Source organism: Pararhizobium sp. DWP3-4 (assembly GCF_049898205.1).
In the GTDB taxonomy this organism is placed as follows: Bacteria; Pseudomonadota; Alphaproteobacteria; order Rhizobiales; family Rhizobiaceae; genus Pararhizobium.
The window spans coordinates 1-56,032 of sequence record NZ_JAFCXF010000005.1; the positions used below are offsets into that span (position 1 = coordinate 1).

Below are 56,032 nucleotides of genomic sequence, written 5' to 3' on the forward strand. Positions count from 1 at the left end.
GCGGCGCTCAGGACCGGGCAGGACTTCTATCTTCGGATTGTGACTAGTCATAATGGGCACATTACCTCGCACACTTGTTAAGTGGGAGATCGTGTCCGGATATTTATGGGGCCATTACATGCTTCCTGACGATACGAATGCGCAGGTTGTCAGCAAATGGAGTGACCTGATCCACAATGCAGCTCTCGGGCCTGTTGCGGGATGGATCGTGTTGACATTGGTGGGGGTTTTATACGCGGCCGTCTTTTTTGCATCGCTATACAATGAGCCGGATGATGGCGAGTTCGCCTTCGGTAAGGCACATGTCTAGGTTCGCTCAACTGTTATCCGGCAGAAGTGCGGAAGGCAAAACGCTACCACACCCTCCGAGCGAAATTTCCGCTTCCACCGCCCTCACCCGTTCGAACCGCTCACCGGCGATTTTTAGCCAGTAACGCTACTGTCGAGAAATCGATTGATGTCAGCGCCGAAGGCGATAAATCGTATCTTCATCAATCCCGCAGACTAACGCACGATCGGCGTTTAACTTCACTATCAGCCCTTTGACAGGGCCACCGTATAGTCTCGTATAAAGGGCAGATATGGAGGTCAGGCTCGCTTCGTTCGCGAAGAACGAAATCAAATTTGAGACCGTCTAATCGGATATCTTTTTCTCGCCCGTGCTTCTGCCTTGTTCACATAACGTCATTTCGAATGCCGGGCACCCTGCGGGGGCAACTCCAAAAGGCACGACACACGTTTTACTCACTTTGACATATCAAGGCACGTCTGCTTCCTGACGTGACGAACAGATTAGACGACAAAAAAGTCGCCAGCAGCCAATCCCGTTCCAAAGGTTACCATCGCAAACTTCACTGCCGCCAGTCCGCCCACACCATCGACATCGAACGACAAAACACCCGTATCCCTGTTGAAAATAATGCGGTCATCCGCGTCTAGGGCAACCTTGCCGGTAATAAAGGCTTTAGCGTCCAGAGTTCCTTCAACAAGTCCGGTGAATGCTAAGTTGTCCAAGCGAATCTCGTCGTCCGAGGAGCGGAAATCAGTCATCCAGTCAAGATCGGCCACACGCGGTGTGACATCGAAAACGAAGGCATCGTGGCCCTTTCCACCCGTCAGAAAGTCGAGGCCGAAACCACCGTTCAAGACATCATCACCAACACCACCCGATATGCGATCATTGCCCAATCCTCCGGTTAGGACATCATCGCCAGCCCCCCCACGCAGATTGTCGTGTCCCTTATTGCCATCCATTATGTCGTCAAATTTGCTACCGGTAATGCTGTCGCTACCTTCCTTGGCATCGACCACAACCGCATGATCGAAGGCCTTGTAACTGACCGTGTCCCTGCCATTCGTCAGCACAATAAACTCTGCCGGTGGCGCGATCATGATGGTAATGGTTGCAACATTGCTGTTGCCTTGGCCGTCCGTGGCATAGATTGTAAACGTGTCAGTGCCAGAAAAACCCACATCCGGCAGGTAATCGAAGAAGTTGCCGTTCAGGAAATCCTGATGGTAATGAACACTTCCGCCGTATTCGCCCTGCGGAAACGGATAGGAGCCGGGCTCGAAGCGGGTTTCTTGCACCACTCTCCCATGGTCGGGTCCATCGAGAATGACGAACGACAGCAGGTCGAAGTCTTTGTCCGAAGAGCTGAACTTAATATCGTCGAGGATCTCCCCGGTAGAAAGCGTGAAGGTCAAGTCAGTAACGGTCGGGGAATGATTGATAAATGTATCAGGTTGAAGCAGGCCATCCGTTAGAATGATCTGATGCTCACCGTATTGTGTGTTTTCGCCGCCAAAATACTCGTTTGCACCACCATAGGTGACCGTAATGTCGTCGGGGCTTTCGGCCGTGACGGAAACGATGTCTGTGGAGAGATAGGCAGCCTGGGCGGACAAGGTACGAATATAGTTGCCCTCATTGTCGAAGACATGCGTTTCTACCCTTGAGAAGATCTCGTTCCTGCCGTCATTGGTAAAGCTCGTTACGGTGAAGAAACCATCGAAGACATCGACTGAGGCGACATCGACTGACCCGAAAAAATAGTCGGGCTGTGCGCCTATCGGGCCAACCACTTCACCCGCAGCGTCGGTTATCGTGAAGAGAATTGCGTCCGGGCTTTCATTATTCACGTCTTCCCAGACGGAAAGCTCATTTCCATTGCTCAGTACCGGCATCAGCATCTTCCTTGGCTGCGAAGGAGGCGACATAACGTCCCTGTTATCATGGACCCCTCGTGACATTATGACGAAAAGCCCAGACCCCGCAGGCGTTGGTTGCGGTCGATAATACGACGTAAATGGTTGAACCAATCTGATACGAAATTGTGACGAAGAGCACACACAATTTAGCGAGAATGTCGACCAGCTCGCACGAAACTGCACGCAAAAAGGTTCTACTTCGACTTGCCGGTGAGCAGCTGTGTCTTATCCAGGGGCACGGCTCCAGCGCTTTGCTGCAGTGAGTGCAAAAGAGCTGCCAGCTCTGAAATTTCTGGCAGCCCTCCCCACCTAGCAGAGTCAGTTCTGCCATTTACCGCCTTGGCCATTCCGGCGCGATCACAATATTTCCACAAGTGAATGCGCAGGGGTATCCGACGATCTTACGCCTCAGCCCCTGATCGACGCGCCCTCATCCACCCACTGCCAATCGCGAATCTCCGGCATGTCTTGCCCATGCGCGCGAATATACGCCCGGTGCTCAAGCAATTTGCTGTCCATCACTTGCTTCAACCCGACGCGGACGCTTTTCAGTTCCGGCACCCAATCCAGCACGCTATGGACAATATGGTAACGGTCGAGCCCGTTCAGCACAGTCATGTCGAAGGGCGTCGTCGTCGTGCCTTCCTCGTTGTAGCCGCGCACATGGATGTTGTTATGATTGGTTCTACGATAGGTGAGACGATGGATAGTCCAGGGATAGCCGTGGTAGGCGAAGATGACTGGCTTGTCGGTGGTAAACAGCGCGTCGAACTGCTTGTCTGAGAGGCCATGCGGATGATGCTCTTTTGGCTGCAGCGTCATCAAATCCACGACGTTCACAACCCTAATGGCCAGATCCGGCGCAACCCCCTTGAGGATCTGCACTGCGGCAAGCGTCTCCAGCGTGGGAACGTCGCCGGCACACGCCAGAACCAAGTCGGGCTCGCTTTCGCTATTGGTCGACGCCCAGTCCCAAATGCCTATCCCCGCCCGGCAATGAACGATCGCCTTGTCCATGGACAGCCACTGCCACGACGGTGGCTTGCCGGCGACGATGATGTTGATACGGTTCCACGTGCGCAGGACATGATCCGTCACGCAGAGCAGTGTGTTTGCATCCGGCGGCAAGTAGACACGCACGATGTCAGCTTTCTTGTTGAGGGCGACATCGATAAAGCCTGGATCTTGATGGCTGAAACCATTGTGTTCCTGATGCCAGACATGGCTCGACAACAGATAATTCAGCGACGGGACGGGTCTCCTCCACGGAATATCCTCGCACGCATCCAGCCACTTCGCGTGCTGGTTGAACATCGAATCGACGATGTGAATGAACGCCTCGTAGCAGGAAAACAGCCCGTGCCGGCCGGTGAGGAGGTAGCCTTCGAGCCAGCCCTGGCAGGTGTGTTCGGATAGGATTTCCATAACTCTGCCTTCGCGCCCAAGGTGAACGTCCTCCGGAAGGATTGTCTCCATCCAGGCGCGTTCTGTCACTTGAAAGACATCCTGTAGCCGGTTAGACGCGGTCTCGTCGGGACCAACGATGCGGAAGTTCTTGGCAGCATCGTTCAGCTCCATCACGGCGCGCAGGAAATCGCCCATCGCTTTTGTGGATTCGGCTTTCGTAATCCCTGGCTGCCCGGTTACCACTGCATGATCGTGCAATCCGGGGAGATTGAGGGATTTGCGCAGAAGACCACCGTTGGCATGTGGGTTGGCGCTCATCCGACGCAAGCCTTGCGGCGCCGTCTCACGGATTGATGCCAAGGGAGCGCCTGTCGCGTCAAAAAGCTCTTCTGGCCGATAGCTTCTCAGCCATTCCTCCAATAGCTTCAGATGATCCGGATTTCCCGCGATCCCCGAAAGCGGTACCTGATGCGACCGCCAGAACCCTTCTGTTTTGAGGCCATCGACCTCTTTCGGTCCCGTCCAGCCCTTTGGGCTCCGCAAGACGATCATCGGCCACTTGGGACGCGAGGACTGTTTAGAGCCGCCCCGCGCTGCGTTTTGAATGTCATGAATTTTGTTCATCGCCTGGTCGAGCACAACGGCCATTCGTTCGTGCATCAGTACTGGTTCGTGCCCCTCTACAAACAGCGGTTCGTAGCCGTAGCCGATGAACAACGCACGAAGTTCGTCCTCTGGTATGCGCGCCAGAATAGTCGGATTGGCGATCTTGTAGCCATTCAAATGCAGGATCGGCAAAACGGCGCCGTCGCGAGCAGGGTTCAAGAACTTGTTCGAATGCCACGCGGCCGCCAGCGGCCCGGTTTCCGCTTCTCCATCGCCCACGACGCAGGCGACGAGGAGATTTGGGTTATCAAAAGCAGCGCCAAAGGCATGTGAAAGTGCATAGCCGAGTTCGCCACCCTCATGTATGGAACCGGGAACATCGGGCGCCGCATGGCTCGGTATCCCGCCCGGAAAGGAAAACTGCCGGAACAGTTTTCGCATTCCCGCCTCGTCGAGCGTGATGTCTGGATAGAGTTCGCTATAGGTTCCTTCGAGATAGGTGTTGGCGACCATGGCAGGGCCGCCATGGCCAGGCCCACAGACGTAGATGACGTCCTCGTCACGGGCTAGGATAACTCGGTTCAGATGCGCGTAGATGAAACTTAGGCCCGGCGATGTACCCCAGTGGCCCAAGAGCCTTGGTTTGACATGCTCCAACCGAAGCGGTTCGCGCAACAGTGGATTGTCCATCAAATATATCTGGCCGATCGTCAGATAATTTGCCGCCCGCCAGTACGCGTTGATGTCATGCAATTCGCGCTGCGAAAGACGTTCAGACTCAATAGCTGCATTCAGGGGATCGCTCATATTGGCTCCTGGTTTCGCAGACCTAGAAATTTGCGTAGTGGAGGCGGATTCGGCTGCGAACTCGAAGCACCGTTCTTGGCGTCTCTATAGACGCTAACGCATCAAGCGGACCTTGGGTCCATTCGTCCCAGACAAACGCGAGCCGACAGACATAACCCGTGCGGCCAGGGGTCGCATATCCGGCGAGCATCTCCAGCGTGCCCTTCGTTTCGGCAAGGGAGCAGAGGCCTACAATAGAGCCTTATTCTCTGTTCGCCACTGCGACTGCGCGAAGATCGGGAACGAGCGATCCTTCACCGCTGACGCGGATATCGGCGGCGTTTGCCTCATCGGTGTCGATATGCATCTCGGTTACGGCGTCCGCGCTGACGCGGATAAGCGTCTTGCCAAACACCAGCCCGCGCTCTTCATCGCCGATGTGAACGTCCACCAGCATACCGTCCGCAAGGCCCAGGCGTTCGGCATCATCCGGATTGGTATGAAGATGCCGCGCGGCCACGATCAGCCCATCGGTATTGAGGTTCCCGACGGGGCCGATGAGGCGAACCATTGGCGTACCATCGAGTTTGCCACTATCGCGAACGGGCGCATCAATGCCGAGCGCAAAACCATCCGTTCTTGAGATTTCGATCTGCGTCCGCAGACGCTCGGGGCCGAGGATGGCGACGCGCTCCAGGCGACCTTTGGGCCCCTCTAACGTGACGCGCTCGCTTGCGACCCATTGTCCGGGCTGGCGCAGAGGAACGGCAGGCGTCAATTGGTATCCGGCACCAAACAGGGCCTCGACCGCTGGTCGGGACAGGTGAACGTGACGGGCCGATACCGCGACAGGGATCGGTTCAGGCACTGTTGCCTTCGGCGCCAAAGCGGCGGCCGTCTCCCGGGCGATCATCAATTGCTCGGCAGTCTCTGTGACGATGACCCGTACCCTGGCGCCATAGGCCTGGATCTGCGGTGCAGCATGCTTAGCAAGTTCGACAAACTGGTTTCGGTCGTGGTCGAGCCGCAAACCCATGAACTCCAGTCCATCGCAGATGCGCCGACGCATTGACGGGGAGTTCTCGCCGATGCCTCCGGTAAAGACGACAGCATCAAGGCCACCCATCGCCGCCGCGTAGGCACCAATGTATTTCCGAGCACGATAGGCGAACAATTCGATGGCAAGCTGGGCTTCGGTATCACCTTTACTGGCCCGATCTTCGACATCGCGCATGTCGGATGAGCCCGTTAGTCCCTTCAGCCCGCTCTGCGAATAGAGAGCGTCCTCTACCTCCGCGATCGAAAGGCCACGTTGCCGTGACAGGAATCCAAACAGGCCTGGGTCAACGTCGCCGGAGCGCGTTCCCATCACCAATCCCTCGAGCGGTGTCATGCCCATCGAGGTATCAATGCTCTCCCCGCGGTTGACCGCGCAGACACTGGCACCATTGCCAAGATGCACGCTGACAATCTGGAGATCACGCAGCGGTACGCCAATCTCCTCTGCGGCGCGCATGGCCACATACTTGTGTGAGGTGCCATGAAATCCAAAACGCCGCAGACCGGCATCGCGCCAAGCCTTCGGCACGGCGTAGATCGTTGCGCGTGGCGGATTGGTGCCATGGAATGCGGTGTCGAAGACCGCGACCTGAGGCAGGCTCGGCCAGACTTCCTTCGCAATGCGCACAGCCAGCAGATTGGCGGGATTGTGCAGCGGCGCCAACGGCGTCAGCGCCTCGATCGCTGCAATCGTCGATTCGTCGAGGACCGCTGTGGTTCGGAACTTTTCGCCCCCGTGCACGATACGATGGCCAACCGCCTCCAGTTTGGTAATCCCGTGATCATCAAGAATTTGCGGAAGAGCAACCAAGGCGGCGGCAATGTCGCCAAGTGACGCTTGCCCGGTTTCTGTCCGCCCGCCCTTGGTGATCTTATAGGAACAGCATCCCGCCTCAAATTTCTCGTAAGTCGCTTTGAAGATTTCAGTCGCCTTTTCGGCAATCTCGAAAACGCCGGCTTTTAGGCTGGAACTGCCGCAGTTCAACACAAGTATTTTCACAGATCGCCTTTCAAACGAGTTCGGCTCATAGTCGAGAGCCAACCGATCGCCACCTGACATAGTCACGACAGCAGATTTGCCGTCATTACCTTAGGGTGTGCCCGGCATTCGTATCGCTTTCATGTCTCCACACACAATCTAGCGCTTAGTGCGCATGAGGGAAGGAGGTAGTTCTGTAGTGATCCTCTTCGTGTCCAACGCGCGACTTCGTCATCGCGCTTGTCTAGCTCGGGTCGGGCCCTGCGATTACCAAGCAGCGGCATCGTTCGATGCCACACCGGGACTAAGGTCTTGTGTCAAAGCGCAAAGGTCCCAGATGCTGGATTTACGGAACATAGACGGTGGCTGGTCGTTCATTTGGCGATGGAGTAATCGCCGAATGGAAAGATTAAAACGATGCAAATATTAGGTTTGAATATCTCGCCCCTGGCGCTCTCGGTGGCAATGCTCGCAACCTCATTCGCTCCTGCAGAAGCGTTTATAGCGCCTCGCCCCAACCAAATTGCTCAACTAGGCCAAGGCGTTGATGTCGTGCAATATCGCCGACTCGATGGCGATGACTTGCGCAGACGTCACGGATATTACCGTCGTGGGAATGAGACTTACTACAACGGCCACCGTGGATACTACGAACGTCGCCGCGGGTATCGTCGATATAACGGCGCATGGTTCCCGTTGGGTGCATTTGCCGCCGGCGCCATTATTGGAGGAGCGGTTGCAGATCGGCCGGTTCGATACGGTGGCAGTCACGTGGAATGGTGCGCAAATCGCTACCGCAGCTACAGAACGTACGACAACACATACCAGCCCTACAACGGGCCAAGACGACAGTGCAATTCACCATATTGATCAGCGTCAATATGCATAAAACCAGGAACGGCCGGGAGCACACTCCGGCCGGAACGGAACCCTTTACTCTCCGAAGAACGTTCCGAACCGGTCGCCTCTCTGCGGACCGAAGTCTGCGACATCCCGATTGTAGACGGGGTGACGCAAGGTTATGGCGAGCGCTTTCTCATGGCCGCGCAGAGGAACTTAAACAATTGAAACGCCGGGGGACAGTTCGCTGCGGCACGTAGCCCATAATTAGGGAAAGACTTTTCACGAAGACAACCGCGAAACATTCCTAGAGGCGGATCGGGCTGCGCGGTATCGGTAATGTTCGTTACTGCAGGATGGGCCCTGCACCGAAGGTATTCTTACTGGGTCTGCGAGGAAGCAGGATTGATCACTTGTGTTACAGAATTCAAGGAGGAGCACATGAATATCGAAGCCCCGAAACTATGCGAAAACCATCCTGATCGTGACCTGCAATGTCAAGAGTGCGTAGAAGTCGTCATGCAGGAGATCATCGCCGAAGCGACCAGGAAAGGGTGGGAGTCAGTCGAGACCATACAGGCCATGCAAGAAATACTAATGAGATTGCGCCTCGCCTTCGCCGGAGGTCTGTATCCAGAAGATCCACTGAATGTGGCGCCCCAGCCATATTATGATGGCCAAATCGATCGGCCGACCTTCTTAACCCGGTCGTCAATTGTCAGGGTATCTTCTCCGCAACCTTGCCTTGAGGCGTATACGACTTCTCCTCAAACGTAAATCGGAGTTCGCGTAGGGACCTGGAGTCAGTCGAGAAAGCCGACAGTCTCAAAACGTCTACCGAGTTGCATTTGTCCATGTACGCAAAATATCCGCGGATACCTAGACCAGCGCCCCATTGCGATGAGGAAACACGTTCGACGAGCCTCGTCAGATGGCGAGCCAACCATGCTTGAAGCACTAGCCAATGGAGTGTTTTATGAACACAACAATTTGGGATGCGAACGTCGAGCTGAAAAAAGAGTGCGAGGATCATTTTGACGTTATTCGAAATCCGCGCGACGCTCTCGCCTACCTGCTGTCTAAATGGCCGGAAGGTAGGGGAGCCAGCCAGGCCACTGCCCGGCGTGCTTGCTTGGGTGCTCTGGCGGGAACAAATACGAACGCCGAGGCCCGCGCTGCATTTGAATTCGCTGCGCGTGAAGCTGGTATCCTCCGGCAGAACTGACGGCGGACCTCCTGTCCCTGTGTATACTACCTGTCTGCTCGCTGCGTTATCTCGGCTAGAGTGCCGCTGGGCCGCTCAGTCGGCAGGCCTGACCGATGGGAACAGTGTCAACGGCCAGTGTGGCTGGGCGCCGTCAAGCCGCACTGAGAAGAACCAAGTTTACAGTAGCGCTTCTTCAAGGTCCGTACACGGGAGGCCGAACACCAGAACCCCTGGGTGACATCCGTCGCGTAGCACCGCTGGTCCCGATGGCATAGACTTAACCATCGCACCTTTCATTCGCGGGTGGCGAGACGGACAAAGCTCATCGCGCATCGGTCTTCTTAGGATGGTCAGTGGGACCTTCTCCTTTGGATGCGTGTCGGACCTTTGGCGGATATCGATCAGACCTAGACACAACAGTAATATCTGCCGGTAGAAGCGATCCTCCGCACCAACTAGTCTTACACTGAAGGTGACCCGTCCTTTCAGAACTCGAGACGTTGAATGGAGCGAAAGTTGATGCCTGCGCTCCTACCCAAATTTAAGACGGCAGCCTTGGCTCCGCAATTTTCCCCTTCGACGTCGCACCAACATTCCTTTTTCTATCAGGCCTGCATTATTGACGAACAGCCGTCGCGCCTTACTTGGGACGATAGATGGCACGCCAAAATTAAAGCGTGCGTTTGGGAGCTGAATCGATCATGCGGTTGTTCGCGGAGCGTTACCGCTGGAATACCCCCAGTTTGGCCCAGCAGTTTCTCCTCATCGGAGGTTTGGTGTCTCTTGGCGCGACGATCATAGTCGGAGCGTTCGTTACCAGTCTGATTGAAGCCGCAGTCACTAGGAATACCGGGGCTGCGACCGCTCTCTACGTGGACAGTGTCATTGCGCCCCTTCTACCCGACATGCAAACCAACAATGATCTTAGCGAGTCGGTACAAAGAGCGCTGGACGAGACATTGGGCCAAGGTACCCTAGGGAGACGCCTAATGTCGTTTCGGCTGTGGCGTGCAGATGGCACCATTCTGTATTCAAACGAAAAAGCGCTAATCGGAAGAAAGCTGCCGATTAGCGACGGGCTGCAAACAGCGTTAACTGGGACGATGGTTGCCGAATACGACCATGCCGACGATGTTGGCAGTGAAACCGTGCGAAATAGTGGCTTGCCAGTGCTCGAAATTTACAATCCGGTCCTCCAACCATGGTCGGGTGAAGTCGTCGGCGTCTTGGAGTTTTATGAAATCGCCACCGAGTTTCAGCACAGTCTGAACCACGCACGCTTGCAGAGCTGGCTCGCGGTCGTAGCATTCACGATGTCATTTTTTGCAATTTTGTCGGCCCTCGTGTTTAGAGGTAGCAAGATAATAGACAGCCAAGATAAGGCGCTGAAGCGTCGCATCCACGAGCTGTCTGAACTTCTATTGCAGAACGGCGAGCTAAGCGCGAAGCTCCAACGGGCGAGCCAGCGCACGACGGCCCTCAATGAACGGTACCTCAGACGCCTTGGGGCCGAACTCCACGATGGCCCGGCGCAGCTGGTCGCCTTGGCCGCACTGAAGGTCGACAGCGAGATTATCAGCAACCCTCGAACTTCGCGTAAGGTACGGGACGGCGAGATCGCGTCAATCAAATCCAGTCTGGACGACGCTATGCAGGAAATCCGCACGATCTGCAGCGGTCTCGTCCTGCCCCAGATCGAAGGAGCCGATTTGCGGGAAGTAATCGAACGCGCCCTCAAATCCCATTCTGAGCGCACAGGCACACGGGTAGAACTTTCCCTGTCACCCACGTCTCCTCAGCTCTCGATCTCAGCGAAAATCTGCGTGTTTCGGTTTCTGCAGGAGGCGCTCAACAACGGGTATCGTCACGGGGGTGGCGTTGGGCAATATGTCATCCAGACCTACGACGGGCGGGTTGTCGCTGTTAAAGTTGGCGACAGCGGTCCAGGCTTTGACCCAACTAAAATCCAGCCGTCCAGCCTTGGCTTGTCGGGTCTACGAGAACGGGTTGAAAGCCTCGGGGGAACATTTGAACTGAAGACATCGGACAGGGGAACGGAGCTGTGTATGTCCTTAAACTTAGATGAAATGGAGCCCTCGTGATGGGAGAGATAACAATTGCGGTCATCGACGATCACCCGCTTTTCCGTGAAGGCGTCATGCGGATTCTTACGGAAATCCAAGGTTTCAAAATAGTCGGCGAAGGCTCAACAAGGGAGGACGCGCTTGAGATCTGCGCTACCCTGAAGCCCGATATCCTGCTCATGGATATTTCGATGCCAGGGGGTGGGTTGAATGCGATCCTGCCTATCCTGGATATCAACTCTGAGCAAAAGATAATGATGCTGACAGTCTCAGAAACAAGCGACGACGTCATGAGCGCCCTGGACAAAGGGGCAAAGGCCTATGTTTTGAAGGGTGTCGGATCGCGTGTGCTTGCCGACATAGTAACATCCGTCGCTGCCGGAGAGACATATGTTTCCCCGACATTGTCGGCGCGGTTGCTCTCCGACATGTCATCGGCCGCAGCCTTGGCAAAGCAGCCCAACCCGATCAACCACTTGACGAGCCGCGAGCAGGAGGTCCTCGACCTAGTTGCGGAAGGACTCAGCAATAAGCGCATAGCGCTCCGGCTCGGCGTCCACGAAAAGACAATCAAACAGCATATGACCCATATTTTTGCAAAACTCGGCACCAGCAACAGAACGGAAGCTGCGATGGTCCTCCGCAATCGCACTATCGTCTAGCGATCTACGGTTCAACCTGCCAGTAGGCCAGTTGCGAGCGTTGCAAAGATCAGTCCCACGACCGGTATCAGAAGCCAGCGGGCTTCACGCAAACTAGTGTCCATCGTCGGCTCCCATGTCCAATCCAGCGTGAATGGAACGCGCCCAAGTTTGTTCCCTGCGGGCGGCTTACGGCCGACGTTTACTGTGGCGATACAGGACTTTAGCCCTACCATGTTCCTGCGTTCGTCTCACGGAAACGAGACTCTAGCCCTAGGGGGGAACAGCTTCAGTTGAATGACGTTGTGCTGCTGTAAACGGAAAAGGAGCCTGTCATGAAAACGAAACTCATTCTCGCATCAGCCCTCGCCACTGTGCTCAGCGGCGCCGCTTTTGCAGAAGACGGTGCAGTTACCGGGGCGGCTGGTGGTGCCATCACTGGTGCAATCGTAGGCGGTCCCGTGGGCGCTGCAGTTGGCGGCGTCGCCGGCGCGATCGCAGGCGCTGTCATTGATCCCCCGCCGGAACGTGTTGTCACCTATGTTCGACAGCAACCTGTACAGCGTTCAGTCGTCGTCGAACAGGCTGTCGTCGTTGGGAAGCCTTTGCCACAAGAGGTGGTTTTGATGCCGATCGCGGAAGATCCCCGTTACTCCTACACCATCGTCAATGAGCAGCGTGTCATCGTCGATCCGCAGACACGCAACGTCGTCCAGGTGATCCAGTAACGGTAGCTACCCCACCAACACTGTAGCCATGAAGGAGATAAACGATGAACAGCTTAATCTGGCTTGTTGGAGCAATTGTCATCATCGGGGTTATCCTGTCATTTCTGGGCTTCGCCTGAATTTTACAGCAGGGCGATACGCCACGTACCGCCCTGCCTCGTCTCGCCCCCCCAATGAGATCAAGAAATGTCTTATCAATCTACGTCAAAGTCCAGTTCCTCACTAAGCGGGGTTTTCTTCTTTATATTTTTTTTGATGGCTGGAATGACCTTGGCAGTCTTCTCCATAAGCATCGCCGGACCGCCCAAACGACAGGTTAATGTGGTCTTGCCGTTTGGCAGTACTCACTTGGACCAGACGAAATAGCTTGCAGCATTCGCAGCTCGCCCTCGCGTCGCCAGCGTCGAGAGTGGTTCATCGGCACGACCTAGGAGCACTAAAATGTGGCTTGAGCTGACATCTGAAGCAGATGAAAAAATTTACGTGAACGCTACTCAGCTCATCGTCATTTATCCGGTGGATGAGCACAAACTTACGCGGATTTTAACGGCTGGAGGGCCGATTACGATCCAGGAGCCGATAGCATTTCTCCAAGCAAAACTTGAAGGTGCGATCGGCAAACAATAAATCCAACTTGCTGCAATCGCGCGTTCGAGGCCACCCCAAGGCCGTTGCAACGCACGTGATCAGTTTTTAATGCAAAAACCGCAGACGGACCTCGTCTGCGAGGGTGGCCCGGCGGTTTACGATGGTGCGACCTTTGGAGTCCGTCATAATATATCGGCCATTGCGAACGAACTCGCTGATCCCATCGCTATGGCGAACAGATAGTCCCGCGCTGTTTCCTTTGGCACCCTGTTCTTTCGCACCTTGCGTATTTCCTCGCGTCTCACTTTTGCCCCCGCCCTGATTGCCATTCCCGCCGCCGTTTCCGTTGCCCCCGCCGTTTCCATTTCCCCCACCATTTCCATTTCCCCCGCCATTTCCATTTCCGTTGTTGCCGTCTTTTGCAAAAAGAGACTGGGGGGTAAGCTCAAGGGTGAAATCGGAAACCTTCATTGTGTAAGGGGTCGCCGCAATCAATACGCTAAAAACAATGCCGAGTTGAGACTGAACAATTTTTCGGCACGTCGTCATGTGGGACTCCTCGCGAGCGAACCTGTACGCTCATCATCTCAAAGAACGCAGGCATGCGTGCAGTAGCGCTTTATACTCTGAATTTGACGCGCCGGTCGTCAACGGACCTAATCGTATTTATCTTCATCCCCGCCTTTTCTCAATCTCGTCCAGGCACAAGCCGTTTTCTGGCAGGGTTGAATGTCGCGACACCAGAAGAACCTGTAGTTTACACGGATTTGGTCTCAAAACTCGTTGTCCGCTTGCTTAGTAGGACCTTTGCCTTGATTTCGTTCCGAAAGTCTTAGCTCGTTGGACGGCTGAAGCCGGATGGATGGATGACCCACGAGAGCTATATCAACATTAGGCCTGTGTTGCTCAGCCGCTGGGCTGAATAAAAAAAGCCGGTGTATCACGAGGTTGAAATGCCCGACGGATTTACGTTTCGTAGAAGCCTCTTCCCCCAACGCACGGCCCCGCGCAGACCTGTCTGGAAGGAAATCTCACGATGACGCATTATGCCTGGACAATAAGGGCTAGCGGTTTGCAGGACGTACAAAAGGTCACCACGCTGCCGGAACTTCACGACGTACTTCAATTATTGAAGCTACCCGGAATAGCACCTCCGGCATGGTTGACCATGGATCCCTGGCGCGAAGAGCTTTCCGGGGATGGCCGCTACGTCTATGATGAAGGTGGCTCGGATGAATGGTCCGTCGTCTGGACAAAAGTCTACTACGGGCCCAGTGACGTTACCTGAAGTGAGGTAGCAGCGAATCTCCTTAGAAGAGAGTGGACTTGTTACCGGTCACTCGAAAAGCTAGCCGGCTACAGCCGAAGATTTACTGCGGCTGTTATCTGCTAAGCGCAAACTCCCGGTGGAACGCCAGCCCAAATATCGCTGGCGAAGACATTTGGCTACCAGCTCTTATCACATACGATGACCCGCCGCTCGAAAACGAACGAGGGGCCTGGCTGGGGTAGCCATGCAACCGTCTCTCTGCGATCCACGGTGAAGGCTGAACCGTTGAAATTCGGCTCCGACGGCACACAGGACCTATGCCAGCCCACGATGGACTTTAGTCCGCGACGTCAAGCCACCTTTTGGATGTCCAAATTTGGGATATCGCCCAACGGTTCATCTAATCGCTCAGTCGGATGATAACCGTACGCAATTTTAAGAGGCTATATTCTCGACCTAAGGCAGCTATCGTTCTCGAACATTAACGATGGAGAAAAAAATGCCCAATCGTAGCAATCGCTCAATCAAAACGCAGCTGGCGCGGCGCCATTTCTTGGGCATTGCTGCAGCTGCGGGCGCCAGGCTTGCCGCAGTAACAGGCGCGGCAGGCGCGATTACAGCACCTTCAGACGCCAACAGCATGGGGAGGAACTGGGGCAAGCATAGGGGGAAAGGAAAACACGGTTCAAATTGTTTTCTGCGGGGAACCACCCTTTCCACATCGACCGGCGAAGTAAAAGTTGAAGAGCTTTCCATCGGGGACTTGATAACGACGTTGCATGGGGAGGCGATGCCCATCCGATGGATTGGTCGTCGGAACTACAAGTCAACTCATTACCCTACGGCCGGAAACGTGATGCCCATTCGTATCCGGCGACATGCCTTGGACGGGCAAGTACCTCATTCAGACCTCTATTTATCGCCGGGGCATGCCTTGCTCGTTGACGGGGTTTTGATCCGGGTCATGGACCTCGTGAATGGGGCCTCCATTGCCCCAGCTCTGCCTCAGGGGACAGATACCATCGAATACTTCCATATTTTGCTCGATGGTCATCAAGTAATCCTTGCTCAGGGTGCACCAACCGAAACTCTGCTTTTAGAAGGGCAAAATGACGAGCACTTCGCGAATTTCGCTGAACTGCGGCAGCTTTTTCCGGGGATTTTCGATACTCCAATGAAGCCTGCTGCGCCGATCGTTGGTTACGGAGGGAAAAAGCACCTAAAAGCCTTGTTACGTATTGCGGCGAGCCTCGTCGTGAGGAATGACGTGATATACGATGACTATGAAAAAATCGCGGCTCGCGCGTTTTTTGTTGCTCATCGTGAGCTCTTTCACGAGGAGGCCCCTCTGTAACCACGGGAACAGCTTAATTCGCTGGCGCGGCTGCAAATAAGATGAAACGTACTTGCGTACGTATACCGCGGCTTTGTTATCTGTCTACACGTTGGGTTTGGTTGTCCTAATATCCTTCACTACTTCCTCCACAGCGACCAAAACCTCGTCTACGGTCCAGCCGGATGCTGCGGCCGCGGATACAATCGCGTTCACAACCGGGTGGACAAGCTCTTCGCACTCCATCGTACGCTGCATATCGCCAAGTTCATATGTCGGTGGGGGGATTTGCATGTTGTGCTCCTTCGCATTGGAAACCCTGGGTTAGATAGAAGGTTCCCCAAAGGTTGGTTCGATCCAAACGGAGTAAAGTGAAACTGCGGCTAATGCGGAGCGGTTGGCCGGGCCAATGCGAGATATTCTGTCGGGCAGTTAAGTCGAACAACTGACGAATGCTTCCCTGATGAGCCGATCGATCCGCTCCTGGGCAAACGGTTCAGGCGCATGGCGCGCCGCTCCAGCGCCGCCCGGTCAGACGGGGTGGTTTAGGACGCTCAATCCACCGTCTATCGTAAGGCATGCCGCATTCATGAAGGGGCATTCGTCGGAGATCATGAACAGGGCTGCCAGCGCGATCTCTTCCGCCGTGGCGATGCGGCCGCCGGGATGCAATTTCATTGTCGCGGCCTCAGCTGCAATGGGATCGGGGAAACTGTTCCAGTATTCTGTCGCCTTCTTGGTCCGGACGTAGCCCGGCGCCATCGCATTCACTCGCACGCCTTGGGAGGCATATTCGATACCGAGAGACTTGGTCATGCCCAACAGGGCATGCTTGGCCACTGGATAGGGGAACGTGTGCGGAATAATGGTGAAAGCGTGGGTCGAAGCGATATTGAGGATCACGCCGCCGCCCGCCCCGATCATGCCGGGCAGCACGGCCTTCGAGCAGTTCCAGGCGCCCTTCAGGTTGATATCGAAGCAGCGCTGCCATTCCGCGTCGCTGGTTTCCAGCGGCTCGTGAAAGACATTGACACCGGCGTTGTTGATCAGCGCGTTGATAGGGCCGCTCTCGGCGGCGGCGCGTTCGACGGCCGCGGAAATTGCCGTCGCATCGGTGATGCTGGCAACGGCATATCCGATGGTCGCCCCACCCACCTTCAAAGTCTCGGCCTCTGCCTCCAGCAAGCCGCCATCAAGGTCGACGAGAAACAGGCTTGCGCCTTCACTGGCGCAGGCCCGCGCTATCGCAAGGCCGATGCCCTGCGCCGCGCCGGTGATCATGATCCGCTTGCCCTTGAGCCGGTTCGTCATCGCATCAGTCCCCTGCATCACCACTCGGCAAAGCTGCCATCTTCATGGCGCCAGATCGGGTTGCGCCAGCGATGGCCTTCCTTGGCGCGTTCGATCACGTAGGCCTCATCGATTTCGATGCCGAGGCCGGGTCCCTGCGGGATCGAGACGAACCCGTCGGCATACTGGAAGACCTCCTTGTTGGAGATATAGTCGAGAATGTCATTGCTCTCGTTATAGTGAATGCCGAGGCTCTGCTCCTGGATGAAGGCATTGTAGCTGACGGCGTCGACCTGCAGGCAGGCTGCAAGGGCGATCGGGCCAAGAGGGCAATGCGGCGCCAACGCCACGTCATAGGCCTCCGCCATCGCCGCGATCTTGCGACATTCGGTGATACCGCCGGCATGGGAAAGATCCGGCTGGATGATATCGACGAAACCGTCGGACAGGACTTGCTTGAAGTCCCAGCGGGAATAGAGCCGCTCCCCGAGCGCGATCGGAGTCGAAGTGTGATTGACGATATCGCGCAGGGCTTCCTTGTTTTCCGACAGAACCGGCTCTTCGATAAACATCAGCTTGTAGGGATCGAGTTCCTTGGCCAGCACCTTCGCCATCGGCTTGTGCACGCGGCCATGGAAGTCGACGCCTATGCCGATATAGGGACCGACCGCTTCGCGAATGGTCGCGATGGTCGCGACAGCCTTTTCCACCTTGTCGTAGCTGTCGACGATCTGCATCTCCTCGCAGCCATTGAGCTTGATCGCCTTGAAACCGCGGGAGACGACGTCCCTCGCATTGTTGGCCACATCGGCCGGGCGGTCCCCGCCGATCCAGGAATAGACCTTGATCCTGTCACGGACCTGGCCGCCGAGCAGCGAGTGAACCGGCTGGCCGAGCGCCTTGCCCTTGATGTCCCACAGCGCCTGATCGATGCCGGAGATCGCGCTCATGTGGATCGCGCCGCCACGATAGAAACCGCCACGATACATGACGTTCCAGTGGTCCTCGATCAGGAACGGATCCTTGCCGATCAGATAGTCTTCCAGTTCGTGAACGGCAGCCTGCACCGTCAGGGCACGCCCCTCGACTACCGGTTCGCCCCAACCGACAATGCCTTCATCTGTTTCGACTTTCAAAAACAGCCAGCGCGGCGGAACGATATAGGTGGTCAATTTGGTGATCTTCATCAGCGAAGGTCCTGTGTCGAAGGGAAGTGTCGGTCCGGAATTTTCGCGCCAGAGCGCTTATGCGCCGGACTTCTAGGAGGAGGACTGAGGAACGTGCCGTTTAACAGCGACAGCAAGATCGCGTGCGGCCAGAGACAGCAATTGCAACGAGCAGTTCCGGGCGGCGGCGGTGTCGCGCATACGCAGCGCTTCCACCAGTTGCCGGTGTATATCCACTGCTTCGTCGCGCGTATCCACCGCTTCGTTGGACGCATGCAGCGAGAACTCCAAGGCTACCTGAATAATGCTCGCCAATTGCAGAAACACCTGATTGTGGCTGGCTTTCAGGAGATTGGTATGAAAGGCGACATCAGCCTTTGTGAAGCGCTCGATATCGCCGTCTGCATCGCGCATCTCATGCCAGGCGCGTTCGACATCTGCGATCTCCTGTACCGTCGCCCGCTCGGCCGCGAGTTCGGCGGCGGCAGGCTCGATCGCACGGCGCGCTTCGAGGATGCAGTTCAAGAGGTCAAATTCAAAGATCCGGGGGCCTATCCATTCCAGCACCTGCTGATCGAGAATGTTCCACTCGTCCTTGCGGCAAACAACAGTACCGACCCGCGAGCGCCCTCGCACGAGGCCCTTGGATTCGAGAATTTTCAGGGATTCACGGATGACCGTGCGGCTGACGCCGTAGCGTTCACAAAGTTCGTTTTCCGTTGGAAGAAAGTCGCCGGCCGAGAAGATGTCGGCGCAAATATCGGCGGCGATGGCCCTCGTCACGTTTTTCTGGACACGCGGCCGCCGGACGGCCTTGTCGCCGGCCTCATCCGCTGATCGTTCCTGTAGTCCTTCCACCGACATCTCCATCCCCGTCGCCGCATGCTCAACGAGCCTTCGGCGATGCATATCGCAGTTTGAATTGCATGGCGACCGTCGCGAACGGACCATCACGCTCATTCTCATTATCATACATAGTTATTTTAATCATCATACAAAGGCAATTGACCAGTATGATGTTTCGTCCTACACAAATGAACACTGCAGGGAGCAGTTTGATCTAGGGAGAGAGACCATGCGCTTTTTAAGAGCAGCCATCCTGGCTGGCACAGTCGCCGTTTTCGCTGCCACGTCGGCTTATGCTGCTGATGTGAAAATCGGTTTCATCGTCAAACAGCCTGAAGAGCCCTGGTTCCAGGACGAATGGAAGTTTGCTGAAGTTGCCGCCAAGGAAAAGGGCTTCACGCTGGTCAAGATCGGCGCCGAAGACGGCGAAAAAGTTCAGTCCGCTATCGACAACCTCGGCGCACAGGGGGCGCAGGGTTTCATTATCTGCACCCCCGACGTCAAGCTCGGCCCCGGCATCATCGCCAAGGCTGCTGCCAACGATCTCAAGCTGATGACGGTTGATGACCGGCTGGTCAACGCCGACGGCAGCCCGATCGAAGATGTGCCGCATATGGGCATTTCCGCCACTAAGATCGGCGAAGCCGTCGGTCAGTCGATCGCCGACGAAATCAAGAAACGCGGCTGGAACATGAGCGAAGTGGGCGCGATCCGCGTGTCCTACGATCAGCTTCCGACGGCCGTCGATCGTATCGAAGGTGCTCTTTCGGTGCTGAAGGCCAATGGCTTCCCGGAAGCCAATATCTTTGATGCACCCCAAGCAAAGACCGATACTGAAGCAGCGCTCAACGCATCGACTGTCGTTCTCAACAAGAATGCCAATATCAAAAAATGGGTCGCGGTTGGACTCAATGACGAAGCCGTTCTCGGCGCCGTGCGCGCCACTGAAACTGTCGGCATTACGGCTGACAGCATGATCGGCGTCGGCATCGGCGGCGCGGATTCAGCGATTAATGAGTTCAAGAAGCCAACAGCAACCGGCTTTTTCGGTACGATCATCATCTCGCCGAAGCGTCACGGCTACGAGACTGCGCTCAACATGTATGACTGGGTTGCTGACGGCAAGGAGCCGGAAAAGCTGATCCTGACGGCTGGCCAAGTCGCGCTGCGCGACAATTATGAAGCGGTCCGCAAAGAGCTGGGTATCGAGTAATCGTCGCATCATCGAAAAACGCCCGGCGGCCTTCAGCCGCCGGGCGCCCCTATTCGGAGCGCCGCTTATGCTAGACTTTCTCGAATTCAAATCCATATCAAAAGGCTATCCAGGCGTTCAGGCCCTGTCCGATGTCTCTTTCTCCGTACGGAAAGGGACGGTTCATGGCCTAATGGGCGAAAATGGCGCCGGAAAATCCACCCTGATCCGCATTCTGTCCGGTGATCAGGCTGCCGATACCGGTGAGATCCACATCGATGGCGAACCGCAAGCTTACAAATCCGTCCGCGATGCTTTTCAGGCCGGTGTGATCGTCATCCACCAGGAACTGCAACTGGTCGCCGAACTGACCGTTGCCGAGAACCTCTGGCTCGGCCGTTTCCCGGCAAAAGCCGGCGTGCTCGACAGGCGCAAGCTGCTCGGTGTTGTGGCTGAAAAACTCACCGAGATGGGCATTGATGTCGATCCGGCGGCGAAAGTCGCCTCGCTGTCCATCGGCGAACGGCAGATGGTCGAAATCGCCAAGGCAGTTATGGTCGATGCGCGCGTTATCGCACTGGATGAACCAACCTCCTCCTTGTCTTCCCGGGAAAGCGAAATCCTGTTCTCGCTGATCGACCGATTGCGGGCGAACGGCACCGTCATTCTCTATGTCTCGCACCGTCTCGACGAGATCTTTCGCCTCTGCGACAGCCTGACGGTTCTGCGCGACGGCAAGCTTGCCGCCCATCATGCTGATATTTCTGCGGTGACGCGCGAACACATCATCGCCGAGATGGTCGGACGCGAAATCGCCAATATCTGGGGATGGCGGGGCCGGCCGCTTGGTGACACGCGACTGCAGGCCCGGAATATCACTGGCCCAAAACTCCTCCATCCCATTGATTTCACGGTGCGGAAAGGCGAGATCCTCGGCTTTTTCGGGCTGATCGGCGCTGGGCGTAGCGAAATGGCGCGGCTTCTGTATGGCGCCGATGCGCGCTCAACGGGCACGGTAATCGTCGATGGAGCAACCGTCACGGCTGATAGCCCCGCACATTCGATCCGCGCCGGCATTGTTCTGTGCCCCGAGGATCGCAAGTTCGACGGCATCATTCAGGGCCGGTCCATCGAAGAGAACATGGCGATTTCCTCGCGCCGGCACTTTTCGCCTTTCGGCCTGCTCAACCCGAAGAAGGAAGGCGAGCTGGCCGAAACCTTTATCGCCAAGCTGCGCGTGCGCACACCGTCACGCAAGCAGGACATCATCAATCTGTCCGGTGGCAACCAGCAGAAGGTGATCCTTAGCCGCTGGCTTTCCGAGCAGGGCGTCAAGGTTCTGCTGATCGACGAGCCGACGCGCGGCATCGACGTTGGTGCCAAATCAGAAATCTACGAAATCCTCTATGAGCTTGCCGCACAAGGCATGGCAATCATGGTCATCTCCAGTGAACTGCCGGAGATCATGGGCATTACCGACCGGATCATCGTCATGTGCGAAGGCCGCATTGCTGCCGAGATTGAGCGACCTGATTTCGACGATCGGCGCATCTTGGCCGCTGCCCTGCCGGACGTTTCGAATTGCGCCGAACTTCCCATTCAACAGGTACAGAGCCGATGACATCCTTGAAAAAACTTCTTCTCGGCGAACAGGGACTGGTCGTCATTTTCGCTCTCGCTTTCGCGATCGTCTCGCTGTCGGTTCCCAATTTCCTGACCGAGCGCAACATGCTTGGCCTCCTGCAATCCGTGGTCACCATCGGCATCGTTGCCTGTACGATGATGTTCTGCCTGGCCTCCCGCGATTTCGACCTTTCCGTCGGCTCGACAGTGGCATTTTCCGGCATGATTGCCGTCATGGCGTCGAACGCCACCGGTTCGATCGTCCTCGGCTTGTTGGCAGCACTGGTCTGCGGCAGCTTCGTCGGCTTGGTCAACGGTGTCGTCATCGCCCGTTTTCGCATCAATGCGCTGATTACCACCCTTGCGACAATGCAGATCGTTCGCGGCCTGGCATTAATCTCCTCCGATGGTCGCGCCGTTGGTATCAATGATCCCGGCTTCTATCAGTTGGCCCTGTCAAAGTTCCTTGGTGTGCCGACGCCCATCTGGGTCATGGGCTTCCTCTTCCTTGCTTTCGGCTTTCTGCTCAACCGCACCGTCTTCGGTAAGAACACGCTGGCGATTGGCGGTAATCCGGAGGCATCGCGGCTGGCCGGCGTCAATGTCGCCCGCATGCGCATCTGGATCTTCATGCTGCAAGGACTGGTATGCGGCATCGCCGGCGTGCTGCTCGCTTCGCGGATCACTTCTGGTCAGCCGAATGCTGCGACTGGTCTTGAGCTCTCCGTCATTTCAGCCTGCGTTCTCGGTGGTGTTTCGCTGGCAGGCGGCCGCGCCGCCATGGCTGGAGTCATCGTCGGCGTACTGATCATGGGCATCGCCGAAAACGTCATGAACCTCCTCAACATTCAGGCATTCTACCAATATGTGGTGCGAGGACTGATCCTGTTGCTTGCGGTTCTGCTCGATAACCTGCGCTCCGTGGCTGCCGGCCGGCGTGGGTGAGCCGCGGATGGACGAGGGCGTTCTGCATCTGCGGAATGGCGATCTCTCGGTCGATGTGAGCCGCTTCGGCGGCTCGCTTCTGTCTGCAAGCTATCGTGGCATATTCTTCCTAAAGCCGACGCCAACGGCAGGGCTCGCTTCACGCTTGCTCGGAGCGGAGGCAAGCTTCCCGCTGGTGCCATATGGTAACCGGATCGAGGCGAATGCCTTCGATTTCGGTGGCAAGCGGTTTTTGATGCAGCCCAATACCGCTGATCCTTATTGCCTGCACGGCGACGGCTGGCTCGCCGAGTGGGAGGTCATATCACAAACCCGCAGCCTGGCAACGTTGCGTTATGTGCACTGTAGCGAGCCGTCCAGCCCTTACGTCTATGAGACGATCCAGACCGTGAAACTCGCCGACGATGGTGTGGCAATTTCGCTAAGCGTTGCTAACAAATCCGACATCCCCCTGCCGTATGGCCTCGGCTTCCATCCCTTCTTCCCTCGCACACCGCGAACACGGCTAAAGGCACAAGCCGGGCGATATTGGACTGAGCGGGCCGGGCATTTGCCTGACGTGTCCATTTCTGTACCCGAAGGACTGGATTTTGCGGCTTCACGGCCTCTCCCCGCGCACTGGATTAACAATGCCTTTGACGGTTGGAACGGCACGGCATGGATGGAATGGCCCGAGGACGGGCTGTGCCTCTCGCTCACCGCCGACAGCATCTTCAGGTGCTTCATGATTTATTCTCCGGATGCCCATGCCGACTTCTTCTGCTTCGAGCCCATGAGCCATCTGCCCAATGCTCACAACATGATCGCGAGCGGAGGGTTGGTGACGCTAATGCCCGAGCAAAACCTTGCCGGCAGCATGCGATTGCATCCTGCCGCGCTGCCGCCGCCCATCCTTCATAAACATTGAAGCCGAGCAACAGAATGCTCACCAACGTTTAGAGGTCGGTAGAAGATGAGGTGTTGCCGCCCTCTCCAGACTGCATCGGTCTTTGTCATGGGGATTATTAGAGACCCCCTAGTGCAACATACTTCAACTCCAGAAAGCCCTCTATGCCATACTTCGATCCTTCGCGCCCGGTACCGGACTGCTTGACGCCGCCAAAGGGCGCCATTTCATTGGCGATCATGCCGGTATTGACGCCGACCATTCCGGCTTCAAGCGCTTCCGCAACACGCCAAATACGAGCCATGTCTTTGGCATAGAAATACGAGGCGAGACCGAATTCGCTCTCATTAGCCATGGCAATGACGTCTGCCTCGTCCTTGAAGGAAATGATCGGCGCCAGCGGCGCAAAGGTTTCCTCCCTCGCCACCTTCATCGCCTGTGTCACGCCGGTCACGACCGTCGGCTCGAAGAATGTGCCGCCGAGGGCGCTGCGATTGCCGCCGGCGAGCACGGTCCCGCCCTTTGCGAGCACATCGGCGACATGCTCTTCCATTTTCGCCACTGCCTTCTCGTCAATCAGCGGCCCCTGGCTGACGCCAGCTTCGGTGCCGCGACCGAGCGCAAGACTCGAAACCTTGGCAAGGAGCTTTTCAGTGAAGGCGGCAGCAACACTCTCCTGTACGTAGATGCGGTTGGCGCAGACGCAGGTCTGGCCGGCATTGCGGAACTTGGAGATCATCGCCCCCTCTACGGCGGCGTCCAGGTCCGCGTCGTCGAAAACGATGAACGGCGCGTTACCACCTAACTCCAACGACAGGCGCTTGATGCCGTCCGCCGCTTCCTTCATCAGCCAACGTCCAACGCCAGTGGAGCCGGTGAAGGTGATCTTGGCGATCTTCGGATTGTGGCAGAACTCAAGCCCGATTGGCTTGGCCTCACCGGTCACAACAGAAAACACGCCCTTCGGTACGCCGGCTCGCTCGGCCAGAACCGCGAGCGCTAGCGCCGACAGCGGCGTCTGCGAAGCGGGTTTTAGGATCATGCTGCAGCCGGCGGCAAGTGCCGGGCCCGCCTTGCGCGTAATCATTCCGTTAGGGAAATTCCACGGCGTGATCGCTGCGCAGACGCCGACCGGTTGCTTCAGCACCAAGATGCGCTGGCTGGCATTGGGGCCGGGGATTACATCCCCGTCGATGCGCTTTGCCTCTTCCGCGAACCATTCGAGATAGGCGGCATTGGAGACGACCTCACCCCTCGCCTCCGCTAGCGGCTTGCCCTGCTCAGTCGTCAGGATCAGCGCCAGATCGTCGGCGTTTTCGATGATAAGCTCGTACCAGCGCTTGAGCACCTGCGCCCGCTCCTTGGCGGTGCGCTTTGCCCAGAGTTTTTGCGCGTCTGCCGCAGCATCGATCGCCTGTGCGACAACCGCCTGGCCGAGATCCGGCACATGGGCGATCAACGCTCCGTCGAAGGGGTCGGTCACTGCAAATGACTTACCATCGGGTGCTGTGATCCATTCGCCACCGACGAAACTTTTGTCTGTCAGAAGGGCGGGGTCTCTGAGGGCAAGTGTGCGGCGCTCGGTCATGATACGTAATCTCCTATGATCTTGAATAGGGCGGGAATAGCCAGGGACAGGCCAGACATGAGAAGCAGGCCAAAGGCCATGCGGCGGATGGACAGGGCAGACAGCGGCGGTGGCCACCGTTTTGCAACGAAGGTCACGATCGCTACGACCGGAATACAGAGTAGCCCCCACCAGAAGCCGCTATGCGGTACAGCGCCGGCGGCTGCGACCATCGCGAGCCGGATTACGGCATTGACGGCAAAGACCGCCACCAGCGTCTCGCGGATGCTCACCGCCGGTAAAGGTTGCCGGTAGAGATGGTAGACCAGCGGAGGGCCGGCGGTGGAAAACAGGCCGCCCATGAGACCCGCAACTGCGCCGAAAAATACGAAAGACGCGCTGGACGAGCGCAGAGCCAGCGGCTGAGGCTTCAGTGCGAGCTGCAGGCTTGACGCAATGATGATGACGCCGAGCACAAGCTTCAGCCAGTCGATCGACGCCGATGCTATCACGCCCAGTAGCCAGTATCCGGCAGCAAGAGCGGCAAGGCTTGGAATGACGACCGGCCAGAACTCAGCCCAGGCGATATCGCGCCAGCCGCGGGCCAGAACCTGCGCGGCATTGACGAGCACCATGCAACCGGCGAGCACTGCTGCCTCCGGCAGCGGCATCAGCGAGAACAGCCCGATGCCGCCCATCAGGATCAAGCCGAAGGCGAAACCGGTCAGGGTTTGCATATAGGCGGCAATACCAGACAGCACCAGAAGCCCCGCAAGACCGGCAGCGTTCATCGCTACAGGCCTCGAAGACCGGCAAACAGCGCCTCGTTTGCGCAGCCTGCCCGATAGAATACGGGCGGCTGCCCGAGCGGCGCGGCAATCCGAAGCTTCTCGCCGCCGGCAAAGGTTTCACCCGTCCAAGCGTGAACCCAAAACTCGCCCCGGGGCAGATAGACCACACGGTCCGCCTGCGCGGCCTCCCAGACCGGCGCGACCAACATGTCGGCACCGTAGAGGTAGCTATCCTGGATCGCATAGGTCTCGCGATCGTCCTGGTGATGCAGGAAAAGCGGCCGCTGCGCCGGCAAACCCCGCGCAACCGCCTCATCGGACAGGGATTTAAGATATGGCGCAAGATGGGTGTAGATCTGCGTCATCCGGGCAAAGTGTGACAACACCTGCGGATCCTGATCGATCTGCACGTTTTCGCGCGGGCGATTTCCCTCGTGGCTGCGCATGACGGGCGTGAACGCCGCCATTTCGGCCCAGCGCATCAAAAGCTCCGGCGTGCGAACGTTGCCGAAGAGGCTCGTATAACCGCCGATGTCCGAATGGTGGTACGCATTGCCGAGCAGACCGGAAGACAGGGCAGCGCAGATGACGGTGACGAGCCCGTCGTGACGGGAAAAATCCACCGACTGGTCGCCGCCCCAAAGCAGCGGGCAATGTCTCTGAACACCCGTGAAGCCGGCACGCATGAAGAACAGCGCCTCACCGGTCTGGCCGCGGCTTGCAACCGCCTTCGCATTGATCTCGGCCCAGAGGGTTGGCCAAATGTTGTGCATCAGCTTGGCGTCGATGCCATTCGAAAGATGCACGTCGATCGGCAGATATTCGCCGAAATCAGCCATCCATCCGGAAAGCCCATAGTCCAGCATCTTCTTGCCGATGATGTCCTCGGCAAACCATTCCGCAGCAGCCACGTTGGTGAAGTCCACAACGCCGCAATTGAACTCACCGAAATCCACGAGCGCGGTCTTGCCGGCCGCATCCGTCGCAAAATAGCCGGCCGCTTCGGCAATCTCAAACAGCGGGCCGTCGACGCAAAGATAAGGGTTCACATAGCCCAGGAACCGAATGCCGTCATCATTCAGCTCGGCAATCCTCTGACGCAGACCGGGATAACGATCCTCGTTGGCCTGCCAGTCCCAGAAAAGCCGAGCGCCGAAAGAGGTCTGGCGCAGACCCACCCAGTCTTCGCACCAGAGCGCCGATACAGCAACCCCGGCATCGCGCATCTTCTGAAGCCGTAAAAAAGAACTCTCCCCATCCTTGAGGCCGATGATCGCGCCGTTATAGATCCAATCGGGAAGCGGCGGCTGCCGGCCGAAACGGTCTGATAACTCCTCGACCAGTTCAACGAATGTGGGCGCGGCGAAAAGTTCGATCCGCTCAGGGATCGCCCAAACCTCAATCTCGTGAAAGGTTTTGCGACGGAAATCGAAGACGGAATAGGCCGATGTCTCCACATGTAGCGCGTAGAGGGCTGAGGAAACATAGGTAGGCTGGGGATAGTTCGTGTTGAAATAATCTCCACCCGCCCGATCTTTGACGTTAGACTTGAAGGTGATCTCGCTGGTCCGATCGCGCCCGACGCCAGGCTCGGATGTCCACATCGGGAAACGGCGGCCGCGCATATCGAAATAGGACATCTGCTCGCCGCCGCCCCAGACGTGCTCTTCGGTATCAGCGACGACACGAATCCAGAGCCGATTGAGTAACGGGTCCATTGCTTCGAATTCGATGGAGCGTTCTGTGACTGTCAGCACCAGTCGGGGCTTCTGGCCGGGCTTTTCCGAAAGAGCGATCCGGTTTCCATCGACATGCGCATGTGCAAGGCGGCTACGCTCGATGACATAATCCTCGATTTCGAAGTTGCCGCGATACATATCCATGCGCTCCTCCCCGATGCCAGCAAAGATGCAAGGCGCACTTGTACTATGATCGAGGATCATCCGTCCGTTGATCGACAGCGTAAATCCGGTTTCCGTCTTTTCGAGTTTCATGGTTGTGTCTTTCAAGTCCTGCATCGTCGGGGTCAATTCTGGGTCAGGCCGGCATCGACGATGAAATTCGAGCCTGTGCAGCCGCCGCTCTCGTCCGAACCGAGAAACAGCGCAATGCGCGCCACATGGGTCGCATCCAGCCTGAATTTCAGCGCCTGAAGGTCAATGAACTGTTGGTTCTGATCCGGAGAGGTCCACAGCTTCATTTGTCGCTCGGTCACGATCGCACCGGGTACGATGCAGTTGACCCGTATTCCGGAAGGGCCGAGTTCGCGGGCAAGCGTCTTCGTCATGCCATTGATGGCCGCCTTGGCCGTCGTGTAGCCGACCATACCCGGACGCCCACGCATCCAGGAAATCGAACCGAGCATGATGACCGACCCCGCCCCCTTCTCCGCCATGCGCCGGCTGACGGCCTGCGTGGCGAAGAACTGGTGATCGAGATTGAGCGACATCGCCCGGCGCCAACTCTCCGGCTCGACATCGGCCATCGCGTGACGATCGTCCTTGCCTGCATTGTTAACGAGCGTGTCGATACCGCCGCACGCCTGTTCAATCTCGGCGATGGCAACCCGCAAGGCTTTAATGTCAGTGATATCGCAGGTGGAAAAGGTGGCACCGGTTTCTGCAGCAAGCTTTCCCCCTTCGACCGCGTCGATATCGATGAAGGAGACATTCGCGCCCTGCACCGAAAATGCCTTGACCATTTCAGCGCCGATCCCCGAAGCGCCGCCGGTGATTAGCACGGTACGGCCCTGAAGAGATGCATAGCGGACAGTGTCATAGGTGGATGGCATGGATCAGGCTTCCGGATTAAAAAGAGGTTTTTGCAACCCAGCGACATCGGTACGCATGGCATAAAGGCCGCCCGACAGAGGGAATGCTTCAAGCTCTGCATCGGAGCGTCCGACACTGGCGCTGGTGCAAAACAGCGTGCGCATATCCGCACCGCCGAAGCTGACCATTGTCGGGCATTTGACTGGCACCGGATACTCAGCCAGCAAGGCGCCGTTCGGGTTGTAGCGCTGTACCCGCCCGCCCTCGAACAGCGCCGTCCAGTAGCAGCCTTCGAGATCAACCGCGCCGCCATCCGGGCGACCCTTGTCAGTGTCGCTACCGAACCGGGCGAAGACCTGCCGGTTGGATGCGGTCCCGGTTTTCGGTGCGTAATCATACGTGTAGAGCGTGTAGCGAAGCGTATCGGCGTGATAGAGGCGGCTTCCGTCGGGCGAGAACGCGACACCGTTGGACGTCAGGAGACCATCGGCCAATTTCGCCAGTCCGTTGCGGTCATACCGGTAAAGTGCTGCAATGCCTTTTTCGCGGCTTTCATCGACGGTTCCGGCAATGAACCGGCCCATCGGATCGACCATGCCGTCGTTGAAGCGGCTGATCTCCTGATCCTCGGGATTGTCGGCCAGCTTGCGACGCGGCCTGCCATCCGGATCGACCAGCCAGATTCCCGACCGCAGGCCCGCGACGAATCCGCCGCCTTCGGCAAGACCGATGCAGCCAACCTCCTCTGAAAGTTCGAGGGTCTTCAAATCGCTCGTCGCAGGGTCGAAACGATGGATGCTGCAGCGTTTGATGTCGACGAAATACAACACCTGCTCGGCCGCCGACCACAAGGGACATTCGCCGAGAGCCGTCTTTGCGTCGAAAACGAGGTTGAAGCCGGTTTGCACGAAAATATCCTCAGTAGGCAGCGGCTGGTGCCGCAACCGGAGCCGCCTGTCCCTTCAGGGCGCCGAGCCAGTCGTTGGCGCGACCGGTCATCATTGCGATGTCAGAAGCGATGGCTGCGAAATCGTAGCCGTATCCAAGGAAGCGCTTCACCATATCGGGATTGGGACCGACGATGCCCACCGGCTTGCCGGCCGCGCGCGCGTCCTTCGCCGCCTTCTCGATCAGTGCTTGCACTTCGGGGTGGGCGATATTGCCGATATGGCCCATGGCGGCGGACAGGTCGCCCGGACCGACAAACAGCGCATCGATACCATCGATGGCCGCGATCTCCGGCAGCCGCTCGATCGCCTCAGGTGTTTCAAGCTGGACAATGGTGCAGACCTCGTCATTCGCCCGCTTCAGATAGTCCGGGATCGTGCCGAATTTCGATGCGCGATGAACGGCGGCAACGCCCCGAATGCCCTGCGGCGGATAGCGGGTGTAGGACGCGGCCGCGCGCGCTTCCTCGGCGGTTTGCACGAAGGGGAGCATGACGGTGCGGGCACCTGCATCGAGCACGCGCTTGACCAGAACCTGATCGTTCCAGGCAAGCCGTACTACCGCCTCGGCCGGCGTGCAGCCGATGGCACGCAGTATCCCTGCGACATCCGAGACCTCGACCGGGACATGTTCCATATCGACGACAAGGAAATCGAAGCCGGCATAACCGAGCGCCTCGGCCGTTGCAGGTGCCGCGGCCATCAGCCATGTACCGAGTGGTGTTGCCCGGTCTTTTTCTGCAAGCCATGCCTTGAAAGGGTTTGTCAGGCTCATTGTCGTCTCCTCAATAGATCGCGGGATCCGGCACGACGGCCGTTCCGCTTAGAAAGTCAAAGTCGCAGCCTTGGTCGGCTTGGCTCACATGCTGCTGGTAAAGTGCCGCAAAAGACCGCTGGTAGACCCGCGGGGAGGGTTTCCACTCGGCCCGTCGGCGGGCGATTTCCGGCTCATCGACCTTCATGTTGATGGTCCCGGCCGCTACGTCGAGTTCGATTAGGTCGCCGGTCTTCAACAGTGCCAGTGGTCCGCCGATGGCGGCCTCGGGCGAAACGTGCAGAATGCAGGTGCCGTAGTGCGTGCCGCTCATGCGGCCATCGCAGATGCGCACCATGTCGCGCACTCCCTGCTTGAGCAACTTCTTGGGGATGGGCAAATTACCCCATTCCGGCATCCCGGGCGCACCGACTGGACCGGCATTGCGCAGAACAATCACCGTATCCTCGGTGATATCCAACTCAGGGTCGTCCAGGGTTTTGTTCATGACGCCGGGATTGTCGAAGACGATGGCCGGGCCGACATGTTTCAGGAATTTCGGATTTGCGGCAGAGGACTTCATCACCGCGCCGTTCGGCGCCAGATTACCGCGCAAAACTTCCAGCGTCTTGCCGCGCGACAGGGGCACTACCGGATTGTCCTCATCGCGAATGACATCATCGTTCCAGCACTCCGCCCCGGCGATGTTTTCGCCAAGCGTGTGGCCATTGACGGTCGGCCGGGTGAGATCGAGATGACGTGAAAACTTGTTCAAAAGCCCGAGGAGACCGCCGGCGAAGTAGAAATCCTCCATGAGGTATTCGCCCGAGGGAAACACGTTGACAGCGACAGGAACCCTGCCGGCCATCGCCGCCATGTCGTCGAGCGACAGATCGACCCCGGCCCGGCGCGCCATGGCAACCAGATGGACGGCTGCATTGGTGGACCCACCAAGCGCCATGTAGGCGACGAGGCCGTTCTGGAAGCTGGCCTTGTCGAGAATGTCGGACGGTTTCAAATCCTCCCAGACCATCTCGACGATCCGCACGCCGCATAAGGATGCCATACGCGGATGGCCGGAATCCGTCGCCGGGATCGACGACGCGCCGGGCAACGTCAGTCCCATCGCATCGACGATCGAGGTCATAGTCGAGGCCGTGCCGATAGTGTTACAGGTGCCCGCCGAGCGGGTCATCCGGCTTTCGAGATCGACCCAGTCGTCCTGCGTGATGTTGCCGGCGCGCAGCTCGTCCCAGTATTTCTTGGTGTGAGTGCCTGCTCCGGTTTTGATTCCACGCCACTGGCCGTTCGACATCGGCCCGGCAGGGCAATAAATTATAGGAATGTCCATCGAGATCGCGCCCATCAGCAGCGCCGGCGTGGACTTATCGCAGCCGCCAAGCAACACAGCTCCATCGACCGGATGCGAACGCAAAAGCTCCTCGCATTCCATCGCCAGAAAATTGCGGTAGAGCATGGTGGTCGGTTTGACCATGACTTCGCCGACGGAGAGCGCGGGCATCTCGACCGGATAGCCGCCGGCCTGCCAAACGCCACGCTTTACCGCCTCCGCCCGATCGCGCAAGTGGGCGTGGCAGGGGCTCATCTCGCTCCAGGTGTTTATGATACCGATCACCGGCCGGCCCATGAATTCGTCCCGACGCATACCCATCTGCTGAGTGCGCTGCCGGTGGGCAAAGCCGCGCATGTCGTCGGAGGCGAACCAGCGCTGGCTGCGCAGTTCCGAAAGATCGCGTCTCTTCTTCACGTCGCTCATCCCTTGATGCCGCCCGCTGTCAGGCCGGAGACGACGCGCTCCTGGAAGATGACAATGAGGATGGCCACCGGTACGATGCCGACGACCAGCGCTGCAGAGATCACCGGCCAGGGGAAGGCAAACTCGCCCTGATAGAGCTGGATGCCGACCGGCAGAGTGCGCAACGACGGATTGGAATTGAAGGACAGCGCCAGCAGGAATTCGTCCCACGCGTTGACGAATGCAAGGATCCCCGCCGTGAACACGCCCGGCGCGCAAAGCGGCACCACCACCTTGAACAGCGCTCCCATGCGCGTACAGCCGTCGATCATCGCGGCATTCTCCAGATCGCGCGGAATGCCCTCGAAGAAGGAGACCAGCATCAGCGTGCAGACGGGCAGGCTCAGCACCGTGTAGGGTAGGATCAGCGCCGTCCAGCTATTTAAAAGATTGAGCGTCCGCATGATTTCGAACAGCGGCACCAGCAGTGTCACCAGCGGAAATGTCGAGACCGCGATAATTAGCGACAGGATTAGCCCGCGATAGGTCAGGTTGAGCCGGGCGAGCGCATAGGCTGCCAGTACCGAGACGAGCAGCGTCAGCGCGGTCGAAAGCAGCGCCACCATGAAGCTGTTGAACAGGAAAACATGCAACGGCTGGTCGGAAAAGGCCTGCACATAGTTCTGCACGGTTGGGGCATGCGGGATCCAGGTGATCGGCTTGGCGGTCAGCTCGCCCTCGGTCTTGAGCGAGGTGAACAGGATCCAGAGCGCCGGGAACATGCCGTTCACCAGAAGAATGCCGGCGGCGATGAACCGCAACGGCTTGCCGGACAGTAAGGATGTCGAACCGGGGGCGGCTAGCGTGCTCATGGCGATTACTCCTTGGTCCGGATCATGCGGAGATAGACGGCCGTCACGCACATCGACAGCGCGAACATGACGACGGCGAGCGCAGATCCGTAGCCGAGATCGAGAAAGGACACGGTGTTCTGGTGGATGTACATGGCAAGCGTCGAGGTGGACGTGCCCGGTCCGCCACCCGTCATCATGTAAGGAATGTCGAAGGTCTGCAGAGCGGTGATGGTGCGGAAGATCAATGCAACGACGATCGATGGTTTCAGCAGCGGCAGGGTGATTTCGAAAAACTGCCGTAGACGCCCGGCGCCGTCCACGTCCGCTGCTTCATAGAGCGAGCGCGGGATGGTTTGCAGGCCTGCAAGGATGATCAGCGCCATGAAGGACGACGTCTTCCAGATGATGGTGAGACAGATCGCGGCAAAGGCCCAGTTCGGCGAGTTGAACCAGATGATGCCCTCGAACCCGAAACGGTTCAGCACGTCGTTGACGACGCCATACTCCGAATGGAAAAACCAGGCGAAGATCAGACCGGCGAAGGACAGCGGCAGCGCCCATGGGATCAACAGCGACAGGCGGACGGGCCACTGCATCGCAAACGGAAGGTTCGCCATGAGCGCAAGGCAAAGCCCGACCAGCAAAGCGCCAGGAACAGTGATCAGCGTGATCAGGACCGTGTTCCAGGTGGTTTCCCAAAAGACCGGATCGTCGATCATCAACCGGTAGTTTTCCAGCCCCACGAACTCAGCCGGCAACCCCGATGTCAGGGACAGGCTGAAAAGACTCGTATAGGCCAGCCGGCAGACCGGATAGACGATGATCAGCGCGAGAAGGATCGCGGCCGGCGCCAGAAGCAGCACGGCCAGCGAACGGTCGCTGAGATCGAGCCAGCGTGTCCAGCCTGCAGGCGGGGCCTCCTGTATGTCCGTTGCCTTGAATGTGGTTGTCGTCGCCATGGTTTCGTTCCGAAACGTTGAGAGGTCTGGACGGAAAGGCCTATTCCTTGCCCGGCACCGCCGAAAGGCAGCTCGTCACATCTCTTGAGAAGGTCTCCCCTCCCCGCAGCGCAAGGAGGGGATTGAGCAAGGAGTTAAGGGCTCCTCACCGCAGGATGCGCTTCAGGCGTGCCTCGATCTGGTCGGCGCCATCTTCCGGCGACGTGACGCCTGCGAGAACCGCGTTGACGGTGGTGCGGATAACCTCGCTGACTTCGTTGTAGCGCGGCGTCACTGGGCGCGGCTTGGCGGTTTGAACCACCTGCAGCGCATTGGCAAACCACGGCGCACTCTTCGTCACCTCTGCGTCCTGATAAAGACTGGCATAGGTCGGCAGCAGCGAGGCATTGATGGCCATGAACTTCGAAACGTCCTCAGACGACAGATATTCGACCAGCTTCTTGGCCTCGTCCTGGTGCTCGGAATATGCGGACACGCCCCATTCCCAGCCGCCGAGGCAGGTCGCCTGCTCGCCACCCGTTATCGCCGGCAGCTTGGCAACGCCAACCTTGCCGGCAACTGCGGATTCAGCACCTTGCGACTGCGCCCAGGCATAGGACCAGTTGACCGCGAAGATCACGTTGCCGGCCTGGAACTCCTTGCGCGTATCGTCAGTGCCGACTTCGGCGATGTTCTTCTTGGCAACGCCTTCGTCGGCAAAGCTCTTCCAGAGGCTGAGCGACTTGATGGCCGCATCGCGATCGAAGGTAAGGCGACCGTTGTCGGTCAGCATCTTGCCCTGGCTCCAATAAGGCAAAAGGAAGGTGCAGACCGCACCCTCGATCGCCTTGCCTTGGAAGGACAGGCCCTGCAGATTGGCATTGCCCTCGCCTTCGGCAATTTTCTTGGCAGCCACCTTTAATTCGTCCCAAGTCTTGGGCGGCTCGATGCCGTACTTTTCCAGAAGATCCTTGCGGTAGTAAAGAAATTGAGAGTCAGCGAAAGCCGGAAGCGCGATCACCTTGCCATCGACTGTGTTGGCGCCCGCATAGGCTGGCAGGTAGGAGGCCATGTCCTTATCCGCGAAATCGCTGGTCCAACCGGCAGCGGCAAATTGCGCGGGGCGGATAACGTCGAGGATGAGGACGTCGAGCGAGGTATCCTTGGCCGACATCACAGTATTCAGATACTGTGCCTGCGCTTCGGACGTGTTGCCCCCGGTCTCGATCTTGACCTTCACGTCGGGATTGGCCGCTTCATACTTGTCGAGCGCCTTGCGCCAGACGTCCGGCTGGTGCTGGCTGGAGATATAGACGTTCAGCGCCGTTTGCGCCGAAGCCGGCATCGCGAAAGCCAGCATCGTGCCGCAAAGTAATGCACCGGATAAATTCTTAAAGGTCATGATTTTCCTCCCTTTGGGTGTTTGGTCGCGCGGCCTTGGCATCCTCCCCGCGCGGGGTCGTCAATGGACGGCGCGTTCAGTTGCGGCGTCGAAAAGATGTATTTTCGCGGGATCCACGCCGATCTGCAGCGTTTCGCCGGCCTTGACGCGCGTTTCGGGCGGCATCCGGGCGGTCAGCGTCTCGTTGCCGACGGCGAAATGGAGCAGCGTATCGGATCCAAGCGGCTCGACGACCTGAACGTGACAGGTCAGCGAGACCTCGGACGGGTTCGCGGTGAAATGCTCTGGTCGGATTCCAACGATGAAATCCCGGCCCTTGTCAGTGCGAGCCTGGATCGCCGACATAGGCAAACGGTCTCCATTGGCAAATAACAGATTGCTGCCATCAGCCTTGGCTCTCGCAAAATTCATCGCAGGCGACCCGACGAAACCACCGACGAAGACACTGGCCGGACGGTTGTAGACCTCGTCCGGCGTCCCCACCTGCTCGATCTCTCCACCGCGCAGGATGACTATCCTATCGGCGAGCGTCATGGCCTCAACCTGATCGTGCGTAACGTAGATGATCGTCGTGCCGATCGTTTGATGCAGCTTCTTGATTTCGGTGCGGACCTGGCCGCGCAATTTGGCATCCAGATTGGACAGCGGCTCATCGAAGAGAAACACTTTCGGACGGCGCACGATGGCGCGACCCATGGCGACGCGCTGGCGTTGACCGCCAGACAGCTGGCCCGGCCGGCGATCCAGCAGATGGGAGATACCCAACATATTGGCCGCCTCATCGACCCGTGCCGCAGCCTCTCCTGCGGCAATCCCACGCACTTTGAGGCTAAACCCCATATTTTCCCGAACCGTCTTATGCGGATAGAGCGCGTAATCCTGGAAGACCATGGCGATATCGCGATCGCGCGGCGCCAACCGGTTGACGACACGATCGCCAATCATGACCTCGCCGCCCGTGATCGTCTCCAGACCGGCCACCATGCGCAAGGTGGTCGACTTCCCACAGCCCGAAGGACCGACGAAAACCACGAACTCGCCGTCGGCGATCTCCAGATCAATTCCCTTGACGATCCGAAGGGCGCCGTAACTCTTGTCCAGCGCCCGCAGGCTCACTCCCGCCATTTCAACCTCCCGAAAGCGGCAACCCATCCAGTGCCGATCGCTATTTGTTGCGGCTATAATAGCGCTACGATTTAAGTTCGGCAAGCGGGCGCCTCTAAAATCACCCCGCTGAGGCGCTGACGAACCCCGATCAAAACCGATTATCAGCTGGAAAATCAAGATACTCCAGTTAAATTGGCCTTTTGCGGAAAGGAGGAATTGTCCGGTGGAAAACCATGCGTTATGATGCCCGTAAATAATAGCGCTATTATATAGACAGGAAGAATGTTGAATACCGGACGAACCGCGAAGCCGACGCGCAAACGCCGCAAGATGCAGCGCGTGACCATGATGGACGTTGCGACGCGGGCCCAGACATCACCCTCCACGGTCTCCCTTTATCTGCGAAAGCCGGATGCGGTTTCGGCCGCGGCAAGTGAGGCGATCGCCAAAGCAATAGAGGCGCTCAATTACGTACCTAACCTCATGGCCGGCGGCCTTGCGGCCGCCTCATCGCGCGCAGTCAGCATCATTGTGCCTTCTGTCCGCAATGCCTTTTTTGCCGAAACCGTGGCCACGATGCAGGCTGAACTCGGAAAGGAGCGGCTACAGGTCATGCTCGGCCATACTGAATACAGCGAGCGCGAGGAGGAAAACCTTGTGCGCATGGCGCTCTCCTGGGCACCCGCTGCAATCGTTCTGACGGGGCTTTCCCACAGCAACGCCACCAGAAAGCTCTTGCGCGAAAGCAGCGTTCCGGTCGTCGAAATTTGGGAGCTTGGCTCTGAGCCCATCGAGATGGCCGTCGGCTTCCACCACGAACAGGTCGGGCGCTCGGCCGCCGCACATCTCGTGCAGCGAAATCGCCGCAAACTCGTCTTTCTCGGCGCCCGCTTGCAAGAAGACCAAAGGGCGACACACCGTGCCGAGGGATTTGTGGAGGAAGCCCGCAAAACCGCAGGCGTCACCGCCGAGATCATCCAGCATCCCGCGCCGTCAAGCGCCGAAGTGGGCGCGATGTTGCTCGGCGAGACAATGCGAAAATTTCCGCAGGTGGACGGCATTGCCTGTTCCAACGACCATGTGGCGTTGGGCGTGATCTTCGAATGCCAGCGGCTTGGGATCGACATTCCCGGTCAGCTTTCGATTGTCGGTTTCGGCGATCTCAGCTTCAGTGCCGCGTCCAATCCCTCGCTCACCACCATACGCCCGCCAGGCGATCTTATCGGAACCGAGGCCGCGCGCCTGATCTTAGAGCGCATCGCTCACGGCCCCGAGAGGACGCCCATTATCATCGATACCCGCTTCACGCTGCTTCACCGCCAAAGCAGCTAAGCGATGACAATTCACCGAGCGCTGTCACTTCGCTTCGAAAATTGACCTACTGAACGGGGAAAACGCGAACGTGCCTTTCGTTCCTACTCAAGGAACGGCTGCTACCAGAGACATTTGCGCCGGAGACAGAGCCGTTAGAGAAATGCTGCGCAAGAATGCGCCGACAGGACCGGAGAGATCCCTTCATGACCACCGCCTGCGAAGTAAGCTGGTTTTCCGCGCTTTGTGACGACGATTACGAGTTCCTCGGGGTTCCGGATCCGAGGCTTCAATCGAGCTTCGAACACTGTCGCGATATCGTCCTGCAGGCCGAAAGCGGTGGCTTCGACAATGTTTTGCTGCCTTCCGGCTATGCCTTGGGCATCGATACGACATCCTTTGCGTCGGCTATGGCCGCGCTAACCCGCAGGATCAAACTCCTGATGGCGGTTCGCATCGGCGAAAACTGGCCACCGCAACTGGCACGCCAGATCGCCACTATCGACCGCATCGCCAATGGCCGCTTGTCGATCAACATCATCTCCAGCGAGATGCCGGGCGAAACCCTTCCAAGCGGCCCGCGCTATGCCCGCACCATCGAGGCGATGTCGATCCTGCGCACGCTGCTTGACGGAAAGCCGCTCGATCACGATGGCGCGTTCTGGAAGCTGAAGATCGATCCGCCGCGGGTCGCTCCGCTGTTGGGACGCTGCCCGCAGCTTTATTTCGGCGGCCTGTCGGAGGACGCCCGCGACGCAGCAGCCGAAGGTGCCGATATCTATTTGATGTGGCCGGATCGGATGGAAACCGTCCGTGCCACGATCGCCGATCTTCGCTGCCGAGCAGAAAAGCGCGGCCGCGCGCTCCGGTTCGGCTACCGCGTGCATGTCGTCGTGCGCGAAACCGAGGCCGAAGCACGACTGGCTGCCGATCGCCTACTGTCAAAACTCGATGACGCCACTGGAGCGGTCATCCGGGCGAAATCACTCGACAGCCAGTCGGTTGGCGTCCGGCGCCAGGCCGAACTGCGCGAACGGGCCGGCAACGAGGGCTATGTGGAGGACAACCTCTGGACTGGTATCGGCCGCGCACGTTCCGGCTGCGGTGCAGCGATCGTTGGCGATCCCGATCAAGTTCTAGCAAAACTGCAGGCGTATCGCGCCGAGGGTATAGAGGCTTTCATTCTGTCGGGCTATCCGCATGCGGCTGAGGCAGATCTGTTCGCGCGCCACGTTCTGCCGCGCTTGCACCACGGGCCGCTTTGACAGGTCTCGCCTTGATCCAATTAGAACTGAAAATCCTGATGTTTCTTTCCGTCTTTATTAGATTTTCTAACTAAAGCATTCACTTGGCCCATCTGAAATGGCTGATTTGGGGGCCGTGAAGGGACCAGCAGGTTTCGGAGCGGGAAGGTCAAATAGCGGCCCTTCCTGCAGGCGGCCTGGCCATGGCCGTTGCCGACACGGATCCGTGATAACGTCTTTGGTGGTGGTCTTACCACGGCATCGATGAACGGTGCGTTCTGGGCTAGATATTCCTCCATGCCGCTCTCGTTTGTCGACTCCAACTCTAGATTCAGGCTTTGATATCCGCGCCGCAATTCGTCATCCTTCGCGGCCATCCGGGCCGGCGTTTTTCCGAGTGCCTCGACGATCTCCCCGTTGGCCTTGCCGGCAGCGATCAGGCTCGGAATATCGGCTCGCGCGGCGTCAGGGGATCCAATGTCATGATCGCCCGGCAGCTTCCAGAATGAGCTTGGTGATCTCATTTGGATGCGAAATGAGAGACAGATGGCTGGATTTGAGTTCGATGGCTTTAGCGCCCATGCGTTTGGCCATGAAACGCTGCAGGTCTGGATTTATCGTCCTATCTTGCGTCGAAACGGCGTAGTAGCTTGGCTTGGAACGCCAAGCAGCGTTTGAGGTTTTGCCGGTGAGCAACGCCTTTTGGAATGGTTGTTGAACGGCATAGAGAACCCTCGCCCTGGCCTCGGGAAGATCGCCCCCGAAGTCGCGCAGGAACGCTTCTTCCGTCAGCCGTCCTTCGTCGCCGTCGAAGACAATGCCCGCGGTTGCGGGTGGTGTCGGGTAGATTTTTGCCAAAGCTGCATAGTCCTCACCTGCATCCGGTGCTCGGGCAGCGACATAAACCAGTGAAGAGACGTTCGGATGTACGCCTGCTTCGGTGAGGATCATCCCCGAAAAGGAGTGGCCGACAAAGACAGTCGGACCGTCCTGCCGGTCGAGGATGCGCCGGGCGGCCGCCACGGCATCGGGCAGCGTGGTCAGCGGGTTCTGTACCGCCGTGCAGTTTAGGCCCTTCGCTTGCAGCCGGGCGATAACCTCGGCCCAGCATGATCCGTCGGCGAAAAGTCCATGCACCAGAACGACATTGCGCGCGTTTGGAGGCGTGTGTGTGGCGGCCAAGCCGGCATGTGTCGCAACAAATGACGTGGCAGCACCGACGAGCAAAGTTTTCGAAAATGTGCGTCTGTTCATCATCATGAATCTCCATCGTTTGCGAAGCTGTAGAATTATTTGAATCCGGTCCGAAGCGCATCTCAGATTGACATGCCGCCAGAGACCTCGATGCGTTGGGCATTGACCCAGCGGTTGTCCTCAGAGAGCAGCGAGGCAATCATCGGACCGATATCGTCGGGCAGGCCGGCGCGGCCCAGCGCCGTCATTTCGGCGACACGCTGGTTCAGATCCGGATTGTCGCGCACCATACCGCCGCTAAAGTCGGTCTGGATGGCGCCAGGCGCGACGACATTGACGGCGATGCGTCGCGGTCCCAGTTCCTTTGCCATGTACCGGGTCAACACCTCGACCGCTCCCTTCATCGCACCGTAAGCAGCACTGCCAGGAACGATGATGCGAGTCAGGCCGCTCGACAGGTTGACGATCCGGCCGCCGTCGTTGATCAGCGGCAAAAGCTTCTGCGTCAAGAAGAAAACGCCCTTGAAGTGCACATTGTAAAGCAGATCCAGTTCATCTTCCGTCGTCGCCTCGATGCTGTTGTGGTGCGAGGTTCCGGCATTGTTGACGAGGTAGTCGAAGCGCTCGGCGCCCAGATCGGCAAGCGCCCGATTTACGGCGTCGACGAAAGGGTCGAAACCGTGGGCGTCGCCGGTGTCGAGCTTGAGGGCAATGGCGTTGGCGCCGGCTTCAGCAACCAGGGCCACGACCTTTTCGGCTTCCGCCCTGCTGGAATTGTAGGTGAGGATCGAGTCGACACCACGTCTGGCAAGGTTGAGCACGGTGTTGCGGCCCAGCCCGCGGCTGCCGCCGGTGACGATTGCGATTTTGCGTTCAGAATTCTGTGTCATCGCCGTTCTCCTTTGATTGATGACGGTGAACATAAGAGGGCGAAGCACGGGCGAACATGCCGGAACCGGCTTCTTTCTTGCCTGATCCTGCCTCCGGCGTTAATGTGGAATTCCAGATTTTCGGGGAATCCGATTGAGCACTCTTTCGATATTGCATGATGCCGTCGTCGCCGCGTTTGCGGCTCATGGAAACAAGAGCCCCTATTTCACCGCGATCGACGGACTGGCCTTGCTCCGATCGTTCTCCGAGCGGCATCCGAACCACCTGATCCACCGGCCGGCGCTCTGCATCGTGGTGCAGGGCGCGAAATGGACGACGTTCGGCGAACGGAGGCTCCACTATCGCACCAGCCAGGCCATGGTCGTCAGCGTCGAGATGCCTGGTGCAAGCCAGGTGGTGCACGGCGCGCCGGATGCGCCCTATCTCAGCGCCGTCATCGAACTCGACCAGGCAATCCTACGCGAAGTCTATGAAAGTATGGAGGCGCCGCCCACTCCGGCCTCCGACGGGCATGCCGCCGCCTTCGTTATGGAGCTCAACGAGGCGATCCTCGGCTGCGCCGCCCGTGCCGTCAGCCTGCTTGGCGAGCAGCAGGCAATCCCGCTGCTCTATCCCGGCGTCAAGCGCGAACTCTGCTACCGCCTGCTGGCCGGGCCACATGGCGCTGTCTTCGCCCGCATGGTCGTCGGCGCGGAGCGAAACCGGCGTCTGGTCGAAGCGATCCACGCATTGCGGGGCAATTTCGACAAGCAGGTGCGCGTCGATGATCTTGCCGCGCTCGCCGGCCTGAGCCCGACAGCCTTCCATCGTCAGTTCAAGGCAATGACCGCAATGACGCCGGTGCAGTTTCAAAAGCAGATCCGCCTGATGGAGGCGCGTCGGCTGATGTTGTCGCGCGAAATGTCGGCGGAAACCGTCGCCTTTGAGGTGGGCTATGCCAGCCCCTCACAGTTCAGCCGGGAATATGCCCGGCTGTTCGGGGCTCCGCCACGCCGAGACATCGGAAAGCTTCTGTCGGCCTGACTGTTTCAGCGCGCACGCTGAAACAAGCGCATGACGGCTCTGGAGGCGCATAGCGGTGCGGCAGCAATCTCCAAGAAGAGCACACCTATGTTGACACGTGCGGCCCCGCTTTGCGCGAGGCCGCACGCTCTCAGATCTCAATATGTTCCGCTAATTCCAACGCATCCTCAATGTCCACTCCTAAATACTTGACGGTATTTCGATCTTAGGGTGGCCGAGGAGGATTTGGATCGCGCGAAGATTTCCTGTTGCCTTGTAAATCATTGCGGCTTTGGTGCGCCGAAGCGAGTGCGTGCCGTAGTCGTCGCGTCGTAGACCAATTGCGGTCACTGGTCGATGCGACTGGGAAAGGCGTAGTCATCAACTGTTCCACCTCTCCTTTCGAGCCACGCAAGCAGACTTGCCCTCACGTCCGCCGTGATTTCGAACTGCACCGGACGGCCGGTCTTTTGCTGGATGACCATGGAACGGCTTCGAATTTCCGCTCCTGTCACGAGACTTCCGATTTTCATTTTCACGAGATCGCAACCACGGAGTTTGCTGTCGATTGCGAGGTCGAACAACGCGCGATCGCGCATGCGTCCCTCCCGGTCGAGGAAAAAGCGGATCGCCCAAATCTGGCGCTGTTTCAGCGGCTTCTTGACGCCGACCTTTCGGCCGGCGTTCCACGCCGGACGGCCCAGTGCGGTAGGATCGTATTGTGCAATTCCCATTTCATTCTTCCTTCGGCCTGCATTGGCCGTTAGGAGAATGCATGGGCTCAGGGTTGCCTGGGCCGTCTCCGGACTAACTGCTCTTGGAGTGCAGAATGCGAAAGCGGTTATGCGACCGGCTTGCGCTAATGGTCGAAGTTGACCCATTGGGTACGCGCGCCCTCTGCAGTGCTCACGATGCCCGGGCTTTCTCGGACTTTCATTGCGCAGGAAGTTGGTCTTTTCAGCATCCTTTCGAATGCAAGTAGCCCACGGCGATCTCGCGCAGCCGGTCTCTGCCAAACGCCAGTCCATGACCTCCGTGAGCGAGATCAACGTCAAGCTCTGCCAAGCGTTTCATGGTGGCTTTGTAGGCTTCGATATTGCATCCCGGCAAATTATCCACGAGGCCCCCCTCGTATATGGCGTCCCCGCTAAAAAATTCCCCCGTCCTCTGGTCGAGCAGGCCGATGGAACCGGGAGAATGGCCGGGAAGATGCAGAACCGTGTAACAGGCGCCGCCGATATCGATGACGTCGTTCTCCGCCAAAATCCTGGTGAGAGGTGCCGGCGAAATTTTGTAGGATTCCAACGTCATCCCCGTGGGCGCTATCGCGGTCAGGGCGTTCGGCTGATTGCGGAAATAATCGGCGAGCGTGTGCGCATCCGGCATAAGCGCGAAAGCCCCGGCTTCGACTGCGTGGCCAAGCCGCGCCTCGAACTCGTGGAACGAGCCGACATGATCGACGTGAACGTGAGTCGCTACCGCGAGAACGGGTTTACCCAAATGAATATCTAACACGCCCCCGAGATTGGCGAGGCCCATGCCGAAATCAATGACGAGGTCGGCATCCTTGCCGACGACATGGAACATGTTGGCCTGGAAGAACCTATGGACATGAGGCTCCCAAATGCGGGTTATCCGGTCCGAGATTTTTTCCTTTGAAAACCAGTTCGAGTTGGTCAAGATGGCCTCGTTCAATGCAGCAGCTTGCCGAGGAAGCGCTTTGTGCGCTCGTGCGTCGGTGCGGAAAACAGGATGTCGGGCTTGTTGCGCTCGATGATCTGGCCGCCATCCATAAAGACCACCTCACTCGCAACCTCGCGCGCGAAATTCATCTCGTGGGTGACGCAGACCATCGTCATGCCGTCGGCGGCGAGCGAGATCATAGTGTCCAGCACCTCCTTGACCATTTCAGGATCAAGCGCCGACGTGGGCTCGTCGAACAGCATGATGCTGGGGTTCATGCAAAGGGCGCGCGCGATGGCGACGCGCTGCTGCTGGCCGCCGGATAGCTGGCCCGGATATTTATCGGCCTTTTCCGGAATATGCACCCGTTCCAAGTATTTCATTGCGATCTCGGTCGCCTGCTTCTTCGGCAGCTTGCGCACCCACCGCTGGGCGACCGTGCAGTTTTCCAGAACAGTCAAGTGCGGGAAGAGGTTGAAATGCTGGAAGACCATGCCCACGTCGCTTCGAACGCGGTCAATGCGCTTGAGCTGATTGGTGAGCTCGATGCCGTTGACGACGATCGAACCTTCCTGGTGGACTTCCAGACGGTTCATGCAACGGATGAGCGTCGACTTTCCGGAGCCGGACGGGCCGCAGATCACGATGCGCTCCCCCTTGTTCACCGTGAGATCAATGTTCTTCAGGACCTTGAAAGCGCCGTACCATTTGCTGACGCCAGCCACCTGGATTGCAGCCTGCGGACCCGGCTTCGGGAAATCGGTCTTCGTCATTTGCGTGTTCATATCCAACTCGTGGGTGAAACGGGGATTAGCGATAGCCGCGCGAGAGAAAATATTCGATGCGGTTCTGGGCGAACGTGAGCACCGAGACGATGGCGAGATAGTAGACGAGCGCTGCGCCATACCATTCGAGAAACCGAAAGCTCGTCGCGATGGCAAACTGCGAGACGGTCATCAGTTCCTTGAGGGAGATCACGGTCGCAAGCGACGTGGTTTTCAAAAGCGAGATGAATTCATTCATCAGCGCCGGAACCGCGATCCGCAGGGCCTGCGGCATCGTGATGACCAGAAAGATCTGCCAGCTATGCATGCCGAGCGCTGCGGCCCCTTCCTGTTGCCCACGACCGACTGCAGCAAATGCGCTGCGCAGGATTTCCGCCAGATAGGCGATCTGGATGAGTGAGAGCGCCAGGAATGCAGCAACGAAAGGTGTAAACCACCCGGCGCGGAAGATTTCCGAGATCTGCGGCAATCCATTCCACACGAACAGCAGCACGAGTAGCGCGGGTGCACCGCGGAAAAGCCAGACGTAGAGCGTCACCAGCCAACGGACCGCCGGTCGCGGCGAGCCGGCCAAGGAGCCGAGTGCCATGCCGAACACGAGGGACACGACCATGACGCACAGCGAAAGGCCGATCGTCAGGAGTGCCCCCTTAAATAGGGGGGCACTGAGGATCGCCTGCAGGAAGAGGTCAAATTGGAACACTTTGTAACGCCCTATCGTCAGTTGACGTCATGGGAAACATCAGTCGCTGTTTCCGACAGGTTCCATTTCTGTAGAATCGTCTTCATCTCGCCGGTCGCCTGCAGGGCTTCAATCGCCTCCTTCAGCATTTGCCGGTCGCCATCGCTCTTCCTGAGATAGATGCCGTAGTTTTCACTTTCATCGTAGGTGTAGGGGATGCTCAGCCGACCGGAAACCTGAAGCATTCGATAGGCAGCAGTCGTATCCTGCGTGATCGTCGCCGTCGCCCGGCCGACCAGGATCTGCTCAATGACGCCGGACGCGGAGGGATAAGTCTGTGCCTGGATCGGCGCCTTGCCGGAAGATTCGAGTTCCACATTGAGATCGGCAACCATCTTTTCGTAAGATGTGCCGGCCTCGATTGCCATCACCTTGCCGCTGACATCCGCGGGGACTTTCGTCTCCGTGTCGCTCGCCGCGGTGACCATCACGACGTGAGAACCGAAATACGGAATTCCATCGTATTTTTCGAGGCGGGCCGGCGTGATCAGGATGCCGCTCGCGACAAGATCGCAGCGCTTGGAATCGAGTGATGGCAGCAATCCCTTGAAGTCGCCTACCACATATTCCGCTTTCGCGCCCCAGCGCTTGGCGATCGCGTCGATGACATCGACCTCAAAGCCGACAAGGTCTTTGTCACCCGGATTTTCATAATATTCCATCGGCGGAAATTCACCGCTGGTGCAGACCTTCAAAACACCGCCCGATACGAAATCAGGCTTCTGGTCGCCGGCAAGACTATTGCCCGCGCCAAAGAGGACGGCAAGCATAGTGCCTGCCAGTAAAGTCGTTTTCGTTCCTAGTATTGCGGTCATCATTGCTATGTTCCCTTTTTTTGCTTCTTGGATCGAATTTCTATGAAGTCGTATACGAACGCCTTTCACAGACAAGCTAAACTTTTAAGTTAAAAAAGCGCAGAATAACTAAACAATTGACCTAGCCCACCGCATTGAGGATCTGGCCGTAACTGTCGGTATCAAAGGCCGGAAGGATGAGCGGCTCGACATGGCCATCGCGGCGCGCCGTGAGCACGTATTGCATCATCGCTTCATTGCTCGGCATCTCGAAAACCTGCATGAAATCATAGGTCCCTAGTAGGGCGTAGAAGGCGATCGATTTCCCCCCTAGAGCGGCCACGCGATCCTCGCTGACCTTGCGGCGCTTGGCGCTGTCGGTCAGTTCGGCAAGCCCCTTTTGCGTCAGGCGCATCAACGAAACGTATTTCTGAGTCTCGCTCATTTCGGAGATTTTCCAAGCTTTTTCAGCCCTTCAAGCACGGCCGCAGTATTGGTTAGGGCGCCGAAAATGCCGTTCTCAACGGTGACCATGTGGAGTGCGGCCTCATGGGCATATTGATCGCCGCTGGCGCAGGCGTCGGAGATCGTGAGGCACTGGAAATTGCGGTCGCAGGCTTCGCGCAGCGTAGTGTGAACGCAGACATCCGTGGTGCAACCGGTGAACAATAAATGCGTGATGCCCTGCGCACGCAAAACATGCTCGAAATCGGTGTAGGTGAAGGCACTGTTGCAGGTCTTGTCGACAATGATGTCCTGCGGGCGCACGTCGAGTTCGGGAACGATTTGGAAGCCGGGGCTGGAGCGCAGCAGCGCATTCGTTCCATCGAGGCCAGACCGCTGCCGGCGCCATCTTTCATAAGGGGTCATGTCGGCAAGGTCTGCGCGATAGCCCTGCCGCGTGTGGATGATCCGGATGCCGGCCTCGCGGCAGGCGGCAATGAGCTGATTCACCGCGGGAAGGATCGCGCGAAGCGGCGCGGGATCATAACCCTGCCGGGCGAAATAACCCGTAGTGGAGAGGAAATCTTCTTGGAGGTCGATGATAACAAGCGCCGTCGTGCGCGCATCAAGATTGTCATCATAGGGGTAGTCGAATGGTGTTGCCGAGATCATGAAATAGGCTCCTCTTTGGCGATGGAATAACACTCTTAACAGTTTGAAAAAATCAATTTAAAATCACCAATATCGTTCTATAAAGCTAAACGATCAACCGGATATCCAGATGAGCCGCCTACCGCCCTACCTCCAATATCTCCCCGCTTTCGAAGCGACTGCGCGCCTCGGCAGCGTGAGGCAGGCGGCGGAGGAATTGAACCTCAGTCCGAGCGCGATTTCGTTGCAACTCAAGAAACTGAGCGTTGCGACGGGCATCATCCTGCTTCAGAAGTCGGGCCGGAATGTCGCTCTCACCCAGGCGGGCAGGGATTTTTCGCAGACAGTCGCCATATCCCTGGGTCAGCTCGATACGTCGACGCGGGCATCACGGAAGCTGACCTCCAGCGACCATCCCGCATCGCTATCGGTTTCCGTACCGACTGCGCTCGGGATCGCATGGCTGACAGCGACACTCGTCGATTTTGCTCAGGCGCACGGCATTTCCAACCTCACCATTAACGAGGCGATCACGGCCGCAGAGGTCGATTGGGCGGACAATGATCTGGCGATCGTCTATGATAATCCGCCGTTCACCGGAAAATACTGGCGCTCGCTTAGCGAGGTCCGGCTCTGTGCCGTGTGCTCACCGACCTTGTTCCCCCGACTTGACCTGCGCAATCGGGACGGAAAGCTGAGCTCCGTCGCGCTGCTGCACGAAGACGACGGTGGGGAATGGGCGAAATGGTCCATCGCGGCCCGGATCGCCCTTGAGGGCAATACTCGTGTCCGGGTGAGCTCAGTGGCGCAGGCGATCGCTTCCGCCGTTCAGGGCCGCGGCGTGGCGCTCGTCTCGGATGTGCTGACGCGAAACTTCCTCAGCGAGGGGCGGCTTATCCAGCCGTTCTCCACTACGATCAATGCGGCGCGGGAATATTATATTGTCTGCGCGGTTGACCGAGCGAACGACCCCGTCCTGCGAACGCTGGCCGATCGCGTGGTAGAGGAGTTACGTCCAGGGCGGGATCAAAATGCTTGATCCGTCGAACGCCGATTGAGGAAGAGTTCTATGTCGCTGCCACCCCTTCATGCATTTCGTGTCTTCGAGAGCGTCGCGCGGCTCGGCAATGTCAGTGCGGCGGCGGCGGAGCTGCATGTGACGCCCGGTGCGGTCAGCCAGCAAATCCGCGCTCTCCAAGTGACGCTTGGCGTCGATCTATTTCAAAAACGCGGCAGGCAATTGGCTTTGACCCCGAGCGGAAGCCAGCTCCAGCGCTCTGTGGCAAGTGCCATGGACGCTATTCACACTGGGGTGCGCCAGCTCTCGACGCATAAATATGGCGGAGCACCAAAGCGGGCGCTGACCATCTCCATCCCACAAGTTCATGGCGTTGCCTGGCTCGCCACCCGACTTTTCACCTTTATGGAGGAAAGCCCAAATTTCCACTTGAAGGTTCTCACCTCCAGCCGCTTCCACGACGTCGACTGGCGCAAGACCGATGTCGCGATCGTTTATGGCATGCCACCGTGGCCGGGCTTCTGGTGTCGCCTGCTTCACGGAATCCGCATGACTCCAGTTTGCAGCCCCCAGCTCCTGCGTGGACCGAACGCCATCCGCCAACCCTCCGATCTCGCCTATCATCGACTGCTGCATGAGGATGACGGTTCGCAATGGCGACGCTGGCAGGCTGAAGTCGGCATTCCTTACGCTGGTGAGTCCGACGTGCACTTTGACGACTTCGGCATCGTGCTCCAGGCCGCCCGAGATGGCTTTGGCGTGGCGCTCAGCGACGAGGTCGTTTCGGCGCGCGATCTCAATGAAGGGCGCCTTGTTCAACCCCTTCAACTCAGTGTCCCTGCCCTTCACAATTATTATTGCATTTGCGCGGAAACAAGAAGGGAGACTGCCGAAGTGAACTCGTTCATCAATTGGCTAATCGAGGAGGCAGCAATGCCTTGAATGCCCACATGAACATTCAATGCGTTTGAATAAAAGACTCGAGGTCTCAGACAGACTCGAACTGCCGATCAGGTTAAATTGAATCCGTTGGCGAGCGAGTTATTCAGCAAAAGCATTCACCTACGGCCAAAGCCAGCGACCGGTTCGGGGCCGCCTGCGGTCTGACTGCTTCTCGAACACAAGAGACGAAAGCAGCCGGACCGCCGCGGTTCGCCGAAGTCCGCTATCGGCCCCGAAGCGGAGCGTCAAACCACCATTGTCGAGATCGCCGGCTGTTGTGACAACAGGTCGGCGAGCACTTCCATACTCCGCTTTACTTCCTCTAAGCTTTCCGGAGCGCCAAGTCCGATCCTGATCGCCTCCGGAGAGCTTGAGACAGCGAAGGCGTCGCTGGCGACGACGGCGACGCCGACAGAACGAAGTCTCGAAACGAGTTCGCCGCGTGTCCAAGGTTTCGGGACGTGCATCCAGACGTGGAACCCTCCAGATGAGGTCTCGGCATATTTGTGCAGCGTCGCGTTCAGGACTTGCAGCCTCTCGGCGCTCTCCCGGATGATCTCGTCGCGCACCATGTCCGCGAGCCCGTTCTCGATCCATCGCGAGGCAACCGCGCTGGTGAGCGGAGAAACCATGGAAGCCGAAGCGCGGATGGCGCTGGCGAGCCTGAGAGATCGTCCTTCCGGTACAGCGATGTAGGCGACGCGCAGGGCGGGAGACAGGCACTTCGACAAGCTCGCCACATGGTAGACGATATCTGGTGCGAGAGCGGCGAGCGGCGGAGGCGCGTCGGGAACCAGGGCACTATAGGCATCGTCCTCTATCACTGGGACATCATGCAATCGGGCTAGCTCAACCAACTCGCGACGCCGGGCGAGCGGCATGGTCCGCGTCGTGGGGTTGTGGAGCGTTGGCATGCAGTAGAGCGCCTTCGGCTCTCCATTCTGGCAGGCTCGCTCGAATGCCTTAGGAAGCAAGCCATGCTCGTCCATTTCCAGCGGCACGAGCTTCAGCTTCAGATGCGAGGCGACGGACCTGAATCCGGGATAGGTCAATTGCTCCGCGCAGACCGTGTCGCCCGGCTCTGTCAGAACGCTCAGCACAGCATTCAGCGCACCCTGAGCACCTGCTGCGACGAGGACGCGATCAGGAGCGGCATCCGGAAGTCTGCGCGACAGCCAGGACGTCGCGATCATCCGGTCCTCAATGATCCCTCCCGGCTCCTGGTAGCGCATTAGAAGGTCGAGACCCTGATCCTCGAGGTCCCTGACAGTTTCCCACATCCGGTGGGTGAGGGAGCGGTTCTGGAAACGCGGCGGCAGGTTCATGCTCATGTCGACCAGCCCTGAAGGCTGCGCGCGAGCTGGAGCGTTTCGCCGCGCCTTCACGTAAGTGCCTTGGCCAACGCGGCCTTCGATCAACCCCCGACTCTGAGCCTCCGCATAGGCGCGGCTTACTGTCGTAAAGTCGATTTCGAGGTCGTCCGCAAGCCTGCGCTGCGTCGGAAGGCGAGCACCCTCGGTAAGCTGTCCGCTGGCAATGTCGGCAGCTAGCGCGTCAGCGATCGCAAGGTAGATTGGCCCGCCCCTGGAGCCGAGCTTCGGTATCCATGATGTCGCAGCCATGGGAGGGTCCGCCGTGATCCTATCAATCTGAATTATATGGTTCGTTTAACTCGATACAACTAAACGACCAGCAAAAAAAGAGGCTGCGAACATTAGCTACCAATTCATCTTTGGCAGCCGTCAGCCTGTCATCCAGGCCTGCGACGGTTTGTACAATTACCATATTGTTAGGAATATTGTATGTGTATTGTATGTAATCAATTCGTCCTGCGAGGATAACGACATGACCACCGAGTGGCCACCGCTTCCCCCCATCCGTACCGGCATTAAAGGCCTTTGCCCCCGTTGTGGACAAGGCCATCTCTTCGATGGCTTCCTGTCGCTGAAACCGCGATGCGAATCCTGCGGCCTGGATTACTCTTTTGCCGACCCTGCCGATGGCCCCGCTTTTTTCGTGATCTGCTTCACCTGCATCCCGGTCGTCGCCATCGCGGTCTACATCGAAGTTGTCTACTCGCCCGCGTGGTGGGTCCACCTGTTGACGTCAACCCCGCTCCTCCTGCTGACGTGCATTCTGCCGCTGAGGCCGCTCAAGGGCTGGCTCGTCAACAGCCAGTTTTTCTACAAGGCGGAAGAGGGCAAGATCGACCGCGACTATGTCAGGCCGAAAACGCCGCCCACCGCGTAAGGCAGAACTGAGAAGCCTCGGCTACCGCTCCTCATCCGCCGACGCTGTTTCGGCCGGATACCGCCATGGCGTTTCCGGGTCTTGAATCGCAGATGCTGGTGGGGATCCAGTTCGCCTTCACCGCCTCCTATCTTTGGGAATAAAAGCAATGACCAACAAATCGCTTCCGCTGTCGCCGGGCAAGACCGGGTTTAATGGCCCGGTACAATCCCCAACCGAGCCAAAGGATCGTCTGGGTATCTATGTGATCTGCTTCATATGTATAGTCGGTGTTGCGCTGGTGTGCTGGATACAGATTGCTTACTCGCCCTCTGTCTGGGCGCACCTTGTCATCGCTTTCCCTCCTGTGCTTCTGGCTTGTCTTCTGCCAATTCTGCTGTTGAAAGGCTGGCTCACAGGAAGCCGGCTCTGCATGAAGGATGAAGCGGAACGTATCGAAATTCCGGAGAAAGCAAGCGGCGTGAATATTCGAGCAGCCGCCTGACGATACACCTAAGCATCGCATCTGAATGGCTATGGCTTGCCCGGAGTAAGTCATAGCGCGTCGCTAATCTACATGAGAGCATATTATGGAGTGGACACCTATTGTCTTTGGCACGTTCAAGGCGCTGGTATTGGGCATTGGCATGTATTTCGCAGTCAAGTGGCACTATGATAAGGCGGGGACGGAGGAACGGCGAGCCGTCCTGCGCACGGGCGGCATGCTGGCCGTGGTCTTCCTTCTATTGCTTCTGGTCGTGGGGATCATTGTATATGTCCTCAGCAAAATGCTTGGTTTGGATTTGAGCCTGCCTTGACGGCACCACACCCAATGCGGCTGCGTCGCGCGGGAATGCGGGAACGACCCTTGAACGGGAACGTCGACAAGCGACAGGAACCGGACACTTGCTTGATCAGAAGCATTTGCCGTGGCCGGCTTCGGTATCGTGACGGCAGCCCGCCTCGGTGTCCGAGCCTTCTCTCAAAGATCCGCGATAGGAGAGTGGCGTCGATCCTCCTGGTTCTAGCGACAGCAGCGCCAGTGTCTGCGGCAGACTCTGAACGAGGCCGGCGCATCTACGAACGGTGCAGCTCCTGCCATGTTCTCGACGAGAAACGGAATGTGTTTGGCCCGCACCTAAAGGGAATCATCGGACGTAGGGCCGGGTCACTTCCAGACTATGCCTACTCCCAAGCCATGAGAGCTGCTAGCGAGGCAGGCCTCGTATGGGAAGAGCTGGCGCTGCGCGATTTCCTGTACAGCCCCAAGAAAAAGGCGCCGGGATCCAAGATGCGCTTCTGGGGACTCCGGCGCTCCGAAATCGACGACCTAATGGCCTATCTGAAGAGCTTGAAGTAATCCGCTTCGACGTCCGCTTCTGACGCATAGAAGACAAGGTCTTGCAACAAACTATGTGGCTGCCCTGATAACGACCTCCGCGACCGAAACTACGGCGCGCAACCGGACGCTATTGTTCCTGATGCCGCCCGTCCGCTCGCAAAGCTATTGAATTTGCCGGTATCAGCACATCTGCTAGATAGCTGAGGTTGCACGAAATATCGCTGCAAAGGCAAACTCAATAGGAGGAGCAATGACGGAGCCTTTCGAAGATCCTAGGTTACCTCACTTTTCTATAATGATGGATCACGGACAGCTAGCGTGGCCCGTGGCGGAGGCCAACGGTGTTACACTTGAGGTCTTCTACCATCGGCTTAGCATTCGCTGGTCCGGCCGAAAGGCAGCAACCCATCCCGCTCCCCTACGGCAGAGAAGATCACCGCCACAGCGGCCATCGATTAAGCTGTCGACATTCCTCGCTGACGGTCGATTAGCTTGGCCGGTTGCCGCATCACGAGGTGTAAGCCAAGCCTTATTCTACGCCCGGCTCAAACAGGGGATGACGCCGGATGAAGTGACGTTCATGCCGGTGATGCCGCGGGGATGGCGGCACCGCCATGATTAGCGGAATGAACACGCGACGCCTACGGCTGCGGCTACCGATGCTGCATGGCGCGCAGCTTCGAACGTTCGAGTGGAGGGCAGGTTTTGGGAGGCCGAGAAACAATCTCTATGACGATATTGAGGGCGCAAAGCTGATCGAACCCAGCGAGAGGCTCTCTGAGCACAAGGACGCGGCCCCACAACGCGTGGGGCCGCTCCTCTTCAGATTTCCGTCCGCTCGGCCAGTTCAAGGGCCACCATTGGACAGAGGGAGAACGCGCAGTTCCCACTCCCATAACGGGGCCGGGTGCGGCCTGGCGGGTTCTGGAGGCGAACGGACTAAAGCTGCCTTTCGCTGAAGCACAGACCTCGCGCTGCTGTGACAAATGCTGGCGAACCAAATTTTCTAATCCGCCTTGCCACGGAAGCGATCAGCGGCAGGTAAAAGGCACGCCTGCCGAGCGGCCCTTAGCGGCGACATCGAAAACTGAGACCGCACGTAGCATTTTCGTCGTCTTTGCCGAAAAGCACGATCTGCTTGCGCCGGAGCTCAGTGTTGGTGCCACTTTGCGCTACCACCGCGGTAGTGCCCCCATATGCGATACGCCTTCGGCGCCGACCACCGGGATGTCGCTCGTAAATTACTTGTCGAGGTCCGTTTCATGAAGCTCAGATGGATCAGGTTTAAGTTCTTCACTCGTATATTTCAGTGATTTGCCAGTTAATGATCCCAAGGGGAATGATAGATGATGCTGCAAAGATCGACGCGTTTAAAATCCGGGTCTTTGAGTGCCAGGAAGTCATCGTTGAACGTTCCAAACGTCGTGTGGGGACGATTCTTCATCCCTTCATAGAACGCGTCAATCATCCTGCTGTTGAAGTCGGCGCCCCGAGGGAAGGCGGTCACGACCGTGTCACGCTGCTCTGCGCTGAATTCATCGTAGCCCCGACCAGCCACATCCATTCCCGCGCCCGACTGGACGAGGAATATTTCAGGGTGCATGTGCTCTGGAATGCCAGGCGTCGTATGAAGAGCGATAGCGTTCCAGACCTTCTCAATGTCGCGTTCCGGGATGTCGTAGGCGCGCAGGAAATCGCGAGCGGCAAAGGCGCCGTCCACCTCGAACCGGCGCTGACTGTCATGATAGCCGGCGGTCAGACCGATGTCGTGGAACATGGCGGCGACATAAAGCAACTCCGCGTCGAACTTTAGGTCCATCCGTTGCCCCTTGATGGCTCCCCAGAAAAAAACGCGACTTGAATGCAAGAATAGCAGATCGCTTTCCGTATCGTGGATGAACTGCGTCACGTCCCGCGCGAGCTTGCTGTCGGGAATAGTCACACTGGTATTGGTCATGGTTTCACCGTCTCCTGATGTTCATGCCGTGGCGATTTGACCACCGGCATCGGTGACCGCAGCAGGTGGCGCTCGAAAGCTGATCGCCAATCTATTATAGGCGTTCATCAGACCGATCGCGATAGTGAGATCGGCGAGCTGCTGGCCATCGAATACGACAGAGGCTTCGGCGAACTCGTCGTCGGGGACGCCGGTCTGCGCAACGCAGGTCACGGTTTCTGCCCATGCCAGCGCCGCACATTCGCTTTCGCTGAACAGGCCTCCCGCCTCGCGCCAGGACTGGACAAGCACGAGCTTCTCCACATTCATCCCATCCTTCAGCAGGTCACGTGAATGCATGTCGATACAGTAAGCGCAGCCATTGATCTGCGAAATGCGCAGGTAAACGAGCTCGACGAGCGACTTTGGAAGTGCCGATCGAGTGATGTGCCCGTAAACGCCGGCGAGCGCCTTCACTCCCGCCGGCGAGGCAGCGTTGTAGTCCAAACGTTGGGTCATTGGATGGTCTCCTTGATGGCAGTGGGTTGATCACCCCTGCGGCGCCTCGATGTCGTAAGAAATCCGTCCGGAGGGAAGAAAGAAGAATGCTATCAGCGCGCCGCCTCTCGCCTCGGGATAGTGATGGCTTCCGGGCGCAGGAGCGGTCCATCCGGCATGGCACCATCCAAGCGGCCCCATTAATTCGGCCGACGGCTCCAGCGGGACGACGAGATTGAATTCGCCATAAGGGTGAAGGTGGTAGTCTCCCCTGAAGACAGGCTCATGTTCACCAACACGGGCTGGGGCAAGGTTGCCGCCACGGCTGTCCATATAGACCGTCGTCAGGCTGAAAAAGTGCGATCGTTCGCAGGGTTCAAGGAGACGGCTACGACGGTAGTGCCGGCCCGCTATCTCAATATTGGCCGCCCATCCATGCTCCACTCCCCGCCTCACTCGGACAGCCAAGTCTTCGTAGACGGGGCTACCGGGGCGGTGCGTATCATTCAACCAGCGCTCCATATCCTCGCCGGGTGTCCTGTGCTTGATCGTCCCGATAAAGGCGACAGCGGCTTCGATCAATTCATCCCGTTCCGTCATTGTGGTTCTCCAAAAATTGTTAGAATCCGTAAAGCGATGCGATGTCTTCGATTGGTGCTTTTGTGCGGACGGCACTTGGCCCATTCCGGATCGCCGAACCCCATGGACATGCCGCAGACCACCATTTCCTCCGGTCGCAAAGAAAGCTCTCG

General features: G+C 57.9%; 55 protein-coding genes and 1 pseudogene (1 of these 56 cut by a window edge). 23 read left to right on the forward strand and 33 right to left on the reverse strand.

The window, feature by feature from the left end; all coding sequences use genetic code 11:
• Positions 1-118 precede the first annotated feature (118 nt).
• Positions 119-310, forward strand: coding sequence for a hypothetical protein (locus tag ACP7E6_RS14015; protein ID WP_426230338.1), 192 nt, complete (start codon positions 119-121; stop codon positions 308-310).
• A 482-nt stretch (positions 311-792) separates the two neighbouring features.
• Here ACP7E6_RS14015 and ACP7E6_RS14020 read toward each other — a convergent pair whose 3' ends face one another.
• From ACP7E6_RS14020 to ACP7E6_RS14030, 3 genes are all read right to left on the reverse strand, one after another.
• Positions 793-2,187, reverse strand: a complete 1,395-nt coding sequence (locus ACP7E6_RS14020; protein ID WP_426230339.1) for an Ig-like domain-containing protein — start codon at positions 2,185-2,187, stop codon at positions 793-795.
• Between the two features lie 432 nt (positions 2,188-2,619).
• Entirely contained in the window at positions 2,620-5,031 is a 2,412-nt protein-coding gene (locus tag ACP7E6_RS14025) for a phosphoketolase family protein (protein WP_426230340.1), read from the reverse strand.
• A 241-nt stretch (positions 5,032-5,272) separates the two neighbouring features.
• A complete protein-coding gene (locus tag ACP7E6_RS14030) occupies positions 5,273-7,069 on the reverse strand; it encodes an acetate/propionate family kinase (protein WP_426230341.1) in 1,797 nt (598 codons plus the stop codon).
• Positions 7,070-7,471: 402 nt separating this feature from the next.
• On the opposite strand from ACP7E6_RS14030, the gene ACP7E6_RS14035 reads away from it, so the two are divergent.
• The 7 genes from ACP7E6_RS14035 (at position 7,472) to ACP7E6_RS14065 (ending at position 13,175) form a co-directional block, all read left to right on the forward strand.
• Positions 7,472-7,918: a BA14K family protein gene (locus tag ACP7E6_RS14035; protein WP_426230753.1), complete on the forward strand. Its 447-nt coding sequence runs from the start codon at positions 7,472-7,474 to the stop codon at positions 7,916-7,918.
• Positions 7,919-8,329: 411 nt separating this feature from the next.
• Positions 8,330-8,665: a hypothetical protein gene (locus tag ACP7E6_RS14040; protein WP_426230342.1), complete on the forward strand. Its 336-nt coding sequence runs from the start codon at positions 8,330-8,332 to the stop codon at positions 8,663-8,665.
• A gap of 199 nt (positions 8,666-8,864) precedes the next feature.
• Positions 8,865-9,113: a DUF982 domain-containing protein gene (locus tag ACP7E6_RS14045; protein WP_426230343.1), complete on the forward strand. Its 249-nt coding sequence runs from the start codon at positions 8,865-8,867 to the stop codon at positions 9,111-9,113.
• A 683-nt stretch (positions 9,114-9,796) separates the two neighbouring features.
• Positions 9,797-11,197 carry a sensor histidine kinase gene (locus tag ACP7E6_RS14050; RefSeq protein WP_426230344.1) on the forward strand — a complete coding sequence of 467 codons (1,401 nt, stop codon included), beginning with the start codon at positions 9,797-9,799 and terminating at the stop codon, positions 11,195-11,197.
• Positions 11,194-11,841, forward strand: coding sequence for a response regulator (locus ACP7E6_RS14055; protein WP_426230345.1), 648 nt, complete (start codon positions 11,194-11,196; stop codon positions 11,839-11,841). Before ACP7E6_RS14050 ends, ACP7E6_RS14055 begins: the two co-directional genes overlap by 4 nt.
• Positions 11,842-12,155: 314 nt before the next feature.
• Entirely contained in the window at positions 12,156-12,548 is a 393-nt protein-coding gene (locus tag ACP7E6_RS14060; protein ID WP_426230346.1) for a DUF1236 domain-containing protein, read from the forward strand.
• 441 nt (positions 12,549-12,989) lie between these two features.
• Positions 12,990-13,175: a hypothetical protein gene (locus tag ACP7E6_RS14065; RefSeq protein WP_426230347.1), complete on the forward strand. Its 186-nt coding sequence runs from the start codon at positions 12,990-12,992 to the stop codon at positions 13,173-13,175.
• Between the two features lie 66 nt (positions 13,176-13,241).
• On the opposite strand, the gene ACP7E6_RS14070 is transcribed toward ACP7E6_RS14065, so the two are convergent.
• Entirely contained in the window at positions 13,242-13,685 is a 444-nt protein-coding gene (locus tag ACP7E6_RS14070) for a hypothetical protein (protein ID WP_426230348.1), read from the reverse strand.
• Between the two features lie 487 nt (positions 13,686-14,172).
• Between ACP7E6_RS14070 and ACP7E6_RS14075 the strand changes: the two genes are divergently transcribed.
• Together ACP7E6_RS14075 and ACP7E6_RS14080 are read left to right on the forward strand one after the other, a co-directional pair.
• Positions 14,173-14,424: a hypothetical protein gene (locus ACP7E6_RS14075; protein ID WP_426230349.1), complete on the forward strand. Its 252-nt coding sequence runs from the start codon at positions 14,173-14,175 to the stop codon at positions 14,422-14,424.
• 481 nt (positions 14,425-14,905) lie between these two features.
• Positions 14,906-15,760 (forward strand): Hint domain-containing protein, encoded by an 855-nt coding sequence (locus ACP7E6_RS14080; protein WP_426230350.1) that lies wholly within the window; start codon positions 14,906-14,908, stop codon positions 15,758-15,760.
• Between the two features lie 510 nt (positions 15,761-16,270).
• Here the strand turns inward: ACP7E6_RS14080 and ACP7E6_RS14085 are convergent.
• From ACP7E6_RS14085 to ACP7E6_RS14095, 3 genes are all read right to left on the reverse strand, one after another.
• Positions 16,271-17,050 carry an SDR family oxidoreductase gene (locus ACP7E6_RS14085; RefSeq protein ID WP_426230351.1) on the reverse strand — a complete coding sequence of 260 codons (780 nt, stop codon included), beginning with the start codon at positions 17,048-17,050 and terminating at the stop codon, positions 16,271-16,273.
• 17 nt (positions 17,051-17,067) lie between these two features.
• Positions 17,068-18,216, reverse strand: a complete 1,149-nt coding sequence (dgoD, locus tag ACP7E6_RS14090) for a galactonate dehydratase (RefSeq protein ID WP_426230352.1) — start codon at positions 18,214-18,216, stop codon at positions 17,068-17,070.
• Between the two features lie 72 nt (positions 18,217-18,288).
• The gene (locus tag ACP7E6_RS14095; RefSeq protein ID WP_426230353.1) at positions 18,289-19,065 is read right to left on the reverse strand and encodes a FadR/GntR family transcriptional regulator; all 777 of its coding nucleotides are present in this window, start codon (positions 19,063-19,065) and stop codon (positions 18,289-18,291) included.
• A gap of 205 nt (positions 19,066-19,270) precedes the next feature.
• Here ACP7E6_RS14095 and ACP7E6_RS14100 point away from each other — a divergent pair, with 205 nt between their 5' ends.
• From ACP7E6_RS14100 to ACP7E6_RS14115, 4 genes are all read left to right on the forward strand, one after another.
• Entirely contained in the window at positions 19,271-20,254 is a 984-nt protein-coding gene (locus ACP7E6_RS14100) for an arabinose ABC transporter substrate-binding protein (protein ID WP_426230354.1), read from the forward strand.
• Between the two features lie 67 nt (positions 20,255-20,321).
• Positions 20,322-21,854, forward strand: a complete 1,533-nt coding sequence (araG, locus tag ACP7E6_RS14105) for an L-arabinose ABC transporter ATP-binding protein AraG (RefSeq protein WP_426230355.1) — start codon at positions 20,322-20,324, stop codon at positions 21,852-21,854.
• Positions 21,851-22,801 carry an L-arabinose ABC transporter permease AraH gene (araH, locus tag ACP7E6_RS14110; RefSeq protein ID WP_426230356.1) on the forward strand — a complete coding sequence of 317 codons (951 nt, stop codon included), beginning with the start codon at positions 21,851-21,853 and terminating at the stop codon, positions 22,799-22,801. The genes araG and araH overlap by 4 nt, the downstream gene beginning before the upstream one ends.
• A gap of 7 nt (positions 22,802-22,808) precedes the next feature.
• Positions 22,809-23,708, forward strand: coding sequence for an aldose 1-epimerase (locus ACP7E6_RS14115; RefSeq protein ID WP_426230357.1), 900 nt, complete (start codon positions 22,809-22,811; stop codon positions 23,706-23,708).
• Positions 23,709-23,805: 97 nt separating this feature from the next.
• Here the strand turns inward: ACP7E6_RS14115 and ACP7E6_RS14120 are convergent, their stop codons facing one another.
• The 11 genes from ACP7E6_RS14120 to ACP7E6_RS14170 all read right to left on the reverse strand — a co-directional run bounded on the left by ACP7E6_RS14120 (position 23,806) and on the right by ACP7E6_RS14170 (position 36,592).
• Positions 23,806-25,275, reverse strand: coding sequence for an NAD-dependent succinate-semialdehyde dehydrogenase (locus ACP7E6_RS14120; protein ID WP_426230358.1), 1,470 nt, complete (start codon positions 25,273-25,275; stop codon positions 23,806-23,808).
• On the reverse strand, positions 25,272-26,045 hold the full coding sequence (locus tag ACP7E6_RS14125) for a TSUP family transporter (RefSeq protein WP_426230359.1): 774 nt from the start codon (positions 26,043-26,045) through the stop codon (positions 25,272-25,274). The genes ACP7E6_RS14120 and ACP7E6_RS14125 overlap by 4 nt, the downstream gene beginning before the upstream one ends.
• 2 nt (positions 26,046-26,047) lie before the next feature.
• Positions 26,048-28,039, reverse strand: a complete 1,992-nt coding sequence (locus tag ACP7E6_RS14130; RefSeq protein WP_426230360.1) for an alpha-glucosidase — start codon at positions 28,037-28,039, stop codon at positions 26,048-26,050.
• A gap of 32 nt (positions 28,040-28,071) precedes the next feature.
• Complete coding sequence (locus ACP7E6_RS14135) at positions 28,072-28,836, reverse strand: SDR family NAD(P)-dependent oxidoreductase (RefSeq protein ID WP_426230361.1); 765 nt, start codon at positions 28,834-28,836, stop codon at positions 28,072-28,074.
• A 3-nt stretch (positions 28,837-28,839) separates the two neighbouring features.
• The gene (locus tag ACP7E6_RS14140; protein ID WP_426230362.1) at positions 28,840-29,724 is read right to left on the reverse strand and encodes an SMP-30/gluconolactonase/LRE family protein; all 885 of its coding nucleotides are present in this window, start codon (positions 29,722-29,724) and stop codon (positions 28,840-28,842) included.
• Between the two features lie 10 nt (positions 29,725-29,734).
• Complete coding sequence (locus tag ACP7E6_RS14145) at positions 29,735-30,538, reverse strand: HpcH/HpaI aldolase family protein (protein WP_426230363.1); 804 nt, start codon at positions 30,536-30,538, stop codon at positions 29,735-29,737.
• 10 nt (positions 30,539-30,548) lie between these two features.
• Positions 30,549-32,294: an L-arabinonate dehydratase gene (araD, locus tag ACP7E6_RS14150; protein WP_426230364.1), complete on the reverse strand. Its 1,746-nt coding sequence runs from the start codon at positions 32,292-32,294 to the stop codon at positions 30,549-30,551.
• Positions 32,291-33,145, reverse strand: a complete 855-nt coding sequence (locus tag ACP7E6_RS14155; protein ID WP_426230365.1) for a carbohydrate ABC transporter permease — start codon at positions 33,143-33,145, stop codon at positions 32,291-32,293. The genes araD and ACP7E6_RS14155 overlap by 4 nt, the downstream gene beginning before the upstream one ends.
• A gap of 5 nt (positions 33,146-33,150) precedes the next feature.
• Positions 33,151-34,086, reverse strand: a complete 936-nt coding sequence (locus ACP7E6_RS14160; RefSeq protein WP_426230366.1) for a carbohydrate ABC transporter permease — start codon at positions 34,084-34,086, stop codon at positions 33,151-33,153.
• Between the two features lie 145 nt (positions 34,087-34,231).
• Positions 34,232-35,467 carry an ABC transporter substrate-binding protein gene (locus tag ACP7E6_RS14165; RefSeq protein ID WP_426230367.1) on the reverse strand — a complete coding sequence of 412 codons (1,236 nt, stop codon included), beginning with the start codon at positions 35,465-35,467 and terminating at the stop codon, positions 34,232-34,234.
• Between the two features lie 60 nt (positions 35,468-35,527).
• The gene (locus ACP7E6_RS14170) at positions 35,528-36,592 is read right to left on the reverse strand and encodes an ABC transporter ATP-binding protein (protein ID WP_426230368.1); all 1,065 of its coding nucleotides are present in this window, start codon (positions 36,590-36,592) and stop codon (positions 35,528-35,530) included.
• Positions 36,593-36,856: 264 nt separating this feature from the next.
• Here ACP7E6_RS14170 and ACP7E6_RS14175 point away from each other — a divergent pair, with 264 nt between their 5' ends.
• Together ACP7E6_RS14175 and ACP7E6_RS14180 are read left to right on the forward strand one after the other, a co-directional pair.
• On the forward strand, positions 36,857-37,906 hold the full coding sequence (locus ACP7E6_RS14175) for a LacI family DNA-binding transcriptional regulator (RefSeq protein ID WP_426230369.1): 1,050 nt from the start codon (positions 36,857-36,859) through the stop codon (positions 37,904-37,906).
• Positions 37,907-38,091: 185 nt separating this feature from the next.
• Complete coding sequence (locus ACP7E6_RS14180; RefSeq protein WP_426230370.1) at positions 38,092-39,150, forward strand: LLM class flavin-dependent oxidoreductase; 1,059 nt, start codon at positions 38,092-38,094, stop codon at positions 39,148-39,150.
• Between the two features lie 20 nt (positions 39,151-39,170).
• Here the strand turns inward: ACP7E6_RS14180 and ACP7E6_RS14185 are convergent, their stop codons facing one another.
• From ACP7E6_RS14185 to ACP7E6_RS14195, 3 genes are read right to left on the reverse strand one after another with little or no spacing between them, the layout of a single operon-like run.
• Positions 39,171-39,653: a hypothetical protein gene (locus tag ACP7E6_RS14185; RefSeq protein ID WP_426230371.1), complete on the reverse strand. Its 483-nt coding sequence runs from the start codon at positions 39,651-39,653 to the stop codon at positions 39,171-39,173.
• Positions 39,610-40,389 carry an alpha/beta fold hydrolase gene (locus ACP7E6_RS14190; protein ID WP_426230372.1) on the reverse strand — a complete coding sequence of 260 codons (780 nt, stop codon included), beginning with the start codon at positions 40,387-40,389 and terminating at the stop codon, positions 39,610-39,612. The genes ACP7E6_RS14185 and ACP7E6_RS14190 overlap by 44 nt, the downstream gene beginning before the upstream one ends.
• Before the next feature lie 56 nt (positions 40,390-40,445).
• Positions 40,446-41,213, reverse strand: coding sequence for an SDR family NAD(P)-dependent oxidoreductase (locus ACP7E6_RS14195; RefSeq protein ID WP_426230373.1), 768 nt, complete (start codon positions 41,211-41,213; stop codon positions 40,446-40,448).
• Between the two features lie 133 nt (positions 41,214-41,346).
• Here ACP7E6_RS14195 and ACP7E6_RS14200 point away from each other — a divergent pair, with 133 nt between their 5' ends.
• Positions 41,347-42,237, forward strand: a complete 891-nt coding sequence (locus ACP7E6_RS14200) for an AraC family transcriptional regulator N-terminal domain-containing protein (RefSeq protein ID WP_426230374.1) — start codon at positions 41,347-41,349, stop codon at positions 42,235-42,237.
• Between the two features lie 130 nt (positions 42,238-42,367).
• Here the strand turns inward: ACP7E6_RS14200 and ACP7E6_RS14205 are convergent.
• The 7 genes and pseudogenes from ACP7E6_RS14205 to ACP7E6_RS14235 all read right to left on the reverse strand — a co-directional run bounded on the left by ACP7E6_RS14205 (position 42,368) and on the right by ACP7E6_RS14235 (position 47,336).
• Positions 42,368-42,950, reverse strand: a pseudogene (locus ACP7E6_RS14205) (tyrosine-type recombinase/integrase).
• Between the two features lie 223 nt (positions 42,951-43,173).
• Positions 43,174-43,896: an MBL fold metallo-hydrolase gene (locus ACP7E6_RS14210; protein ID WP_426230375.1), complete on the reverse strand. Its 723-nt coding sequence runs from the start codon at positions 43,894-43,896 to the stop codon at positions 43,174-43,176.
• A gap of 11 nt (positions 43,897-43,907) precedes the next feature.
• Positions 43,908-44,684 carry an amino acid ABC transporter ATP-binding protein gene (locus ACP7E6_RS14215; protein ID WP_426230376.1) on the reverse strand — a complete coding sequence of 259 codons (777 nt, stop codon included), beginning with the start codon at positions 44,682-44,684 and terminating at the stop codon, positions 43,908-43,910.
• A gap of 25 nt (positions 44,685-44,709) precedes the next feature.
• The gene (locus ACP7E6_RS14220) at positions 44,710-45,387 is read right to left on the reverse strand and encodes an amino acid ABC transporter permease (protein ID WP_426230377.1); all 678 of its coding nucleotides are present in this window, start codon (positions 45,385-45,387) and stop codon (positions 44,710-44,712) included.
• Positions 45,388-45,404: 17 nt separating this feature from the next.
• A complete protein-coding gene (locus ACP7E6_RS14225) occupies positions 45,405-46,196 on the reverse strand; it encodes a transporter substrate-binding domain-containing protein (protein WP_426230378.1) in 792 nt (263 codons plus the stop codon).
• A 166-nt stretch (positions 46,197-46,362) separates the two neighbouring features.
• Positions 46,363-46,665 carry a GYD domain-containing protein gene (locus ACP7E6_RS14230; RefSeq protein WP_426230379.1) on the reverse strand — a complete coding sequence of 101 codons (303 nt, stop codon included), beginning with the start codon at positions 46,663-46,665 and terminating at the stop codon, positions 46,363-46,365.
• Positions 46,662-47,336, reverse strand: coding sequence for a cysteine hydrolase family protein (locus ACP7E6_RS14235; protein WP_426230380.1), 675 nt, complete (start codon positions 47,334-47,336; stop codon positions 46,662-46,664). The genes ACP7E6_RS14230 and ACP7E6_RS14235 overlap by 4 nt, the downstream gene beginning before the upstream one ends.
• Positions 47,337-47,445: 109 nt before the next feature.
• Between ACP7E6_RS14235 and ACP7E6_RS14240 the strand changes: the two genes are divergently transcribed.
• Together ACP7E6_RS14240 and ACP7E6_RS14245 are read left to right on the forward strand one after the other, a co-directional pair.
• Complete coding sequence (locus tag ACP7E6_RS14240; RefSeq protein WP_426230381.1) at positions 47,446-48,354, forward strand: LysR substrate-binding domain-containing protein; 909 nt, start codon at positions 47,446-47,448, stop codon at positions 48,352-48,354.
• A 30-nt stretch (positions 48,355-48,384) separates the two neighbouring features.
• Positions 48,385-49,275: a LysR substrate-binding domain-containing protein gene (locus ACP7E6_RS14245; RefSeq protein WP_426230382.1), complete on the forward strand. Its 891-nt coding sequence runs from the start codon at positions 48,385-48,387 to the stop codon at positions 49,273-49,275.
• A 245-nt stretch (positions 49,276-49,520) separates the two neighbouring features.
• On the opposite strand, the gene ACP7E6_RS14250 is transcribed toward ACP7E6_RS14245, so the two are convergent.
• Complete coding sequence (locus tag ACP7E6_RS14250; protein WP_426230383.1) at positions 49,521-50,897, reverse strand: PLP-dependent aminotransferase family protein; 1,377 nt, start codon at positions 50,895-50,897, stop codon at positions 49,521-49,523.
• Positions 50,898-51,120: 223 nt separating this feature from the next.
• Between ACP7E6_RS14250 and ACP7E6_RS14255 the strand changes: the two genes are divergently transcribed.
• The 4 genes from ACP7E6_RS14255 (at position 51,121) to ACP7E6_RS14270 (ending at position 52,864) form a co-directional block, all read left to right on the forward strand.
• Positions 51,121-51,525: a DUF983 domain-containing protein gene (locus tag ACP7E6_RS14255; RefSeq protein ID WP_426230384.1), complete on the forward strand. Its 405-nt coding sequence runs from the start codon at positions 51,121-51,123 to the stop codon at positions 51,523-51,525.
• A 148-nt stretch (positions 51,526-51,673) separates the two neighbouring features.
• Positions 51,674-52,009: a DUF983 domain-containing protein gene (locus ACP7E6_RS14260; RefSeq protein ID WP_426230385.1), complete on the forward strand. Its 336-nt coding sequence runs from the start codon at positions 51,674-51,676 to the stop codon at positions 52,007-52,009.
• Positions 52,010-52,094: 85 nt separating this feature from the next.
• Positions 52,095-52,322: a hypothetical protein gene (locus ACP7E6_RS14265; protein WP_426230386.1), complete on the forward strand. Its 228-nt coding sequence runs from the start codon at positions 52,095-52,097 to the stop codon at positions 52,320-52,322.
• Between the two features lie 35 nt (positions 52,323-52,357).
• Positions 52,358-52,864, forward strand: a complete 507-nt coding sequence (locus ACP7E6_RS14270; RefSeq protein WP_426230754.1) for a c-type cytochrome — start codon at positions 52,358-52,360, stop codon at positions 52,862-52,864.
• A 1,303-nt stretch (positions 52,865-54,167) separates the two neighbouring features.
• Here the strand turns inward: ACP7E6_RS14270 and ACP7E6_RS14275 are convergent.
• The 4 genes in view from ACP7E6_RS14275 to ACP7E6_RS14290 are tightly spaced (at most 30 nt apart) and all read right to left on the reverse strand, a layout consistent with a single transcriptional unit that may run on beyond the window.
• Positions 54,168-54,803, reverse strand: coding sequence for an HD domain-containing protein (locus ACP7E6_RS14275; protein ID WP_426230387.1), 636 nt, complete (start codon positions 54,801-54,803; stop codon positions 54,168-54,170).
• A gap of 21 nt (positions 54,804-54,824) precedes the next feature.
• Positions 54,825-55,301: a carboxymuconolactone decarboxylase family protein gene (locus ACP7E6_RS14280; RefSeq protein WP_426230388.1), complete on the reverse strand. Its 477-nt coding sequence runs from the start codon at positions 55,299-55,301 to the stop codon at positions 54,825-54,827.
• Positions 55,302-55,331: 30 nt separating this feature from the next.
• Positions 55,332-55,880, reverse strand: a complete 549-nt coding sequence (locus ACP7E6_RS14285) for a DUF4863 family protein (RefSeq protein ID WP_426230389.1) — start codon at positions 55,878-55,880, stop codon at positions 55,332-55,334.
• Positions 55,877-56,032 carry the 3' portion of a nitroreductase gene (locus tag ACP7E6_RS14290; RefSeq protein WP_426230390.1) on the reverse strand. It continues 570 nt past the right edge of the window, so the window shows 156 of its 726 coding nt (coding positions 571-726); the start codon falls outside the window, past its right edge; the stop codon is at positions 55,877-55,879. Before ACP7E6_RS14290 ends, ACP7E6_RS14285 begins: the two co-directional genes overlap by 4 nt.

What these genes read in the sequence shown, in the direction of transcription:
- ACP7E6_RS14015 (WP_426230338.1), top strand. Translation starts at nt 119, where the DNA reads ATGCTTCCTGACGATACGAATGCGCAGGTTGTCAGCAAATGGAGTGAC.
- ACP7E6_RS14020 (WP_426230339.1), bottom strand. Translation starts at nt 2,187, where the DNA reads ATGCCGGTACTGAGCAATGGAAATGAGCTTTCCGTCTGGGAAGACGTG.
- ACP7E6_RS14025 (WP_426230340.1), bottom strand. Translation starts at nt 5,031, where the DNA reads ATGAGCGATCCCCTGAATGCAGCTATTGAGTCTGAACGTCTTTCGCAG.
- ACP7E6_RS14040 (WP_426230342.1), top strand. Translation starts at nt 8,330, where the DNA reads ATGAATATCGAAGCCCCGAAACTATGCGAAAACCATCCTGATCGTGAC.
- ACP7E6_RS14045 (WP_426230343.1), top strand. Translation starts at nt 8,865, where the DNA reads ATGAACACAACAATTTGGGATGCGAACGTCGAGCTGAAAAAAGAGTGC.
- ACP7E6_RS14050 (WP_426230344.1), top strand. Translation starts at nt 9,797, where the DNA reads ATGCGGTTGTTCGCGGAGCGTTACCGCTGGAATACCCCCAGTTTGGCC.
- ACP7E6_RS14060 (WP_426230346.1), top strand. Translation starts at nt 12,156, where the DNA reads ATGAAAACGAAACTCATTCTCGCATCAGCCCTCGCCACTGTGCTCAGC.
- ACP7E6_RS14065 (WP_426230347.1), top strand. Translation starts at nt 12,990, where the DNA reads ATGTGGCTTGAGCTGACATCTGAAGCAGATGAAAAAATTTACGTGAAC.
- ACP7E6_RS14070 (WP_426230348.1), bottom strand. Translation starts at nt 13,685, where the DNA reads ATGACGACGTGCCGAAAAATTGTTCAGTCTCAACTCGGCATTGTTTTT.
- ACP7E6_RS14075 (WP_426230349.1), top strand. Translation starts at nt 14,173, where the DNA reads ATGACGCATTATGCCTGGACAATAAGGGCTAGCGGTTTGCAGGACGTA.
- ACP7E6_RS14080 (WP_426230350.1), top strand. Translation starts at nt 14,906, where the DNA reads ATGCCCAATCGTAGCAATCGCTCAATCAAAACGCAGCTGGCGCGGCGC.
- ACP7E6_RS14085 (WP_426230351.1), bottom strand. Translation starts at nt 17,050, where the DNA reads ATGACGAACCGGCTCAAGGGCAAGCGGATCATGATCACCGGCGCGGCG.
- dgoD (WP_426230352.1), bottom strand. Translation starts at nt 18,216, where the DNA reads ATGAAGATCACCAAATTGACCACCTATATCGTTCCGCCGCGCTGGCTG.
- ACP7E6_RS14095 (WP_426230353.1), bottom strand. Translation starts at nt 19,065, where the DNA reads ATGGAGATGTCGGTGGAAGGACTACAGGAACGATCAGCGGATGAGGCC.
- ACP7E6_RS14100 (WP_426230354.1), top strand. Translation starts at nt 19,271, where the DNA reads ATGCGCTTTTTAAGAGCAGCCATCCTGGCTGGCACAGTCGCCGTTTTC.
- araG (WP_426230355.1), top strand. Translation starts at nt 20,322, where the DNA reads ATGCTAGACTTTCTCGAATTCAAATCCATATCAAAAGGCTATCCAGGC.
- araH (WP_426230356.1), top strand. Translation starts at nt 21,851, where the DNA reads ATGACATCCTTGAAAAAACTTCTTCTCGGCGAACAGGGACTGGTCGTC.
- ACP7E6_RS14115 (WP_426230357.1), top strand. Translation starts at nt 22,809, where the DNA reads ATGGACGAGGGCGTTCTGCATCTGCGGAATGGCGATCTCTCGGTCGAT.
- ACP7E6_RS14120 (WP_426230358.1), bottom strand. Translation starts at nt 25,275, where the DNA reads ATGACCGAGCGCCGCACACTTGCCCTCAGAGACCCCGCCCTTCTGACA.
- ACP7E6_RS14125 (WP_426230359.1), bottom strand. Translation starts at nt 26,045, where the DNA reads ATGAACGCTGCCGGTCTTGCGGGGCTTCTGGTGCTGTCTGGTATTGCC.
- ACP7E6_RS14130 (WP_426230360.1), bottom strand. Translation starts at nt 28,039, where the DNA reads ATGAAACTCGAAAAGACGGAAACCGGATTTACGCTGTCGATCAACGGA.
- ACP7E6_RS14135 (WP_426230361.1), bottom strand. Translation starts at nt 28,836, where the DNA reads ATGCCATCCACCTATGACACTGTCCGCTATGCATCTCTTCAGGGCCGT.
- ACP7E6_RS14145 (WP_426230363.1), bottom strand. Translation starts at nt 30,538, where the DNA reads ATGAGCCTGACAAACCCTTTCAAGGCATGGCTTGCAGAAAAAGACCGG.
- araD (WP_426230364.1), bottom strand. Translation starts at nt 32,294, where the DNA reads ATGAGCGACGTGAAGAAGAGACGCGATCTTTCGGAACTGCGCAGCCAG.
- ACP7E6_RS14155 (WP_426230365.1), bottom strand. Translation starts at nt 33,145, where the DNA reads ATGAGCACGCTAGCCGCCCCCGGTTCGACATCCTTACTGTCCGGCAAG.
- ACP7E6_RS14160 (WP_426230366.1), bottom strand. Translation starts at nt 34,086, where the DNA reads ATGGCGACGACAACCACATTCAAGGCAACGGACATACAGGAGGCCCCG.
- ACP7E6_RS14165 (WP_426230367.1), bottom strand. Translation starts at nt 35,467, where the DNA reads ATGACCTTTAAGAATTTATCCGGTGCATTACTTTGCGGCACGATGCTG.
- ACP7E6_RS14170 (WP_426230368.1), bottom strand. Translation starts at nt 36,592, where the DNA reads ATGGCGGGAGTGAGCCTGCGGGCGCTGGACAAGAGTTACGGCGCCCTT.
- ACP7E6_RS14175 (WP_426230369.1), top strand. Translation starts at nt 36,857, where the DNA reads ATGTTGAATACCGGACGAACCGCGAAGCCGACGCGCAAACGCCGCAAG.
- ACP7E6_RS14180 (WP_426230370.1), top strand. Translation starts at nt 38,092, where the DNA reads ATGACCACCGCCTGCGAAGTAAGCTGGTTTTCCGCGCTTTGTGACGAC.
- ACP7E6_RS14185 (WP_426230371.1), bottom strand. Translation starts at nt 39,653, where the DNA reads ATGAGATCACCAAGCTCATTCTGGAAGCTGCCGGGCGATCATGACATT.
- ACP7E6_RS14190 (WP_426230372.1), bottom strand. Translation starts at nt 40,389, where the DNA reads ATGATGATGAACAGACGCACATTTTCGAAAACTTTGCTCGTCGGTGCT.
- ACP7E6_RS14195 (WP_426230373.1), bottom strand. Translation starts at nt 41,213, where the DNA reads ATGACACAGAATTCTGAACGCAAAATCGCAATCGTCACCGGCGGCAGC.
- ACP7E6_RS14215 (WP_426230376.1), bottom strand. Translation starts at nt 44,684, where the DNA reads ATGAACACGCAAATGACGAAGACCGATTTCCCGAAGCCGGGTCCGCAG.
- ACP7E6_RS14225 (WP_426230378.1), bottom strand. Translation starts at nt 46,196, where the DNA reads ATGCTTGCCGTCCTCTTTGGCGCGGGCAATAGTCTTGCCGGCGACCAG.
- ACP7E6_RS14230 (WP_426230379.1), bottom strand. Translation starts at nt 46,665, where the DNA reads ATGAGCGAGACTCAGAAATACGTTTCGTTGATGCGCCTGACGCAAAAG.
- ACP7E6_RS14235 (WP_426230380.1), bottom strand. Translation starts at nt 47,336, where the DNA reads ATGATCTCGGCAACACCATTCGACTACCCCTATGATGACAATCTTGAT.
- ACP7E6_RS14240 (WP_426230381.1), top strand. Translation starts at nt 47,446, where the DNA reads ATGAGCCGCCTACCGCCCTACCTCCAATATCTCCCCGCTTTCGAAGCG.
- ACP7E6_RS14245 (WP_426230382.1), top strand. Translation starts at nt 48,385, where the DNA reads ATGTCGCTGCCACCCCTTCATGCATTTCGTGTCTTCGAGAGCGTCGCG.
- ACP7E6_RS14250 (WP_426230383.1), bottom strand. Translation starts at nt 50,897, where the DNA reads ATGGCTGCGACATCATGGATACCGAAGCTCGGCTCCAGGGGCGGGCCA.
- ACP7E6_RS14255 (WP_426230384.1), top strand. Translation starts at nt 51,121, where the DNA reads ATGACCACCGAGTGGCCACCGCTTCCCCCCATCCGTACCGGCATTAAA.
- ACP7E6_RS14260 (WP_426230385.1), top strand. Translation starts at nt 51,674, where the DNA reads ATGACCAACAAATCGCTTCCGCTGTCGCCGGGCAAGACCGGGTTTAAT.
- ACP7E6_RS14265 (WP_426230386.1), top strand. Translation starts at nt 52,095, where the DNA reads ATGGAGTGGACACCTATTGTCTTTGGCACGTTCAAGGCGCTGGTATTG.
- ACP7E6_RS14270 (WP_426230754.1), top strand. Translation starts at nt 52,358, where the DNA reads ATGCGGGAACGACCCTTGAACGGGAACGTCGACAAGCGACAGGAACCG.
- ACP7E6_RS14275 (WP_426230387.1), bottom strand. Translation starts at nt 54,803, where the DNA reads ATGACCAATACCAGTGTGACTATTCCCGACAGCAAGCTCGCGCGGGAC.
- ACP7E6_RS14280 (WP_426230388.1), bottom strand. Translation starts at nt 55,301, where the DNA reads ATGACCCAACGTTTGGACTACAACGCTGCCTCGCCGGCGGGAGTGAAG.
- ACP7E6_RS14285 (WP_426230389.1), bottom strand. Translation starts at nt 55,880, where the DNA reads ATGACGGAACGGGATGAATTGATCGAAGCCGCTGTCGCCTTTATCGGG.